Below are 57,671 nucleotides of genomic sequence, written 5' to 3'. Positions count from 1 at the left end.
AGCGCGGTGGCGTCGCTCGCGACCGTCATCGAGAGCGAGCCGGGTGTCGTCAGCGGCGCGATCTGCACGTTCACGTCGACGTCGTCGGCGCCCTGCTGCTCGTCGGCGAACGCGGTGCCGGCGACGCCGAGCAGGAGCAGGCCTCCGGCGATGCCGGCGGTTCCGCGGAGGAGGAAGGAGCGAGCCGTGGAGGTGTGGTTCTGCATGCGGGTGTTCTCCGTTCTCGAGACGGCGTCGTCGCCGTCCGGTTCAGTGGTGTGGGGTCGGTGGTGTCGGGTGGTCGGTGAGGTCGGTGGGAGGCGCGAGCGCGTCAGCCGCAGTTCGCCGCCGCGTACGGCGCGGCGGCCGTCGCGGTGGCGGGCTTGCCCGCGACGAACGCGGTGGCCGTGGCGGACGCGGAGCCGGCGGGCAGAGCAGCGGTGCGGGTCGTGAACGAGTGGGTGACCGACTTGCCGGCGGCCACCTCCTCGAACGTCTTCGAGCCCGAGGTCGAGGTGACGACCATCTTCACCGGGAAGGCGTTCGGGTTCGTCGCGACGACCGAGAGGACGACCTTGCCCTGCACGCAGCGGGTCGACGCCGTAGCGGTCGCCGTGATGGCGGGGGCCGCCGGGGGCGCCGTGGCCGTGATCGTCGCCACGGCGAGGGTCGCCGACGAGTTCTGCAGCCGTCCCGTCACCTGGACGGTGTCGCCGGCCTTCTTCAGTCCTGAGAGGTCGGCCGTGCGCCAGGTCACGCCGACGGTCTCGCTGTGGCCGTCCCGGAAGCCGGCCGAGACGGTGGCCGGCAGTGCCACCGTCGTGGCGCCGGCCGGGGCGGTGGCGGCGACGGGCTTCACGGAGGTGACCAGGAGGGCCGGGTTCCACTTCGCGGCGAGCGCGTCGCGCTCCTTCGCCGTGATCGACAGGACGGAGCCGTGCCGGGGCGAGCTCGGCAGCGAGAACGCGGCGGGGTAGGTCCACTGGATGTCGCCCTCGAGCGAGTTCGTCGCGAGCGGGATGTAGCCCACTCCCCCGTAGTTGTCGACCCAGAGGAAGTACCGGTAGCCGCTGGTGTCGCCGGGGTTGGCGCGGAAGATCTCGGGTCCCTCCACCTCGGGAGTGCCGGCGGTGCGGCCGATGCAGGTGTCGAGGAGGCTCCAGGCGCCGGAGGCGGTGGTGGCGCGGAGGTCGCTGGAGCGCTGGGCGATGATGTCCGGCGACGGGCACCCGGAGGACTGGGTGGCCTTGGTGAAGCGGTAGTACTGATCGCCCTCCCTGAGCACCGTCGCGTCGATCAGGCCGTTGCCCTTGTTCAGCCCGGCGACGTCGGCGGAGGCGAACCAGGGCTCGGGCTCGGTGAAGGTGCGGAAGTCGCGGGTGATCGAGGTGACGATCTGCGGCCCGTTGCCGTCGGGCCGGGTGCGCGCATCGTCGAGGTACATCGAGGAGGTCCAGTAGACGACGTAGGCGTCGATGGCCGGGTCGTAGGTCGCCTCGGGCGCCCAGGTCATCCCGGCGTTCGGGACGTTGACCTCGATGTGGCGCTGCTCGCCCCAGTTCACGAGATCGGTGGACTCCCAGACCTCCAGGTGGCGGCTGCCGTTGCTGGTCGCGTCTCCCCAGCCCGAGCGGCCGACGGAGAGGTCGGTCGCGAGGAGGAAGAAGCGATCGCCCTCGGCCGAGCGCAGGATGTACGGGTCTCGGAGCCCCTGGGTCCCCTCGGTCGAGGTGAGGACCGGCTGGGCGTCGTTGAGGGTCTTCCACTGCAGGGCGTTGTCGCCGTCGGACGTCGCGAAGCGCAGCTTCTCGCCCTCGACGCTGTCGCCGGTGAAGTAGACGAACAGGTAGGCGTTCAGGTCGGCGGGGTCGAGAGGCGCGGCGGCGAGCACCGTGACCGGCAGCGACACCGTCACCGGCGTCGTCCCGTCGACGCGCACGGTGGCGGTCAGAGTGACGGGGGTGTCGGTGCTCCCGCGGGTGACCGAGCCCTTCCGGACGACGTCCGGCTCCGCGCCCTCATCGACGGCGCTGACGACGGCCGGTGCGGAGGAGGACCACTCGATCACCGCGTCCGCGGCTCCCGCTCGGGAGGCGACCGCGTCGAGCTCGGCTCCCGAGTCGGGCAGCGAGAGACTGCCGCGGACCGGCCCCTGCAGCGCCGGGTCGCTGCGCACGGCGTCGGCGACGGCGCGAGCGAGCTCGGCCTGCGCGCTGTCACCGGCGGCGAACGCCTTCACGGTGACGGTGATCGGTGAGCCGATGACGGTCGCCGCCCCGTGGGTGGCGGTCGGGGTCAGCTGCACGACGGCATCGGAGCTGCCGGCGGGCGGCCGGGTGACCGCTCCGGTGCTGGAGACCGTGCGGGGAGCGCTGGAGGACCAGGTGAGAGTCGAGCCGTTCGCACCGCCGGCGGGGAGCAACAGATCCGCGGTGACAGCGGACGTGCCGCCGAGCGACACCGCCGCGTCCTTGGTCGCGAGCGCGGAGTGGACACCCGCGGCGCTCTGCTGGACCTGCTCGGCGGACAGCGCGGAGGACCACACTCGGACGTCGTCGAGTGCACCGGCCCAGAAGGCGTCGGCGCCGTAGAACGACTTGCCGAGGTAGCCCGAGAAGGTGCCGGAGCCGATCGCGGCCGCCGCGGTGGACGTCGTCACCCCACGCCCGACCAGGCTGCCGTCGAGGTAGGTCGAGACGGAGTCGCCGCCGTCGACGACGACGGCCATGTGGACCCAGCGGGCGGCGGGGACCGGAGCCTGAGCGGACGCGCGCACCTCGGTGCCGTTCGTGAGCGCCCCGTAGGCGGACGCGCCGCACTGCGTGGTCGCGAGCAGGTGCGCAGAGACGCCCGACCCCAGAGTGAAGGGCCAGGTGCACTCCGGAGAGCCGCTCCAGAGCAGCCACGCGGACATCGTGACGTCCACAGTGTCGGCCGGGATCAGCCCCGGGGCGATCCGGACGGAAGCGCCGGCCGATCCGCTCGCGCCTCCGGGGAGGGAGAGCGCGCGATCAGAGGCGGACCCGGAGGGCCCGGCCACCGAGCGAGCCCCGGACCCGACGACGGTGCCGGGGTGCGGACTCGAGGCTCCGTCCGTGACGACCGCCCCGTCAGGGATCGCCGACCCGACGACAGCCGAGGTCCCGACCTCGTCGAAGCTGTAGCGCAGGATCGGCTCCGGCACGGTGGTCGCCGCGCCGGCTGCTCCGAGCGGGGTCATCGCCCCGGTCAGCAGCAGTGCGGCGATCGCCAGGGTCGGCCAGCCGGCCCTGCGTCGTCGGCCGCGGGTCGACTCGGCGGAGGGGCGTCCGGAACGCGGAAGTCGTGACGTCATCAGTGACGCATCCTCTCGGGCTCTGCTTCGAACCATCGGCCGGCCGCGGACGGAGGAGTGTCGTCCCGGTGGCGGCGTCTTCACCGTAGCAACCAAATGTTCACGGTAACAAGTTAAATATCGATTTCGCGGATAACGGACAGTCGTCGGCATCCGGAATACTTCTCGAACGCCGATCGCTCACAAAGCCGAATGGCACTCGGCATGGCGACCTGTCCCCCACTCGGGGCGTCATTCCGGCTTGACAGCAGTCGTCCGGCACGCAGAAGATCGGACCAGGAAGAGTGTTCACGATAACAATCCGCTCGTCCCCGAAAGATCCGGATTCCGGCCTCTCACTCTCCTTCAGTCGCGTCTCTCGACCTCCTGAAGAATGCGTCGGAAAGCCGGATCGACCATCTTCTCACCGTATCCGCGGTGGAAGGAATCAGTACGTCGACCACCCGTCAGGGCGGCCGAAGAACCTGAAAGGCATCGCATGTCCAGGACAGTGAAGTCCACCATCCCGACACGCCTCCTCGGAACACTGACGGCAGCACTGATCGCGGGTCTGACCACCCTCGGCGCCGCCGCACCGGCCGAGGCGGCGACCGCGCCCGTCGGGGTCGGCGCTGCCCAGGAGATCCGCAATCAGCACAGCAGCATGTGTCTGGACGATTTCGACTTCGTCACTCAGCCGGGTGCCGAAGTCCGCCAGTGGAGCTGCTCGGAAGCGACCAACCAGCGGTGGCAGATCCGGGATCTGGGAACCGGTTATGCCGAGATCAAGAACGTCTTCAGCAATCTCTGCTTGGACGACTTCGACTTCGCCACTACTCCCGGCGCCGAGGTGAGGCAGTGGGCCTGCACCGGAGCCCCCAACCAGCAGTGGCAGATCACGGACGTCGGCGGCGGATCCAGCCAGATCCTCAACCGCCACAGCAACCTCTGCCTCGACGACAAGGACTTCGCTCAGACCGACGGGGCCGCGATCCAGCAGTGGACCTGCACCGGTTCGAAGGTGCAGCGGTGGAGCATCACCGACCCGACCGTGCAGAAGATGACCTACGCCCTCGTCCGCTCAGCGAACCCCTCCGCCGACGAGCTCGACGCCTACGCCCGGATCACCGATGCGATGGATCGGGCGGTCGCGCGCTACAACCGCCTCTCGAACATCGACCGGTTCTACACCGTCTACTACGTGCCCGGCGTGCCCACCGCCGACGCGAACCCGAACGGCACCATCCGCTTCGGCGCCGACCGCGGCTACATGCAGGAGGGCACCGCCCTGCACGAGCTCTCGCACACCGTCGGAGTCGGCTACGACGCCTTCGTCGACCGCTGCCAGAACAACGGCTGGACCTCTGCCCTTCCGCTGCTGCGCACCTGGGACGGCCCCACCGCGACCATCAACTGCGGCGGCGGCCACATGTGGCCCTACGGCCTGAACTACAACCCCGAGTACACCGAGCTCAACTCCGAGCGCCACGTGAAGCTCGTGCAGGCGATGCTCTCCGACGGAATGTAGTCCGAGAGATCCACCTGCGGGGCCCCGGCCCGGCGAGCGACCTCAGCACGAGGTCGCCTCGCCGGGCCGGGGCCTTCTGTCTTCTCCTGCCGCGTCACGATTCTGGAATCGACGAGGCCGCGCCCGCGGCGCATTCCGAATCACTCGGAAACTCACATCTTTCATCGCCATCGCCATCGCCATTTGAATTGCCCTTGCCCTTGCCCTTGCCCTTGCCCTTGCCCTTGCCGTTGCCATTGCCATTGCCATTGCCATTGCCATTGCCATTGCCATTGCCATGGCGTCCCGCCCGAGAATCGACGCGAGATCACGCTCGTCCTTCGATTCTCGGTGTCTCTCCTGCCCCTCTCTCTCGAGAGTGCCTCGCCGACCGACTCGGATACGAGAGCTGAGAATCACCACACCTGTCGCTCCAGCTCCGGTCCGAGTCGTCCTTCGCTGCGCGGCGCCGCCGGCGTGCGCGCGATGCCGGGGAACGCCGAGAGGGGGCCCGCCCACTCGACGTGGACGGACCCCCTCGGTCGGCTCAGCTGCAGCGTGCTGCGGGGTAGGTCGCCGTCACCGGAGTGGTGGCCCCGTTCACCGTGGCGGTTCCCTCGAGCGTCCCGGCCGACAGGGAGGCGGCCCGGGTGGTGATCGCCAGCGTGCCCGTCTTCTGTGCACCGATCTGCTGGCTGCGCGCGCCCCAGGAGGTGACCCAGGCGACGTCCGCCGTGCCGGCGCCGGCGTTGCGGGTGGTGATCGTGACGACGGCCCTGCCGGAGATGCAGCGCGTCGTGGCGGTCGCGGTCACGGTGACGGCCGACGCCTGGACGGTGATGGTGGCGCGGACCGTGCGATTCGCGGTGAGCACCTCTTCCGCGGCGCTCATGTCGAGGACCGGTCCCCCGTCGGCGGCCCAGTGGATCCGGCGGAGGTAGGTGTCGCGGTTGCTGCTCCCGTTCGAGCGGGCGTGGAAGACCAGGACCTCGTTGCCGTCCTCGTCGACCGTGAAGCTGTTGTGTCCAGGGCCCCACAGGTTCGCGGCCGGGTCGCTCTTCAGGAGCGGAGCGTCGGACTTGGCCCAGACCGTCTGATCGGTGAGATCGGCGCCGGACGGGGCGGTCATGAGGCCGACGGCGTACGTGCGATCGGTTCCCGATCCCGAGTAGGTCAGGTAGACCTTCCCGTTGTGGGTGATGGCCGTCGCTCCTTCCGCGACGTTCGTGAGGTTGGTCTCCCAGCCGTAGGAGGCGGTGACGAGCTTGCGCGGTTCGCTGGTGAGGCGCCACGGGTTCGCGGGATCGATGGTGGCGATCCAGAGCTCGGCGTCGCCGATGACACCGCCGGTGACGTAGCGCTGCGACCAGGACACGTAGGTGCGGCCGCCGTCCTGGAAGACCGTCATGTCGAGGCTGATGCCGGGGTGCTGAGCATCGCGCTGGAGCGCCGTGCCGTCCTGCTTGAGGACGGGGCGAGGCGTCTCCCAGTCGGCGAGACGTGTCGGGTCGCCGCCGGTCTTGAGCTTCTGCACATAGGACGTCACGCGCTGCCAGTCGATCGCGCCGATGCAGGGCGAGTAGTAGATGTAGAGCTCGCCGTCGAGATCGTGCAGCTCGGGCGCCCAGTAGCAGCCGGCGATGCCGGCCGTGCCCTGTGCGACGACCATGCTGTCGGCGGCGGTGCGGAGGCCGTCGATGGTCGGGGAGCTCCGCAGGAACATGCCGGGCTGGTCGTCGCCGCGGTCGTCCGTGGAGATGAAGAGGTAGCGGTCCTTCCAGCGGAGGATGTCCGGGTCCGCCTCGGCACGGAGGAACGGCGCCGCGTAGTCGCGCTGTCGCACGGTTCCGCTGACCTGGTAGGTCCCCGGCGTGGTCGTGTCCACGGCGGCCAGATCGGCGGCCGACCAGTCGACGGGCAGCTTCTTCGTGGAGCCGTCCGAGTAGCCGAGGGTCGCTGCCCCGAGCGCGGGCACCGCCGCCCCCTGCGGGACGGTCGCGGCGTCGACGGCCACGGTGGTGTTCCGGATCCGGCCCAGTCGCTTCTCGAGCGAGGAGGCGGTGTCGGCGGGGACGACCAGCAGGTTGGACGGCACGGCTCCGGTGATCGAGGTGGAGACGGCGGCATCGGGCAGCGAGATCGCGCCTCGGCGCAGGTCGCCGCGGGTTCCCGCGGCGGCGAGGTCGGTGAAGGACCGCGAGAAGTCCGCTCCCGCCGCGTCCTTCCAGGTCACTCGGTACTGCTTGGCCGCCGAGTCCCAGACGGCGCGCGGCTCGGAGGCCACGGTCACCCCGAGGTCGACGAAGCCACGCGGTTCGTAGGAGACGAGGTCCTGGGTGGTGAAGTAGAGCGGCGTTCCGCGGCGCTCGGGGTCGACGTCGCCGTTGGTGAGCGTGCGGGTGGCGAGCACGCCGTAGCCGCCGGTCGCGAGCTGGAAGACGTAGGGGTCGCGGAGCGTCCGGGTCTGCACGACATCCAGCACGCCGGTGGGCTGAGCGTCGGCGAACAGGACTCCGGTGTTGTCGTTGAGCGCTTCGGTGCTGGTGCGGGTCGTACCGAGGCCGAGGTGCATGCTGTACGCGACGTTGCTGCCGTACTCCTGCGATCCCAGCGCCGTGCGCTCGTAGGCGAGGAGGTAGCGGGCCTGGCCCGCCGGGAGGACGCGGACGGAGAAGGTCTTCGTCGTGGTGGCCGTTCCGGAGCGGAGCTCCCCCGTGACGGTCGCGGACACGGCCGCCGTGCTGCTCGTGCGCACCGCGCCCGCTGCGATGCTCACACCGGCGGTCGTGGTGCGCCAGGTGAGGGTCGCGCCGGCGGGAGCTGTGGGGAGCAGCTCGCCGTCGGCGAGCGTCGGGCGGAGGACGATGCTCTCGGCGAGCGCGTCGAGGTCGGCCTGGGCGTTCTGCGCGGCGACGATGAGTGGGACGTCGCGGGTGGTCGAGGCGCCCCCGAGGGTGAGGGTCGCGGTCAGGGTGACGGCGGCGTCGGCGGAGCCGGAGGGCCGGTTGACTGTTCCCGTGCTGCTGATGCGGGACGGGTCGGAGCTCGTCCACCGGATGCTCGAGCCCTGCGCGCCGGTGGTGGGGAGTGCGAGGTCCGAGCTCACGCGGGAGGGTCCGAGGTCGATGGCCGCCGCGTCGGAGGCGAGGGCCGCGGTGCGGACACCGACGTCCACGCCGCTCCAGTAGCTGTCCGCCACCTGCTGGGCGGAGAGAGCGCTGGTGCGGATCTGGAAGTCGCGCACGCCGCCCTTGTAGAAGGGGTCGGCGTAGGACGAGCGGCCGATGTAGCCGACGAGGTCGGTGCCCAGATCGCTGACCGATCGGTTCGTCACGGTCTCGGCGATGAGGCGGCCGTTGTAGTAGCCGGTCAGCTTCCCAGGCTGCAGGACGGTGGTGTAGAGGCCCCAGGAGGCGTCGGTGGTGGGCCCGGTCGGTCCGCTCGCGGGGATGCCCGCTTCGGTCGTCCACGGCGCCTGCGGGTTGCGGCTCGCGGTGATGACCGATTTGAAGTGCCCGCCGGGGTCGCGGGGGTTGAGCAGCCAGTACTGGGACGGCGGGCTCTCGGCCGTCCCGAAGAACACGGCGGCGTAGTTGCCCGCTCCGGTGTCGTTGCGCAGCCAGGCCTGGATGGTGAGGGTGTCGCGACCGTCGATGAGGCCGCGCGGCAGTTCGAGGTAGGCCGCGGCGCTGCCGCTCGCGCCTCCCGGAAGGACGAGCTCGCTCCCCGAGATCTGTGCTCCGGAGCCGCGGAGGATCGCGGTGCGCCCGCCGCCGGAGGCATCGGGGACCGTCGTGCCGGAGAGCTGGGAGAAGTCGTAGCGGACGAGGAGATCGTCGGCAGCGGTCGCCGGGACGGCCGGCAGTGCCACGCCGGCTGCGAGGACCACCGAGGCGAGCGCGCCGACCAGGGCGGCGCGCCATCGTGTGGTGGGTTTCATGGGAACTCCTTCATGTCGGGGCGAGGCAGCGCTGCCTGCCCTGATCCGGTGCGGATCGAAGTCAGAGGGTGGAGGGTCGCGGGAGTGGGGCCGGCCCGCGGACCGGCCCCACTCCCGGCGCCCTATCCGCAGCGAGCGGCGGGGTAGGCCGCGGTGACGGGCGTGCTCGCGCCTCCTGCGACGGACGTCCCGGTGAGGGTCCCCGCCGTGATGCCGGCGGCCCGGGTCGTGATCGCGAGAGAGGCGGTCTTCTGCGCGCCGATGCTCTGGGTGCGCTCACCCCACGGCGTCGCCCAGGTGACCACTGCGGCGGCGGCGCCGGCGTTCTTGGTGACGACCGTGACGACGGCCTTCCCCGCGACGCACCGCGACGAGGCGGTGGCGGTCACCGTCGGGGTCGTTCCCCGGACGACGACGGTGGCGGTGACGGTCCGGTTCCCCGGTGCCACCTCCTGGGTCTTCGTCAGCGACAGGTCGAGGGTGCCGTTGGCCCGGACGTTGACGCCCTTCAGCCAGGTGTTGCGGTCGGAGTCGAACAGGCCCCCGGCGTTCACCGGATCCGTCGCCAGGTGCGGGTCCTGGTACGGGCGGGCGTGATAGGCCAGGACGAGGTTGCCGGACTCGTCCTTCGCGAACGAGTTGTGACCCGTTCCGGCCTGCTGCTTCGTGTAGTAGTTCGTCTCGTCCGCTCCCAGACGACCGGTGAAGGTGTCGTTGGTGTCGAGGACCGGGAACGCGGTCTGCTTCCAGCTCGCGGGATCCTGCAGGTCCGCCGTCGCGGTCGTGCTCAGGAGTCCGAGGCTGTAGTACTTGTCCACCGTGCCGCCTGAGTAGGTGATCGAGATGGTGTCGCCCTGCTGCACCATGAAGGGCGCCTCGACGACTCCCTGGTCGCGTCCTTCGGTCGTGTCGCTGGGAGTGGGTGCGAGCTTGCCGATCTCCCACGGCTGGCTCTCGCCGTAGACGCGCGTGAGCTGGCCGTCGACGAGGGGGACTGTCCCCTTCGGGCCGGAGACGGCCTTGCCGATCAGGATCTGGCCGCCGGAGGGCATGATCCAGTAGCCCTGCTGCTTGCCCGCCTCGGTGCGCTCGAAGTAGCTGACGTCGAACGCGGCGCCGTCGAGGACGACGGGCTCGCCCCACTTGGTCTGGTCGAAGAAGCCGCCCGCGGCGATCGATGCGTCGGTGCCCGTGTAGGGAATGAGGACGGTGTTGTCGCAGAAGCCGCCGACGGGGGCGTAGCCCTTGTTCATCCCGGCGACGATCCACCAGGTGCCGTTGATCTTGTGGAACTCCTGCGCCCAGATGAAGCCGCCCCAGCCGTAGAACGTGTTCGGATACTGCCCCTCCTTGCCGGGCGTGCCCTTGTCCGGGTCGATGACGATCTGCTCCGGCGCGTCCTGCAGCCCCGCGAGCGTCGTGGCCCGCTTGAGGCCGATCTTGCGGTAGCTCGAGCTCTCCTCGATCGGTCCGAGGGAGGACTGGCCGTAGTGCGATCCGGTGAGGTAGTAGTAGCCGTCGTCCGGGTTGAAGAAGACGTGCGGATCGGCGCGGGCGTCGCTCACCATCTCCTCGGGGTCCTGCTGGACGGTGCCCGAGACCTGGTAGCTGCCCGGCTTGGCGGTGTCCACTCCGGAGAGGTCGTCCTGCCAGTCGACGTTGAGGCTCTTCTTCGAGCCGTCGTTGTAGGTCAGCGTCGCCTGCTTCGGGAGCGCGGCGGCGACTCCGCCGGCTCCGGCCCCCTGGGCGACCGCGGCGTCGATCTTCTCGACGCCCGTGTTCTGGAGGTCGACGTAGTTCTTGTAGAAGACGTCGAACTCGGCGGCCGTCACCGCGAGCTCGCTCGCCTGGCTCTGCGCGGCCCAGGACGGGAGTCCTGCGCCTTCGACGCCGAGGACCCGGGTGTCCGCCTTCGACGTGACGCCGAGAGGAGTGGCCGCGGTCAGGTCCGCGAGGACCGTCACCCGTCCCTCACCGGTGAGCAGGTCCGTCCAGAACACCTTGTACTTCTGCGCCGTGGCGTCGAACACGATCCGCGGGTCGGTCACGACCGAGCCGGGAGCGATCCGCACGGCACGCTGCTGCGAGAACGTGCTGCCCTCGGGCGAGGTCCACACGTAGACCGAGTCGGTCGCGTTGTTCTGCGACGACACGGCGCCGAGTCCGCCGTTCGCGAAGCGGAAGAGGCTCGGCGAACCCACCTGCGCGTTCGGCTTCGAGGCCTGATCGCCGTCGTTCGCGACGTACAGGATCGCCTGGGAGCGGTTCAGCGGCTCCCAGCTGCTGCCGCCGGCGGGCAGTGCCGCGGCGTACAGCGCGTCGGCGCGGCGGTCGTCGTTGTAGGCCAGCGGGTCGTCCTTCGTCCCGGCGGTGGTCGTCACCGTCTTGACGTAGGTCGCGATCCGTCCGCCGGGTGCGGCGATGCGGCTGTCCCAGCGGAAGGTCTGGCTGCTGCCCTCGACGGCGGCGGTGAGCGTCACGGCGGCGGTCCCGGTGCCGAGGCCCGACGTGTCGATCGCTCCGTTCGACTGCACGCGGCCCGCTCCGGCGCCGGTGGCGCTCCAGGTGACCTGCTTGCCGAGGACGCGGGACGGCAGGTCGCCGAGCACGGTGGCCGGCACGGCCAGTGCGGCGCCCGCGTCGGAGGTGACCGCCGGGTTCTCCGCGCCCAGCTCCGTGCCGGAGAGCGCCCGGTCGTAGATGCGCAGGTTGTCGATCAGGCCGGAGAAGTACTCTCCCCCGCCCCAGTTCGCCTTGCCCACCTGGAGGACTCCGCCGGACGAGCCGAGGATCTGGGTCAGCGGGACCCCGGAGCCGTTGACGGCGACCGGCTTCCTGTCGACGAAGAGACGCGTCGTCGTCTCCGTGACGACCAGATCGACGTGCTTCCACTCGGCGTTCGTCGCCGTCGTGGCCAGGTTGCCGGCCGTGTTCCGGCCGTTCGTGTTGTCGTACCGCTCGACCGCGATCCCCGAGGTCCGATCGAGGACGCCGAGGTAGTGCTCCTGGGCGTACTCCTGACGCGTCGCCGAGCGGGCGGCGAAGACGGCCCAGCCGGTGTTCGCCGAGGCGTCGGGCTTGCTGTCGTACGAGATCGTCACGTTCTGCCGGCCGGCCAGGAGCGCCGTGCCGTCCGTGGCGGTCAGGTCGAGCCATGAGGCCGACGAGAGGCGCGCGGCTGTGCCCTGGCCCGTGTTGCCGGGGACCAGGTTCGCCGCTCCCTGGACGGCAGCGCGGGTGCTGCGATCGACGAACGCGCCGTTGCTCGGGGCGGCATCGAAGGTGAAGTCCGCGAGCAGGCTCTGCTCGGGAGACGGGACCGCATCGGCTGCCGCAGCGGCTGTCACCGGGACCGCGCAGGACGCGAGCAGCGCGACCGACGCTGCCGCGGCGGTGACGAGTGCGCGCATCGCCCTCGGGTCGGGTCGTCTGGAATCCGGTCTTCTCGAACCCGGTCTTCTCGCATCCGGACTCTTCAGGTGGGGGGACGTCGACATTGACGGTTCCTCTCCGGATTCGCCTCTGAATCCGATGTGGGGAAGGCGGAAAGCGCGAGTTGCGCAACACCTGTCGAGCTACTGGGAGGACGGGGGATCCTCGTCGCCACGCTGAACCTAATGCAGATTGTTCACGGTAACAAGACGACCGACTCCGCAGGATCGCGCTCCTCCTGCGCAGGATCACGACACCGCGGCGGCCGCGCCCGACCGAGAGTGGAACCGACCCGTTCTCCCCCAGGAAAGGACCACCATGTCGAGAGTCGTGATCGTCTCGGGCGCCTCCAGCGGCTTCGGGGCGATGACCGTCCGCGAGCTCGCCCTCGCCGGCCACCGCGTCTACGCGGGCATGCGGGCGATGGACGGCCGCAACGCCCCCGCCGCCGAGGACGCCCGCGCCTTCGCCCGCGGGCACGGCGTCGACCTCCGCCCGGTCGAGCTCGACGTCTCCGACCAGGCGTCGGTCGACGCCGCCGTCGCCCGGATCGCCGAGGAGAGCGAGCGGATCGATGTGGTGGTGCACAACGCCGGCCACATGGTCCTCGGGCCGACCGAGGCGTTCACCGTCGAGCAGCTCGCCGAGGTCTACGACGTCAACGTGCTCTCGACCCAGCGGCTCAACCACGCGGTGCTGCCGATCCTCCGCGCGCAGGAGGACGGCCTGCTCGTCTGGGTCGGCTCGTCCAGCTCCCGCGGCGGCACGCCCCCGTACCTCGGGCCGTACTTCGCGGCGAAGGCGGCGGAGGACGCGCTGGCCGTCGGCTGCGCGGTCGAGGTCGCGCGCTTCGGGATCGACACCGTCATCGTCGTCCCCGGCTCGTACACGACGGGCACCAACCACTTCGCGCACGCCGGCCGGGCCGCGCGCGCGGAGATCGCCGCCGCCTACGAGGACCGCTATCCGGGCCTGATGGACGACGTCTCGGCGCGCCTCGCAGAGCTCGCACCGGCCGACGCGGACCCGCGCGAGATCGCCGTCGAGATCACCCGCGTCGTCGGGCTGCCCCGCGGCGAGCGCCCCTTCCGCGTCGTCATCGACCCGGCCGACGACGGCGCCGCCCGCGTCTTCGCGCTCGGCGACGCGGTCCGCCGCGAGTTCTACGAGCGGATCCGGATGCAGGACCTGCTGAGCCCCGCCGACACCGACGTCCCCGCCACGACCGCAGCTCAGGGAGAGAACCGATGACCACCCAGGACCAGCCCCGCACCGCCCTCGTGACCGGAGGGTCCGGCGGTATCGGCCGCGCCGTGGTCGAGCGGCTCGCCCGCGACGGGCTCTCGGTGGCCGTGCACTACTCCGGCAACCGCGAGCGCGCCGAGGAGGTCGCGGTTGCCGCACGCAAGCACGGTGTCGAGGCCGTGGTCGTCGGCGGAGACGTCGCCGACGAGGACGCGATGGGCGCGGCCTTCGCCGCGGCGGAGGACGCGCTCGGCGGCCTCGACGTCGTGGTGAACACCGCCGGCATCATGATCCTCGGCCCCGTGGCGACCTTCGATCTCGCGGACCTCGACCGGATGCACCGCACCAACATCCGCGGCCCGTTCGTCATCGCGCAGCTCACGGCGGCCCGACTGCGACCGGGCGGGGCGATCATCACCTTCTCCACCAGCGTCACCCGAACCTCGTTCCCCGGCTACGGCCCCTACGTCGCGTCGAAGGCGGCCGTCGAGGCGCTCACGCTCGTCCTCGCCCGCGAGCTGCGCGGGAAGGACATCACCGTCAACGCCGTCGCGCCCGGACCGACCGCCACTCCCCTGTTCCTCGACGGCAAGTCGGAGGAGGACGTCGCCCGCCTCGCCGGCGCGGTGCCGCTCGAGCGCCTCGGGCAGCCCGCCGACATCGCCGAGACCGTCGCCTTCCTCGCCGGCCCCGGCCGCTGGATCAACGGCCAGGTCCTCTTCGTGAACGGCGGCCTCGCCTAGCTCGAGCAGGGACGCCGGGCCTCGATACGCCGCTCCGCGGCTCCTCGACCAGCACGACGCAGGCCCGCCCCCTCATGCTGCTCGACCAGCATCCGCAGTGCGCCCCCTCATGCTGCTCGACCAGCATCCGCAGTGCGCCCCCTCATGCTGCTCGAGTAGCGCCCGCAGGGCGCGTATCGAGATCCACCGCACCCCCACCCGCCGCCGGCTCCGCCCCGTCGTACCGCGCCCGCGCCGCCTGCACCGCCGGCAGCTGGCGGTCGGTCCAGCGCAGCAGCGCGTCGACCAGCTCGTTCAGCGTGTCCCCGATCGGCGAGATGCGGTACTCGACCGCGATCGGCCGGGTCTCGAGGACGACGCGGCTGATCATCCCGTTGCGCTCGAGCCGGCGCAGCGTCGCGGTCAGCGACTTCTGCCCCACCGCCGGAACGGCCCGCCGCAGCTCGTTGAAGCGCAGCGGCTGCTCGCAGAGCTGATCGAGCACCTGCAGCGACCACTTGTCGAGCAGCTCGTCCAGCAGCTCCCGGTGCGGAGCGTCGACCTGCAGCAGCTCCGTCACGGTGGGCGCGGCGGCGGGTGGGGCTGTACTCGGGAGGCGTGCAGACCCGCCCGCTCCTTGCCGGTCGAGCAGCGCCGAAGGCGCGTATCGAGACCCGCCCGCCCCAGCACTCAACCCCCAGCACCCCGATCAGGGTCATCCCCGATGCCGCCCCGCCCAGGACCTCCGAGAATCGACTCATGCCTTCTGCCCCGTCCCGCCCGCGCCTCGTGCGCGCCCTCCTCGTCGCCCTGGTCGGCGGCCTGCTCCTGGGCGGGCTCACCAGCCTCCTGCAGGGCTCGCTGCCCGGGCCGGTGAACTCCTTCGCCAACTCCTCGGGCGGCTGGTCGATGCTGGTCTTCGCGCTGGTGCGGCTCGGCGGCGCGCGGCCCGTGGCGGCGGCGGCGCTCGGCCTCCTGACCTTCTGGGCCCTGCTGGAGGGCTACGACCTGGTGACCGCCGCGCGCGGCTTCGGCTACTCCCCGCCCTTCACCGACGTGTTCTGGCTGCTGGCCGTGCCGGCCGGACCGATCCTCGGCGCCGCCGCCGCCCTGACGCTGCACGGCTCGACGCCCTGGCGCGTGCTCGCGGTCGCCCCGCTGTCCGGCGTCCTGATCGGCGAGGGCGTCTGGGCCCTGCAGAACGTCGCCGACACCACCAGCCCGGTCTACTGGTGGCTCGAGATCGTCCTCGGCACGGCGTTCCTCGCTCTCGCGGTCATCCGGAGGCGACCGCGGGGGCCGATCGCCCTCGCAGCCGTCGCGGTCACGGCGGCGGCCGCGCTCGCCTTCGTCGTCGTCTACTCCGTCCTGTGAGCCGCCACCGCCCCGGATCGCCCACCCGATCCCTCCCCGTCCTCGCCGCCGGCCTCGCACTCGTGCTCTCCGGGTGCGCGGCGCCGAGCGGGCCCGCCACCTCGAGTCCGCCGACGGCGCTCCCGTCGATCTCCGCCGCATCGTCTCCGGAACCCGCCCCCGTCGACGTCTCCGCCGAGCTCGCCGCCCTCGAGGCCGAGTTCGACGCGCGGATCGGCGTCAGCGCCGTCGACACCGGCAGCGGCCGGCAGGTCCTGCACCGGCAGGACGAGCGCTTCGGCTACGCGTCGAGCATCAAGGCGCTGGCCGCCGCGGAGTTCCTGCGCAGCGTCCCCGTCGGCGAGCGCGACGAGGTCGTCACCTGGACCGCGGCCGACGTCGAGGCCGCCGGCTACTCCCCGGTCACGAGCGAGAGCATCGACGGCGGGCTGCCGCTGGCGCAGCTGGCCGAGGCCGCGGTCCGCCGCAGCGACAACACGGCGCTGAACCTGGTGCTCGACCGCCTCGGCGGACCGGCCGCCCTCGACCGGGCCCTCGAGCAGCTCGGCGACACGACGACCGACGTGGTCGACGAGGAGCCCGCCCTCAACACGATCGCACCGGGCGGCACCGCGAACACCACGACTCCGGCGGCGTTCACCGCCGATCTCACCGCCGTCGCACTCGGCGAGGCCCTTCCCAGCGCGGATCGCGCGCTGCTCCTGGACTGGATGAGCGGCAACGCGACCGGCGACGCGCTGATCCGCGCGGGCGCTCCCGAGGGCTGGACGGTCGCGGACAAGTCGGGCGGAGCGGGCGGCCTCCGCAACGACATCGCCGTCGTCACGCCCCCCGGCCGCGACCCGATCGTGCTGTCCGTCCTGACCTCCCGCAACGACCCGGAGGCGGACTACGACGACGCCCTCGTCGCGCGGGCGGCCGCTGTCGTGCTGGCAGCTCTGCAGTAGCCGGACGAAGGTGAGCGGCTGTCTGCCGCTCCGACCCCCCTCGGGGTGGTGTGTCGCGCGTCCGCGAGTCCCTATCCTGACGAAGCTGGGAGGCTCCCTGAATCCTTCCACAGGCTCGGCACCCGCTCCGGAGGTTCGCCCCCGGAGGTCCGCGAGCACGCGGTTCGCCCTCCCTCGGGAAGGTCGAGAAGCGCCTACCCGACCACCCGCTGCACGGCCGCTCGGGCGTCCGCGCCGCGGCGGCGTCACCGCGGCAGTGCCGCACCCCACAGCCCGGACCGCAGCGACGCGTCCTTCGGCACCGCTCCCCGGCGCGGCACCGATCCGCCGCCCGCTTCGAGGCTCCCTCGTCGACGCGCACCGGGCGACCTCCCGCACAGCACCAGTCCCCTCCCCGCACAGCACGAGTCGATCGGACGACACCACATGCCCCCGACCACCCGCTCCAGAACCGCTCTCCCCCTCCTCCGCCGCCCCAAGGACGCCCTGCGCGTCCTGGCGATCGCCGCCGCGGTGGCGATCGGCGTCACCGGAGTGTCAATCCCGGCCGCGTCGGCCGCGGAGGGCAGCGCCTCCCACGGGCCGGACGGCACGCACTACCCCTCGGCCACCCCCGACATCCGCTCCGGTGTCGCGGACTACACCGTCGTCGACGCCGCCGCGTCCGGCTCGGCGATCCGCAAGGCCCTCGACTCGCTCACCCGCACGCAGATCGCGGAGGGAGCCGTCGTCCGGGTCGCCCCCGGTCACATCTCCGACCTGTCCGCGCTCAACGGCTACCGCAACACCGGCAGCGAGAAGGTGCTGGTCACCGCCCGCGACGGCTTCCAGTCGGTCACCGGCGGCAACTGGGCGCTGCGCTCGGTCACCGGCATCACGCTGATGCGCTTCGACATCGACTCGCTCGACGTGAAGGGCGCCACCAACGCCTCGTTCGCCTGGCTGCGGATCAACAAGAACTGGCTCGGCCTCGCCGCGTCGGCGGGCGTGCCGGTGCGCGACGTCGAGCTGATCGAGGTCGTGGTGCCGGACTCGACGGTCAAGAGCGCCGACTCCGCGCAGATCAAGGCGTTCTCGCCGGACGTGATGGGCGACGTCCTGGTCGAGGGCAGCTACCTGGCGCCGTCCTACTACGTCGACGCCGTCTACGGCGGGTCGAACCCGGCGCGACCGCACACCGACACCCTCCAGATCGAGGGCAGCGGCGTCACCGGCCAGATCACCCTCCGCGACACGGTCGTGTTCACCTCCAACAACAGCGCCGTCATCGTCGGCGGCGTCCGGAACGTGGCGTTCGAGGACTCGTTCATCGTCGGCGGCCCGCTCGCGATGAAGCGCTACCCCTTCCTGCGCGGCGGTGCCGGCTACGCCGGTGCGATCAACGGCGCGGGCAGCGTCAGCGCGATCCAGGGCACCGGAGGCGGCAACATCGACGCCTCCGACTCGATCCTCGCCGGCTCGCTCCAGCCGAAGTGGGACACCGTGACGAACACCGTCACGAACATCGCGGGCAAGACCGCCACCCGCGGCGGCTTCACGCTCGACAGCACGCTGAGCTCCATGAGCGTCGACGAGCTCGACTCGAGGACGCCCCGCCCGACCACGTCCCGCCTGGTCGGGATCTGGGACGACGTCGACACCTCGACGCCGACGCCGACGCCCACCCCGACCGCGACGCCGACGGCGACTCCCACGGCGACGCCGGAGCCGACCGCGACGCCGACGGCGACCCCGACCGCGACGCCCGAGCCGACCGCGACCCCCGAGCCGACGTCGACCCCGACGCCGACCAAGACCCCGGAGCTCCCCGCGGAGACGCCCGACGGTGAGGACGGCGGAAGCGGACCCGTCGCCGACACGACCGCCCCGAAGGTCGCGATCACCTCGCCGTCGGCCGGCGCCGTCATCAGCGGCTCGACCACCGCCACCGTCACCGCGACCGACGACACCGCCGTCACCGGCGTGGCGTTCTACCTCGGCAACCTCAAGGTCGGCGACGGCACGAAGACCGGCGGCAGCACCTGGTCGCTGACCACCAGCACCGCCGGCATGCGCGGCACCTTCCCGCTCACCGCCCGGGCGACGGACGCGGCGGGCAACGTCGCCGCGAGCGCTCCCGTGACGGTGACGCTGCGCTAGCTCCCCGCGCTCAGCCCTGAAGGGCCGGCCCCTCGGCGACGAGGCGCCGGCCCTTCGCCGTCCCCACTGATCGCGCAGCCGCGTAGCGCCCCCCCCTCATGCTGGTCGAGCAGCCGCGCAGCGGCGTATCGAGACCCACCGTCCCCAGACCCTCACCGGCCGCGGCATAGTAGAGCCCGAATCGGCGTCAGCGCCAGTGCCCCACTGACGGGGCACGTCCCGTACATTGGCCGTGGAAGCACGCCACCCCTCCCCTTTCCCTGCCGCGCTGCCTCCACCTCCCCCGTCGACTCCGACGCACCGCCGTCCCCGAACCTCCTCCGCGCACCACCCGCCCTGCTCTCCCCGCACCGACCGCCCGGACCGCACCGCCGCGGGACTCCGAGGCCCCTTCAGGAGCCCCGGACCATTCAGCGCCTCGAGGCTCCTGCCGCGCCGTGCTCCGGGCACCCCTCCCCCCGCTGCCCGACCCGATCGGAAGACACCCCATGGCACGAGCCACTCCCCCCAGGTCGTCCCCCTCCCGTCCCCTCCGCCCCGCCGCGCGCCACGCGCGCCCCCGAGCGAGGACCGCCCTCGCCCGCCTCCTCGCGATCACCGCCGCCGTCGGGATCGCCGTCGGCGCGACAGTGCTCCACGACGCACCGGCCGCCTCCGCCGCCGTCTCCGCCACGACCTCCGGGCCCGACGGCACGCACTACCCCTCGGACACCCCCGACATCCGCTCCGGGCTCCCCCGCGGCACCACCGTCGTGGACGTCGCGGCGTCGGGCCCGGCGATCCGCACCGCGCTCGACCGGCTCACCGCGAACCAGATCGCGAACGGTGCCGTCGTCCGCGTCGCCCCCGGCCGCGTCGCCGACCTCTCGGCCCTGAACGGCTACACCAACAGCGGTGCATCCAAGGTCCTGATCACCGCGCGCGACGGCTTCCGCTCGGTGACCGGCGGCGACTGGGCGCTGCGCGGAGTCACGGGCATCACGCTGATGCGCTTCGACATCGATTCGCTCGACGTCAAGGGCGCGAAGCACGCCTCCTTCGCCTGGCTCCGCATCGCCGACAACTGGCTCGGTCTCGCCGCGTCGGCGGGCCTGCCCGTGCGGGACGTCGAGCTGATCGAGGTCGTCGAACCCGACTCGACGGTCAAGAACGCCGACTCGGCCCAGATCAAGGCCTACGCTCCCGACCAGCTGAGCGACGTCCTGGTCGAGGGCGGCTACTTCGCGCCCTCCTACTACGTCGACGCGAAGTACGGCGGCAACCGTGAGCCGCGCCCGCACACCGACACCCTGCAGATCGAGGGCTCCGGGATCACCGGCCAGGTCACGCTCCGCGACACCGTGGTGTTCGCCTCCAACAACAGCGCCGTGATCATCGGCGGCGTCCGGAACGTCGCCTTCGACGAGACCCTCGTCGTCGGCGGCAGCACGGCCGCGCAGCGCTACCCGTTCCTCCGGGGCGGCGCCGGCTCCGCCGGAGCGCAGAACGGCCCCGGCAGCCTGAGCGCGATCCAGGGCTCGGGCGGCGGCAACGTCGACGCGTCCGGCTCGACCTTCATCGGCTCGCTGCAGCCCAGCTGGGACTCGGTGACGAACACGCGGACGAACCTGCCCGGCAAGACGGCGCGATCGGGCGGCTTCACCGTCGACCAGAGCCTCGGCTCGCTGACCGCCGCCGACCTCGACGCGCGCAGCCCCCGGCCCACGACCGCCTACCTCGCCGGCATCTGGGACGACGTCGACCTCCGCGGCGGCGGCAGCACCCCGGCGGCGACCGCGACTCCGAGCGCCGCGCCGACGTCGACGCCCACGACCGCCCCGGCGACTCCCGCCCCGGCACCGACGGCGAGCCCGTCCGCGCCCGACGAGCCCGAGTCGCCCGCGGAGCCCGAGACCCCCGCAGAGGACACCAGCGCCCCCGAGGTCGAGATCACCGCGCCGGAGCCCGGTGACGTGCTCGGCGGCCCGGCGACCGCCACCGTCACGGCGACCGATGACGTCGCCGTGACCGGAGTCGTGTTCCTCGTCGAGGGCGTCGAGATCGGCGACGGCGTCCAGACCGACGAGGACACCTGGTCGCTGGCCTCCGACACCGGGGGACTGCAGGGCACCTTCGCGCTCACCGCCCGGGCGACGGACGCGGCGGGCAACACGACCGAGAGCGCCCCGGTCTCCGTGACGCTGCAGTAGCGCAAGCAGACCGACGAAGGGCCGCCGTGCTGAGCGCACGGCGGCCCTTCGTCCTGCGCCCGGGCGACCCGACGGCCCGCGCCATCCGCTCCGGCGACACTGCGCAGCTGGGAGAAGGGTGTGACACTTCCTCAGGTCACCGCTTTGCTCCGCCGAGCCCCCTACAGGAGTCGCAGATGCACACACGCCCACCGCAATCCCACGGACAGCGCCGACCGAGCAGCAGGCCGCTCGACGTCGCGGCGTCCCTCGTCCTCACCGTCGGTCTGCTCGGTGCGGCCGCCCCCGTCGCCCACGCTGCCGAGACGACACCGTCGACAGCGGCAGCCGCGACGCCGGCCGCCGGCAGCACCCCGTCACCGACCGGAACCCCGTCCCCCGTCCCGCAGGTGAACGGGGGGCTCAAGACGTCGATCACGGCGACCTTCGGCGGTTCCCCCGACACGATCCTGAACGTCGGCTCGAGGGTCTACTACGAGCTCACCGCCACGAACATCACCGACGCACCCCTCCACGTGGAACTCGTCGAGTTCCCCGGCTTGGAGAACAACGTCCTTCTCGGTCCGGGTGACTCGAAGGTCTTCTCCGCGAGCACGCCCCTCGGCGGTGACTCGCTGCGCAAGGGCAGGTGGTCGGCCCCGATCGAGCTCGAGACGTGGACCACTTCGCCCTCGGAGAGGACGACGGTGACGGTCGTCTCCGACATCCCCCTCCCGAGCGCCCAGGTGGAGAAGCGCGTCCCGTCGTTCTGGGATCCGATCGTGCCGGAGCCGACCCCGACGCCCACGCCCACGCCGACGACCAGCGCGCCGGAGCCGCCGCCCCTCCCGGTGCCGACCGTCGCCACCCAGGAGATCACGGTGACCGTCACGGGGAAGTTCCTGACGGAGCCGGGTGAGCTCGTGAAGGAGGGCACTCGCGTCGAGTTCTCGCAGGACGTGAAGAACACGGGACCGGTCGACATCACGAAGGTCCTCGGTCGCGAGAAGCTCGCGGTCGGCGAGTCGTTCCACCTGACCACGACCGAGGCCGTCGTCACCGCGCAGAACCTGAAGGACGGGTTCGTGACGCCGGAGTCGGAGTCCTCCAACGAGATCCTTCCGGGCGGCACCCGGGTCATCGTGTCGGCGCCGAAGCTGCCCATCCCCGCCAAGGCTCCGGTGTCCACGGAGAAGCCGGATCTCGAGGTGAAGGTCTCCGGCACGTTCCAGGTGAAGGAGGGCGAGCCCGTCGTCGCCGGCACGAAGGTGGAGTGGGTCGCCGCGCTCACGAACACCGGGGACACCGCTCTCCGCGACGTCCAGGTCGCCGACAGCGAGAAGCTCGCCGAGCTGCCCGTCGGGAAGACCGGCGTGGTCTCCTTCGAGAGCACCGTCAGCGAGCGCGACGTGCTCGATCACTCGATCTCCGTCGCCGCTGCGGCCACGGCGATCACGCGGGACGGCTACGACTACTCGAAGCAGACCCTCGGCACCCTCGCCATACCCGCGACGACTCCTGACCCGGCCGGTCCCGACGCCCCCGCGCCGGCGGGACCCGCGTCCCCCGCTGCAGCCGGCGCCGACGCCCAGCCCGCCGCGACGCCGTCCAGCGCAGCGGCAACCCGGTCGGCCACCGAGGTCTCCACCTCCTCGAGCCGCGGTGAGGTCGCCACCTCGGCCGCAGCGGGGGCGACTCGGTCGACGGCCGGTCACCTCGCCTCCACCGGTTCCGATGCCGCCGCCGTGCTGCCCGCAGCGGGGGTCCTCGCCCTGCTCGGCGCCGCCGGCGTCTTCCTGGGCCGCCGCCGCAGGAGCCGCACCGTCACCGAGTGACGATCGTGCCGGGCCGGCGGGTCGGCACCCTCCTCCACCGACTCGGCTCCCGCGCTCAGGGAAGGGCCGCCGTGCACCCTGCACGGCGGCCCTTCTGCGCGCCCGACGACCCGACGTCCCGCGCCAGTCGATGCAGAGAGCAGACGCGACCACGCGAGCGGTGTGAGACTTTCTCGCGTCCACGTTGCTCCGCCGAGCCCCGACAGGAATCGAAGATGCTCACACCCTCACCTCGCCCGCACGGCCCGCGCCGATCGAGCAGCAGACCGCTCGACGTCGCGGCCTCCCTCGTCCTCACCGTCGGCCTGCTCGGCTCCGCCGCGCCCGCTGCCTTCGCGGCCGACGCGGCGCCGGCCGCCCAGCCTCAGGCCGCACCGTCCTCGCCGGCGACGGTCGCCGTGAAGCCCGCCCTCGAGCGGTCGGTCACCGCCGTGTTCGAGCCGTTCGACACCGGGAACCCCGGTCAGAAGGGCGTCCGGGTGAAGTACACGGTGCGCCTCAAGAACACCGGCGACGTCCCGCTGAACGTCTTCCTCAAGGAGATCCCGCAGCCCGGGAACGCACCGATCACGGTCGCCGTCGGCGAGACCAAGGACGTCACCCGGCCCTCCCTGCTCACCGATGAGGAGCTGCGCAGCGGCGTCTGGTCCTACTCCACCGCCGGAGACGCGTACGCCCCCGACGGCGCCCGCATCGACGCGAGCGTGAGCGCCACGATCCCCGTCCCCGGCGCGCAGCCGGCCACGCCGACCCCCGCACCCACGCAGCCCGCCACGCCGTCGCCGACGCAGCCCGCCACCCCTGCACCCACGTCGGCGCCGGCGGTCGAGCACCCCGCCCTCGAGCGGACGGTCACCGCCGAATTCGTGCCGATCTCCCTGTTCCCGGTGAATGAGCGAGTGAGGGTGAACTACACCGTGCATCTCACCAATAAGGGCGATGTTCCGCTGGAGGTCTCCCTCGATGGGCAGTTCTCCACTCCGGGTCCAGTCGTCCTCGCCGTCGGTGAGTCGAAGGACATCAGCGGCAGCCGGGTGTACGCCGCCATCGGTCAGAAGCTGAAGAACGGCATCTGGTCCGAAACGTTCTCCGGCTTCGCGGTGACACCCGGAGGTGCTCGCATCGATGCGACCATCAACACTTCGATCCCTCTTCCCGGCGTGACGCCCGCCACCCCGACCCCTGCGCCGACCCAGCCCGCCACGCCGACCCCTGCGCCAACGCAGCCCGCTGTGCCGAGCACGCCGACGCCCGCACCCACGGTCGCACCGGCCAGCGCCGACCCGGCCGTGACCGTCACGATCACGGGGAAGTTCCTGACGGAGCCGGGTGAGCTGGTGAAGGAGGGCACGCGTGTCCAGTTCACGTACGACGTGAAGAACACGGGCGGAGTCGATCTGAAGGACGTCCTCGGGCACAAGACGTTCAAGGTCGGCGAGTCGTTCCTGCTGAACACGACGGAAGCCGTCGTCAGTGCGCAGAACCTCAAGGACGGCTTCGTCTCGGCGCAGTCGAAGCTGGTCCGGGGAACGCTCCCGGACGGTTCGCGCGTGACGGTCTCGGCGCCGTTCGAGTACAAGCTCCCCATCCCCGAGAAGCCCCCGATCCCGGTGCCGGCGCCGGATCTGGACGTGACGATCGCCGGAACGTTCCAGGTGAAGGAGGGCGAGCCCGTCGTCGCCGGCACGACGGTGAAGTGGGTCGCCCAGCTCACCAACACCGGCAACGTCGCACTGCGCGACCTGCAGGTCTCGGACAGCGACAAGCTCGCCGAGCTGCCCGTCGGTGAGACCGGCGTGGTCTCCTTCGAGACCACCGTCACCGAGCGCGACGTCTTCAACCACTCGATCTGGGTCGCATCCCTCGCCACCGCCACGACGCCCGACGGGACCGCCTTCAGCAAGCAGACCCTCGGCACCCTCGCCATCCCCACGGTGACGCCGACTCCCACGCCGACCCCGACGCCGACGCCCAGCCCGACCGCGACCCCCACGGCGGGCCCCACTCCGGTCGGCCCCGACGTCCCGCCGAGCGGTGGCGCGGTCGCGCCTGCCGCCGGAGCGGCGAGCAGGGCGGGCAAGGAGATCGCGGTCCCGACCGCCCCCGCTGCCGCGTCGTCGTCGAAGCAGTCGACCACGGGCCACCTCGCCTCGACCGGTTCCGACGCCGCCGCCGTGCTGCCCGCCGCCGGAGTCCTCGGCCTCCTCGGCGCGATCGGCGTGCTCCTCGGCCGCCGCCGCCGGCGCAACGGCACGGCCACCGACTAGAGCTCGAACCGTCCCGGTGAGCGAGGCGAGTCAGTCGCCGAGACGGAATCGCTTCCGACGAGGGGCCGCCGTGCATCGCGCACGGCGGCCCTTCTCGTGCGTCCGCGCTGAGCGACGTGCCGCGACATCCCGGCGTGAGGCGGGAGGGGGCGATCCCAAAGCTGTGACACTTCCTCAGTCACCCTTCGTGCTCCGCCGAGTCCCCCAGGAGTTGCAGATGCTTCCACGTACGCCCACGACGCCACCATCGCGCCGATCGAGCGGTCGCCCGCTCGACGTCGCAGCGTCCCTCGCCCTGACCGTCGGCCTCCTCGGCTGCGCAGCGCCCATCGCCCAGGCGGCCGACGCGACCGCGACCACCGTCGGTGCCGACCCGGCGCCGACCGCCCTCGGTCAGTCCGCGCCGCCCGCGAGCACCACTGGAAAGCCCCCGTGGAAGGGGGCGTTCGACGTGTTCTTCCCAACAGCACCCGTCGCCGTGGGCACGAAGATCACGGTCAAGGCCCACCTCGTCAACACCGGCGCTGTCCCGCTGAAGGTGACCATCGACCCGCTTCCCCAGCCCGGCGGCGCTCCCGTCGACATCGCTCCCGGTGAGAAGAAGACCTTCATCGGCGAGTCGACCGTCACGGCGGAGGAGCTCCGCACGGGCACCTGGGCCCTCGACATCTCGATCCGATCCGTCAGCCCCGACGGCTCCGTCGACGTCACGACCTCGAATCTCCGGAAGCAGTTCCCTGCGGTCGCGCCGACCACGCCGCCCTCGCAGCCCGCCACGCCGGCTCCGGCACCGACGCAGCCCGCCACGCCGGCACCGACGTCGGCGCCTGCCGTCGAGCACCCCGCCCTCGAGCGGACGGTCACCGCTACTTTCATCCTTCAACCCACCACCGATGGAAGCGAGCCTGCCGTCGAGATCGGGTTCACGATCCACCTCAAGAACACCGGCGACGTCCCATTGAACGTGTTCCTCGACCGCTACAGCCGGCCGGGCGTTGGTCCAATCCCACTTGCGGTGGGCGAATCCAAGGACCTCGACCATGACAACGACTTCGTTGGGGTGAGCAAGCTGGCGAGCGGTTCATGGCGCTTCACTACCGGGGGGACGGCTTACACCCCGAAGGGAGCTCGCATCGATGCAGGCATCGACACCTCGATTCCTGTTCCACAAGGGATTTTGCCCGTACCGACGCCCACGCCGACGCAGCCCGCCACGCCGACTCCTGCACCGACGCAGCCCGCTGTGCCGAGCACGCCGACGCCGGGTCCTTCGATGGCGCCGGCCAGCGCCGATCCTGCGGTGACGGTGACGATCACGGGGAAGTTCCTGACGCAGCCGGGTGAGCTGGTGAAGGAGGGCACGCGTGTCGAGTTCACGTACGACGTGAAGAACACCGGCGGAGTCGATCTGAAGGACGTCCTCGGGCACAAGACGCTCAAGTTCGGCGAGTCGTTCCTGCTGAACACGACGGAGGCCGTGGTGAGTGCGCAGAACCTCAAGGACGGCTTCGTCTCGGCGCAGTCGAAGCTGGTCCGGGGCACGCTTCCGGACGGTTCGCGCGTGACGGTGTCGGCGCCGTTCGAGTACAAGCTCCCCATCCCCGAGAAGCCCCCGATCCCCGTGCCGGCGCCGGATCTGAACGTGAAGATCGCCGGAACATTCCAGGTGAAGGAGGGCGAGCCCGTGGTCGCCGGCACGAAGGTGAAGTGGGTCGCCGAGCTCACCAACACCGGCAACGTCGCACTCCGCGACCTACAGGTCTCGGACAGTGAGAAGCTCGCCGAGCTGCCCGTCGGCCAGACCGGCGTGGTCTCCTTCGAGACCACCGTCACCGAGCGCGACGTCTTCAACCACTCGATCTGGGTCGCATCACCCGCCACCGCCACGACGCCCGACGGGACCGCGTTCAGCAAGCAGACCCTCGGCACCCTCGCCATCCCCACGGTGACGCCGACCCCCGCGCCGACCCCGACCCCGACGCCCGGCCCGACGACCAGCCCGACCGCCACCCCCACGGCGGGCCCCACTCCGGTCGGCCCCGACGTCCCGCCGAGCGGCGGCGCCGCCGCGCCTCCCGCCGGAACAGCGAGTCGTGCAGGCAAGGAGATCGCGGTCCCGACCGCCGCCTCCGCCGCAGCATCGTCGTCGTCGTCGAGACAGTCGACCGCGGGTCGCCTCGCCTCGACCGGATCCGACGCCGCCGCCGTGCTCCCCGCCGCCGGAGTCCTCGGCCTCCTCGGCGCGATCGGCGTGCTCCTCGGCCGCCGCCGTCGGCGCAACGGCACCGCCACCGAGTAGTCACCACGACGAGCCGGCGGGTGATGGCGGTCACCCGCCGGCTCCTCACGTACCACCCGGATCGGGGTGGTCCTCCCCCGGACCCACCCCGCGGAGCGGGGGCAGCGAGGACTTGGGAACACGGCCTTCTCGGCCAAACAGCACATTCCGTGCCATTTTCTTCCGGCCCTCAGAACTGGCGCCATACGTTTCCCCCTGTTGCTCAGCGCACCGCTCGGTTCGACCGAGTGCCGCTGCCCCGCCGATGCTCATCGAGTTCGGACGGGAGCGGCCCGGCCGCTGCTGAGCCGCCCGGAACGCACCGCTGCGTGTCTCCGGGGCTCCTCCCCCGTGCGAGGTCCCCGGTCCGTCGCGCCTCGGAGTCCTCGACCCCCTGCGTCGGCGATCCGTCACTCCGCCCTCCGATCGAAAGACACCGCCATGTCACGCATCACCTCCGCCACCCCGTCCACCCGCCGCACCCGCGCGCTCCTCCGCTCCCTCGCGGTCACCGCCGCCATCGGGATCGCCGCCACCGGTGCCTCGTTCCAGATCGCGCCGGCCGCCTCCGCCGCTCCGGCCGCGGCCTCCGCGAGCGCCTCGACCTTCGGCCCGGACGGCACGCACTACCCCTCCGACACCCCCGACATCCGCTCCGCACTCCCCGCCGGCACGACCGTCGTCGACGTCGCGGCCTCGGGTCCCGCGATCCGCGCCGCGCTCGACGCCCTCACGCCCGGCCGGATCGCCGCCGGCGCCGTGGTCCGCGTCGCCCCGGGACGCATCCACGACCTCTCCGCGCTCGACGGCTACACGAACGACGGCCCGCTCAAGGTGCTGATCACGGCGCGCGACGGCTTCCAATCGGTGACCGGCGGCAGCTGGATGCTGAAGGGCGTCACCGGCATCACGCTGATGCGCTTCGACATCGGCTCGATCGACGTGAAGGGCGCGACGCACTCCTCATTCGCGTGGCTGCGGATCGCGAACAACTGGATCGGCCTCGCCGCCTCGTCGGGGATCCCGGTGCGCGACGTCGAGCTGCTCGAGATCGTCGAGCCGGAGTCGAAGCTCAAGAGCGGCGACTCGGCGCAGATCAAGGCCTACGCGCCGAACACGGTGAGCGACGTGCTGGTCGCGGGCGACTACATCGCGCCCTCGTACTACGTCGACAAGCAGTACGGCGGCGGCGCGAACCCTGCGCGCCCGCACACGGACAGCCTCCAGATCGAGGGCGCCGGCATCACCGGCCAGGTCACCGTCCGCGACACCGCCGTCTTCAGCTCGAACAACAGCGCGGTCATCGTCGGCGGCGTGAAGAACGTCCTCTTCGACCACGCGCTGATCGTCGGCGGCGACGTCGCCGCGCAGCGCTACCCGTTCCTCCCGGGCGGCGCCGGCTACCCCGGGGCCGTCAACGGCAAGGGCAGCGTCAGCGCGATCCAGGGCAAGGGCGGCGGCAACGTCGATGCGACCGACTCGATCTTCACCGGCTCGCTGCAGCCGGTCTGGGACACGGTCTCCGGCTCGCGGACCACCCTCACCGGCAAGGTCGCCCGGACCGGTGGCTTCTCCGTCGACACCGCTCTCAGCGCGCTGACCGCCGCCGGCCTCGACGCGCTGGCTCCGCGGCCGACAACGGCGTACCTCGGCGCCGCCTGGGACCACGTCACCGTCTCGGGCGGCACGACGACCGCGTCCGCGAAGGCCGCCACCCGCTCGGTCGCTCCGGCGCCGGCCGCGTCCGCCGCCCCGAAGTCCACCCCCGCCCCGAAGACCGCCCCGGCTCCGAAGACCACCCCGGCCCCGAAGACCACCGCGGCTCCCAAGGCGGCCACACCGGCTCCGGCGGCGCCCACCGCGAAGGCCAGCACCGCTCCGACGGCGACCGCGGCTCCCGCACCCGCCGCCACCCGGGCGCCCGCTGCCGCGAAGCCGGCTCCGAAGAAGCCCGCCGTCGACCGGACCGCCCCGGCCGTTGCGATCACCTCGCCGCGCTCCGGCGCCGTGCTCGGCGGCTCGACGACCGCCACCGTCACCGCGACGGACGATGTCGCCGTGACTCGCGTCACCTTCCTCCTCGGCGGCACCGAGGTCGGCGACGCCGCGCAGAACGCCGACGGCACCTGGTCGCTGACCACCAGCACAGCGGGCAAGCACGGGACCTTCCCGCTCGCCGCCCGCGCGACGGACGCCGCCGGCAACAGCACCGTCAGCGCCCCGGTCACCGTCACCCTGAAGTAGCCCCCACGCGGGTGGATCTCGATCCGCCCGCTGCGCGGGCTACTCGATCAGCAGGGAGGGACCCTGCCCTTGTCATGCTGGTCGAGTAGCCCGGCACGGGCGTATCGAGACCGACCCAACCCGGGGACGCCGGTCTCCTCCCGCCCTGCACAGTGCATGGCCGGGAAGCGAAGAGGTCCGCGTACCCCTGTCGCATTCGTTGACACCGGCGGCGGACCTCATTAGTGTCCCGAGTGCAGAAAAGTGTTACCGAGAACATCTGCATCCCTCGCCGACGACGTGCGCGCGTGCGGGCCCGGCGAAGAAGGGGTCCACCGCGCTCCGCGCCGGTGACCGGAGCTCCGGATCGGCCTCGTCGCCCAGCGCGAGGAACGCGTCCGGGGGCCGGACGGCATCGCTCCCGCAGGGGCCGGGGAGATCCGCCGGCGACGGCTCGACGCAGGGCTTGGCGCCCGCTCGAGCAGCGGTGCCCTCCGTTCGGGTCGGAGGGCACCGGCTCGCCCGCGCGCGCTTCGCGAGCAGGGGTCACAGCCTCGCGGCGACCGAAACACCGAAACTACTTTCTTTAACTCCCCGGGCTGGCTACGGTCGATCTCACCACCCGGAGGCCAGCGAAGACGGCTTCCTATGGGTGCGATTCACACTGCAAAGGAGCTCTCTGTGAGTAGATTTCGCAAGCTTTTCGGTCTGGCGGCAGCGGCGGCACTCGCCGCGACGCTCGTCGCCCCGACACTGCCCGCGTCCGCCGCGGGCAACACGCTCGTCGTCGATGCGGGCACGTCGATCGGACCCGTCACGCGGGTCGGCGCCGGCGGCCTGTACGCGCTTGCCACGCCGAACGACCCGGCACCGGGCCTGCTGACGCCGCTGCGCCTCAAGCAGAACACGCAGCCGGCCCCCGGAGTCGGCCAGCTCGGCAACGGAGCGACGACGCCGACCGGCGACGTGCTGAAGGTGGCCGGCACCTTCACCCGGGACGGAGCGCAGTCCTACGCGCGGATGCCCGACGTGTACCCCGACTTCCCGTACCGCTGGATCAGCTGGGCGGACTGGACGCAGAAGATCGACACGATGGTGAAGGCCCGTCTCGACGCCACCGCCACCACGAACATCAACGGCTGGGAGCTGTGGAACGAGCCCGACGGGACGTGGGACACGGCGAAGGCCGGCCCCTACCTCGACGGCTGGACCCGCACCTACCGGCAGGTCAAGCTCCAGGACACGATCACTCCGATCGTGGGCCCCAGCTACAGCCGCTACTACCCCGACCTGATGCGCTCGTTCATGGGGCGGGCGAAGGCCGACGGCACTCTGCCCGACGTCGTCGTCTGGCACGAGCTCGATGACGGGATCTACAACGACATCGACGAGCACGTCGCCGACTACCGCTCGATCGAGCGCGATCTCGGCATCTCGCCGCGGCCGATCTCCATCAACGAGTACGGCTCGCCGAGCCAGATCGACACGCCGAGCGTGGCCGCGCACTTCATCGCCCAGTTCGAGCGCACCGGGATCCACGACGCCGAGCGCGCCTACTGGTACGAGTCCGGCACCGTCGGCGGCCTAGTCTGGAACAACCGACCGACCGGCTCCTACTGGCTCTACAAGTGGTACGGCGAGATGGCCGGGAACATGCTCGCCGTCACGCCGTCCGGCGACCTGGACGGCTTCGCGTCCTACGACTCCAGCCGGAAGATCGTGAACGCGGCCTTCGGCGGCACCTTCGGCGACAACCAGGTGCAGGTGAAGGGCCTCACCGGATTCGGGACCTCGGCCAAGGTGGTCCTGAACTACACGCCCCGGTCGGGCCGCATGACCAACGTCGACGCGCCCACCACGGTGTCGACGCAGACCCTGCCGATCACGAACGGGACCGTCACCGTCCCGGTGACGAGCCAGGACTACCTCGGCGCCTACCAGCTCGTCGTCACCCCGGCGGCGGGTCCGACGACGAGCTATCAGCAGGTCTACGAGGCGGAGAACGCGACCGTCGTGAACGCCGCGCTCCTCTCCGCCGGAACGGCGTCGAACGGCGGCTACGTCGGCCGGATCGACGGCTCGTCGAACGCCCGCAGCGACAGCTTCGTCGACTTCGTCGTCGAGGTGCCGACCGCCGGCAGCTACGGGCTCGGGATCCGCTACGCCAATGGCGGGGTGAGCACCTCGACCCAGGGCCTCGCCGTCAACGGCAGCGCCTTCAGCACCGTCTCCTACCCGTCGACGGGATCATGGGGCGCCTTCGGCTCCTCCGTCTCGCGGCAGGTCGATCTGAAGGCGGGCTTCAACGTGATCCGGCTCGCGAAGGGGTCTCCCTTCTTCGCCGGCGGCTCCGGGTTCGCGGAGCTCGACAGCATCACGCTGACGCGCTGAGCGACACGGCCGTCCGGAGGCGCGTCGACGCTTCCGGACGGCCGCGGCTCACCGGTCTCGACCCCGACGGGGGGTCCCGCTCGCCCCGGATCCACGGCAGTGTTCACGGTAACAATCAGTGCGGACGAGCCGGCGTCTTCCCGCCCGGCCCTGCCATCCGGCCCGCTCCGTCCGGCGTCGTCCGGGCACTCCATCGAGGGGACACCATGCGCCGCGCTACTCAGTTCACCGGAGCCCTCTGCGGGCTCCTCCTGGCAGCGGGGCTCGTCGCCGCGCCGCACTCGGCCGTCGCCGCGCCGGCGGTGACGGCGAGCACCTCGACGCCTCCGGCCCGCGACGGGGGCGGAGTCGACTCCGCCCCCGCGGCGAGCGACGCCGTCGCAGAGCCCGGCTCGCCGTCGCTCCTCCGGGCGGCGGCCGCGCCGGCGGACTTCACCGACGTGGCGATCCCCTCCCGTGCCGACATCGTCGTGCACGAGGTGACCATCGCCCTCGTGGCGCCGCAGGGCACGACCCCGTCGTTCAGCGCGGAGGACGCGCGCCGCTCCCTCGAGCTCGTCGACGACTTCTACAACCGCGAGACCGGCGGAGCCGTGCGCTTCGAGCTCGAGCAGCTGATCGACTGGCGGAGCATCGACGAGCCGATCGGCTGCAGCGACACGGGCGGCCTGCACGACTGGATCGCCCGCACGACGGGCTGGCAGCCCGGACCGGCGCGGCACCTCGTCGCCATGGTGCCCCCGGGCGACCCCTGCCCGAACTTGGCCAACGGAGAGCAGCCGGGCGACCCGGACGACGGCGGGCGGACGTTCCAGGGCGGTCCCGACGCGATCCTGCTCGCCCACGAGCTGGGCCACAACCTCTCGCTCTTCCACGCCGCGAGTGTCCAGTGCGCCTCGTCGTGGGACGTCGCGCCCGGTGCCTCGTGCGCCCGGGAGGAGTACGGGAACCTGACCGACGTCATGGGCGACTCCTGGCTCTTCACTCCCCTCTCGGCACCGACCCTCGCGCAGCTCGGCATCCTCTCGGACACCCGGCAGCCCGTCTGCGGCGCGCCGCGGACGACCGTCATGGACACCCTGGGGGCCGGTCCGGGCACTCCTCGAGCCCTCACCTGGACCGACCCGCAGGACTCGGCGGTGCGGTACTGGGCGCAGTACAACGACAAGGCCGATCCGCGAGCGGACGGCGGCGCCTACAGCAGTCCCTGGCAGACGCCGCGGACGGTCTCCGGCGTGCAGATCCTGCGCAGCACCGGCGGCAGCGCCGAGCTGCTGCAGCGGCCCGGTGACGCGAGCGTCGGCAACGAGTTCGCCCTCGCCGGCGAGACCGTCGCCCTGAACACCGGCATGTCGCTCCGCGTGGAGGCCCTCGATGCGACGGCGCGGACGGCGACCGTCACCGTCACCGTGCCCTGCACCGAGGACGTCGGCGACATCACCCGCCGCGCCGCGGCCTCCGCGTCCTACACCTCGGGCTGGTCGTCCGTCGGGGACGCCGTCGACGGCAGGACCGGAACCGCGTGGAGCAGCTGGCCCCGCGTGGGCGAGCAGTGGCTCGGGCTCACCTGGCCGGCGACGGTGACCGTGGACAGCGCGTCGGTGCGCTTCGCCGCCGACGCGGCCGACAGCGCGCAGCAGGGCGTGATCCCGCCTCGGTCCTGGCGCGTCGACTACCTCGACGCCGCGGGCGCCTGGGTGCCGGTCGCGGGAGCGAGCCCGGCCGGCCGCGCTCGGGACGCGGTGAACACGGTCGCCTTCACCCCGGTGGCCACGACGGCCCTCCGCACGGTGTTCCAGGCCTGGGGAAGCGCGGAGTACGGAGGTTCGACCAGCGTCGCCGAGCTCAGCGCCACCGGCGTGGCCCCGATCGCCTCGCTCGTCGCCCGTGGCGCCGCGACGACCGTCGCCACCTCGTCGACGCGCGACGTCGCCGCCGGTGTGGACGTCCTCGACGCGCGCGGCCGGGCGCTCGGGGGCCGCGCCGTCTCCTTCACCCTCACCGGCCCGGCGACCTTCACCGACGGCACGAAGGCGGCGACGGTCCTCTCCGCGGCGACGGGAACGGCCGCGCTCCCCCCTCTCCGGACGGGAGCGACGACCGGCACCGTCTCGATCGCCGCCCGCGTCCCCGGGCTGCCGGCGGTGTCCCTGCCCCGCACCACGGTCGCCGCACCGCCCGCCCTGACGGCGACCGCGGCCACGCGCAAGACCCTCGGGACGGTCGTGCTCACGGTGACGGCGAAGAACACCGGCAGGACCGCGACGGAGATCACCATCGTCACCGCGTACGGCACCTCGACGATCGCAGGCGTCGCTCCGGGCGCGACGGTCTCGCGGGCGTTCGCCACCCGGCGATCCACCGTCCCGGCGGGCAGCGCACAGGTCACCGCGCAGACGGACGGCCTGCGCACGACCACCGCGGCGGCCTACCGCGGGCTGTGACCGGCGGGCGGCGATGGTCGAGCCGTGCTCGGCGGGAGCTGAGGAGCGCCGGCCCGGCCGCGACCCGGCGGGCAGCGGCTACGGATCTCCGAGCACCGCGAAGCCCAGCCGCCGGGCGGCGACGAGCACTACCGCATCGGCGGTCACGTCGCTCAGCGCCGTGTGGAAGCTCGGCCGCGGCGGGAAGGCCGGCTCCCGCTCGACGCGGCTGAACAGCGTAACGATCGGGTTGCCGGTGATCGCCGACAGGTGCCACAGCCCGTCGAGGCCGCCGAGGCGCTCCTCGATCGCCCGGGCCCAGGCCTGCGTGGCCCGCTTCGGCCCCATCTGGAGAGAGGCAGCCGCACTGTTGCGGACGGGCCACTCACCGGTGAGATCGAGGAGCGTCAGCGGACGGGACGGGCGCCAGCCCACGAGCCGCGGAGCGTTCTGCACGCGGTCGACCACCCGTCGACGCTGGTACGTCTCGCCGATCGCTGTCACGGCGTCCGTCGCGGCGTACAGGACACCGACGGTCGGGTGGTGCCCCGGAGGAGGCGGGTGCGGGTCGAAGCGCATCCCCGGCACCGGCCCGTGATGGCGCAGGGCGTCCCAGGCGCCCACGTGCTCGCCCGCGCTGCGATACACGCGCCAGAGCGATCCGGAGTACTCGCGCAGGTGCGACGGGTCGGTGACGAAGGTCGTCGGCGGGGTGAGCGGGACCTTCACGACTCGTCGAACTCGGCCAGCGCGACGAGGACCTCCCGCGGATCGCCTCCCCCGGAGAGCCACCGCACCGGGGTGACCGGCGTCTCGCCGATGAGGAGCTCCTCCTGCGGCGTGGTCATGAAGCCGAGCACGCTCGCGGGATGCATGTCGTCCGGGATCGCCTTGACGAGCGCGGGGACGCCCGGCAGCATCGGCCGCTCCCGGTCGTCGGTGAACTGCCAGGCCGGGAACCGCAGCTTCGAGCCGACCTTGAAGGCGTACAGCCCGTCCTTCGCCTTCCGGTGGCGCACGCGGGTCTCGTCGATCCTGAGTCGCGAGGCCACCTCGGCGGTGCCGAACGAGTCGACGATCGCCTGCAGCCGGGTGCGCCGCTCGAGGTCGGCGAGCTCTCCGCGCGCGACCTCCGCTTCGGCCTCGGCGAGCTCCTCCGCGGTCATCGACCCGGACTCGACGAGGAAGTCCGCCGCACCCTGGGCCAGCCCGCTGCCCGGCGACCGGTGTCGCGAGAGGAGTGCGGTCTGCTCCGTGAGGAGCGCGGCGAGCGTCTGCTCATCGCCTCCCCTGTCGCGGACGGCTCGATACAGCCCGTCCAGCCCGTCGGTCAGCTCGGGGTGGGCGACCATGGCGAGCAGCTCGGGAGAGAGCTGGACGAGAACGCCGCGGAGATGCTCGTGCACGACGTCCGGCGCGAGCTCGAGCTGGTCGGCGAGCTGAGACTCCGAGGCGCCCTGGGCGAGTCCGACGATGATCCTCAGCCGAGCCTCGAGGGCGGACTCGCTGCCGGGCCCCGTCGAACTCGTGACCGGCGGCGGACTCGTGGCGAGGTCTGTCATGGTCGTCTCCTCCTGCTCTCTGTGCACTGCTGATCCTAGTTCGGAAGCAGCATGCGCGGAGAGGTGGGGACGTCCGGCGGAGGTCGGTGGCGCGCGATGCCCGCCCGTCACCGCCGCGACGTCAGCAGCGTCCGCAGCGGTGGCGCGATCGACTCCCGGCGGAGCAGCGCGGTCGCGAGCAGGAGCAGCAGCAGCACCGAGCCGCGGACGAGGCCCTGCCAGTAGAAGGAGACGCCGAGCAGCACGAGGCCGTTGTTGATCAGGCCGAAGATCAGGACGCCGAGCACGGTGCCGAGCACGTTCGGCCGCCCGTGCGCCGAGAGCGTCGCGCCGATGAAGACCGCGCCGATCGCGTCGAGCACGTAGAGCTGGCCGCTCGCCGGCGAGTAGCCGTAGCTGCGCGAGGCGAGCGCGATGCCGGCCAGAGCGCCGATCAGCGCCGCGACGACGAACGCGGAGGCGAGCGAGATCCCGACGCGGCGGCCGGCGATGCGGGTGGCTCCGGGCTGCTCCCCCGCCGCGGTGAGCACGCGGCCCCAGCGGGTGCGGTCCAGCAGCAGCCAGACCGCGACGGCGACCGCGATCGCCAGCAGCACCGGGACGCCGATGCCGAGCACGGTCGCGTTCCCCCAGGCGGCGAAGGCGCCGGGCGTCGCCTGGCGGCGCAGGTAGATCGGCGCGCCACCGCCGGTGAGCAGCTGCTGGGCGCTGGTGCCGATGAACCAGACCGACAGGGTCGCGAGGAAGGCGCGGATCCTCAGCACGATCACCAGCACCGCGTTGACCACGCCCGCGAGCGTCCCGAAGCCGAGGCCGATCAGCACCGCGAACCAGGTCACGTAGCCGTCGGCGATCAGCGCGGTGGCGCCGAGGGCCGCGAGGTCGATCGCGATGCCGATCGAGAGGTCGATGCCGCCGGCCCGGACGACGAGCGTCATCGCGCAGGCCGCGATCAGCAGCAGCGCCCCGGCGCTCGCGACGTTGAGCAGGTTGGTCGGCGCGAAGTAGCCGGGCACGCTCGCGCCGAAGACGGCGAGCAGGAGCACGACCGCGGCGGGGGCGAGCAGGCGGACGGCGAGGGCCCGGCGGGACTCGGACACGGGCAGGGCGACGGCGGTCACGAGCGGACCCCTCTCTCGCGGAGGGCCGCGAGGCCGAGTACGAGCAGGATGAGCAGCCCCTTGATCGCGCCGACCCACTGGCTGTCGACGCCGATCAGGGTGAAGCCGTTGCCGAGCGCCGCCACGAAGACGGCGGCGAGCAGCGTGCCGCCGATGGTGACGACGAAGCGGCGCGAGAACACGACCGAGAGGTAGGCGGTGACGATGATGTCGAGCAGGATCTGGTTGCCGATCCCGGGCACGGCGGCGGCGAGGCGCGCGGCGAGCAGCAGCCCGGCGATGCCGGCGAGGAGCCCGGAGAGCAGGTAGCTGGTGAGCACGTGGCGCCAGACCGAGACACCCGCGACGCTCGCCGCGGTCGGGTTCTGGCCGACGGCGTAGCTGCGGGTGCCCCAGGAGGTCCGGCCGACGGCGAGGGCGGTCGCCACCGTGACGACGGCGAGCACCGCGACCGGCGCCGGGAGGCCGAGGACGCTGCCGCCGCGCAGCCAGTCGAAGAGCGGATCCGCGACCGGCACCTTGACGTTGTCGGTGGCGAGGAAGACGACGGAGCCGACGATCCCGGAGACGGCGAGCGTGGCGAGCAGCGGGCGGAGGCCGAGCACGACGGCCGTGCCGCTGATCGCGCCGAAGCCGACCGAGACGAGCAGGGCGAGCAGCACGGCGGGCAGTGCGCCGAGGCTCGCTGTCAGGGCGACGGCCGCGACGACGCCGGAGAGGCCGACGATCGGTCCGGAGGCGAGGTCGATGCCGCCGCGGACGACGTCGTCACCCCCGGTGATCACCACGATCGCGAGGCCGAAGCCGGCGATCGCGGGGACCACGGCCTGGATCAGGATCGTCGAGACGTTGCCGCCGGTCGCGAAGACGGGCGAGGCGGCGCTGAACACCGCGATCTCGAGGACGACGACGAGGTAGCCGATCAGGGCGAGCGCGCCGATGCCGCGGCGGCGGGCGCGCGGGGCGGCGGGCGTCTCCGCCGGGGACGCCTTCTCGGGGGGCGCGGTGGTGAGGGTCATCGGGCACTCTCCAGTGCTTCGGGGGCGACGGCGCCGGAGGCGATCGCGAGCACGCGGTCGACGCTCAGCTCGCGCCGGGGCAGCTCGGCGCGCACGGCGCCGCGGTGCAGCACGAGGACGCGGTCGGCGAGCCCGACGAGCTCCTCGAGATCGAGGGAGACGAGGAGGATGCCGGCGCCCTCGTCGACGAGCCGGTCGATGAGTGCGTAGACCGCGGCGCGGCTGCCGATGTCGACACCCGCGGTGGGCTGATCGAGGACGAGCACCCGCGAGCCGGCGGCCAGCCACTTCCCCACGGCGACCTTCTGCTGGTTGCCGCCGGAGAGCGTGCCGACCACGGCCTCCGGATCGGCGGGCCGCACGTCCAGCGCGGCGATCTGCTCGAGCGCGAGCGCCCGGTCGCGGCGGCGGCTCGGCAGCAGGCCGCCGAGGCTGATCCGCCCGAGCGACGCGATCGAGAGGTTCTCCCGGACGGTGTGCGCGAGCAGGACGCCGTCGCGGCGCCGGTCGCTCGGCACGTAGCCGCCGCCCGCGGCGACGAAGGCCCGGGCGGAGGAGGTGGCGGTGCCGGCCACGCGCACCCGGCCGCTGCGACGGGCGAGGCCGACCACGGCGTCCGCGAGCACGTCGACCCCGGAGCCGACGAGGCCGGTGACACCGACGATCTCGCCCGGGCGGACCACCAGGTCGAGGGCGTCGAGCGCGCCGGGCACGGTCAGCGCCTCGAGCTCGAGCAGCGGCGCGACGTCGGCGGCGATCACGCGGTCGGAGCGGAGCGCGAACTCCTCCACGTCGCGGCCGAGCATCAGCTCGACGATCCGGGCGCCCTGCTCGGCGTCGCCGTCGATCAGGTCGAGCCCGCCGACGTTCGCGCCGTTCCGCAGCACGACCACGCGGCTCGCGACGCGCTGCACCTCCTGGAGGTAGTGCGAGATGTAGATCACCGCGACGCCGCGCGCCTGCAGCCGGCGGATCGAGGCGAAGAGCGCCGCGACCTCCTCGGCGGCGAGCGGCGCGGTCGGCTCGTCGAGCACCAGGATCCGCGGCTCGACCAGCAGCGCGCGGGCGATCTGCAGCTGCTGCTGCTCGGCGACGGTGAGGTCGTCGACGAGGGTGCCGCCGCGGACGACGAGGCCGACCAGCTCGGCGAGCACGGCCTCGGCCGAGGTGCCCCGGCGGCGCAGCCGCTCGTGGCCGAGGTAGAGCTGCTCCGCCACGGTCAGGCGGCCGGCCAGGTGCCGGTCCTGGTGCACGACCCGGATGCCCGCCCGCTCGGCGTCGCGCGGGGCGGTGATCGCCACCGGCGCTCCGTCGATCGCGATCGAGCCGGCGTCCGCCGAGTACAGGCCGGTGAGGATCTTGATCAGCGTGGACTTGCCCGCGCCGTTCTCACCGACCAGGGCGACGACCTCGCCGCGGCCGACCGTGAGCCCGACGTCGCGCAGCACCGGGACGCCGGCGAAGGACTTGGAGATCCCCGCCATCTCGAGGGCCGGCGGCGGGACGACCGCGGGACTAGCCACCGAGACCGAGCTCCGCGGTCTTCTCGGCGATGTTCGCCTTGTCGATGAGCACCGGGGCGAAGTAGGTGGTCGGCGTGACCGCGTCCGCCTCGCCGCCGAGGAAGCGGGCCACGTTGTCGGCCGAGCCGGCGCCGATGGCGAGGTTCTGCTGCGCGACGGTCGCGGTGTAGGAGGAGTCGGGGTCGGCGATCAGGTCGAGCGCGCCCTGGTCGGCGTCGACGCCGTAGATCTTGATCTCGTCGCGGCCCGCCGCGTCGACGGCCTGCGCGGCGCCGATCTGCGGGGTGTCCCAGCAGGACCAGATCGCCGAGATCTCGCCCTTCGGGTAGCGCGAGAGGGCGTCGCCGATCTGCTGCTTCGCGTCCTCGATCGTGCCCTCGTACTTGTCCTGCAGCTCGGGCTGGAGGATCGAGATGCCCGGGTAGTCCTCGAGCACGAGCTTGAGCTCGTTGTAGCGGATGCGGCAGGGCGCGACCCCCGGGAAGCCGTTGAAGACCAGGATCTGCCCGGAGCCGCCGATGTCCTCGGCGATGGTGCGGGCGAGGGTCGAGCCGATCTGCCAGTTGTCGCTGGTGACGTTGTTCTCGGAGTACTCGGACACGTTGTCGATGGTGAACAGCGGGATGCCCGCGTCGTGCACCTCCTTCAGCGCCGGCGCGAGGGTCGTCGCGTCGCCGAGGATCACGATGATCGCGTCGGGCTTCTGGGCGACGAGGTTCTCGATGTCCGAGACGTGCTTGTCGTCCTTGGCCTCGGCCTGGGTGGCGACGACGGTGCCGCCGAGCGCCTCCACCCGGTCCTGCACCGACTGGTACACGATCCGGGAGAAGTCGTGGACGATGTCCTTCGCCGCGACGCCGACCGTCTTGCCCTCGAGGCTCGGGACGTCGGCGGTCGAGGCCGCGGCGGTGGTCGCCTCGGCGGCGGCGGCGTTCGCGGCGTTCGCGCCGGAGGACTCCTCCTTGAGCGAGCAGCCGGTGAGGACCAGCGTCGCGGCGGCGAGGAGCGCCACCGCGGAGGTGAGGGAGCGGAATCGCATGGGAGAGCCTGCTTCGGTGTGGGACGTCGGTGCGGGAGAGGGAGGCGGTGCGCCCGGAACCGTGGTGGGCCGGGCGGCGCTGCTGGCCATCGTGGCGGCGGCGCGGCGAGTCGTCACGCCCGCCGGTCATCCACCGCAACGCGGCGTCACACGGCGCAACACGGCGGCCGTTCGTTACGCCGGATTGCGCCGGCGGCGACGCGGTGTCGGCCGTCCCTCCTAGGGTCCGAAGCGCACCAGCCCCGAACCGAACGGAGTCCCATGGCGTCCCGCATCGTCCTCAACGCCTTCGACATGACCTGTGTCGGACACCAGGCGCCCGGCCTCTGGCGGCACCCCGACTCGCAGGCCGACCGCTACAACGACCTCGAGTACTGGATCGACCTCGCGAGGACGCTCGAGCGCGGCACCTTCGACGCGCTCTTCCTCGCCGACGTGCTCGGCGTCTACGACGTCTACCGCGGCTCCGTCGGCCCCGCGCTGATCGACTCCGCGCAGGTCCCCGTCAACGACCCGCTGCTGCAGATCCCCGCGATGGCCGCCGCCACGAAGCACCTCGGCTTCGGCGTCACGATCTCGCCCACCTACGAGCAGCCGTACGCCCTGGCGCGCCGGCTCTCCACGCTCGACCACCTGACCAAGGGGCGGATCGGCTGGAACGTGGTCACCTCCTACCTCGACAGTGCCGCGCAGAACCTCGGCCTCGAGCGCCAGATCCCGCACGACGAGCGCTACGACATCGCCGAGGAGTTCCTCGACGTGAGCTACAAGCTCTGGGAGGGCTCCTGGGAGGAGGGCGCGGTGCTGCGCGACCGAGAGCGCGGCGTCTTCACCGATCCGCGGAAGGTGCACCCGATCGGCCACGCCGGCACCCACTACCGCGTGCCGGGCATCCACCTCTCCGAGCCGTCGCCGCAGCGCACGCCGGTGATCTTCCAGGCGGGGGCCTCGCCGCGCGGCATCGACTTCTCGGCGAAGCACGGCGAGGCCGTCTTCATCAACGCGATCCGGCCGGAGCTGACCCGGCGGACCACGGATGCCATCCGGGACCGTGCTGAAGCCCACGGACGCCTGCGCACGGATCCGAAGATCCTGATCCTCGCGACCGTCATCGTCGCCGAGACGGACGCCGAGGCGCAGGCCAAGTACGCCGACTTCAAGACCTACTCGTCCCGGGAGGGCGCGCTCGCGTTCTACGGCGGCTGGTCGGGACTCGATCTCTCCCAGTTCCCGGCGGACGTGCCGCTGGACTACGTCGACACCGACGCGGTGCGCAGCGCCCTCTCGATCTTCACGAAGGCGGACCCGGACCGCGCCTGGACCCCGGACGACGTCGCGGAGTACCTCGGCATCGGCGGCATCGGCCCGGTGATCGTCGGCTCGCCGAGCACCGTCGCGGACGAGCTGGAGCGCTGGGTCGACGTCGCCGGGATCGACGGCTTCAACCTCGCCTACGTGGTCACCCCCGGCACCTTCGAGGACTTCGTCGACCTCGCCGTGCCCGAGCTGCGCCGGCGCGGCCGGGTCTGGGAGGAGTACGAGGGCGCGACTCTGCGCGAGTACCTCCAGGGCCCGGGCAGCGCCCGCGTGAAGGACTCGCACCCCGCCGCCGCCTACCGCGGCGCGTACACCGGCTCGCCCAGCGCCGCCGACGGACTGCCCGACAGCGTCCTCTCCGTTCTGCCCGCCCTCGACCCGGAGCCCGTCCGATGACCCAGACCGCCCCTGCCCCGACCAGCCCCGAGTCCCGCCCCGAGCGCCCGCGCTCGCACTGGGACCGCGTCGCCACCGCCGCCGAGCACGCGCACTGGGACGCCGTCGCGTCCGGCGTCGCCGCGACCCTCGCGGCCGACGTCCTCGAGCGCGACCGTGGCAACCTCGACCCGACCACCGAGCTCGAGCCGCTGCGCTCCTCGGGCCTCGTGAACCTGCTCGACCCGGCCGAGTACGGCGGTGGCGGCGCGGTCTGGAGCACGGCGTTCCGGGTGATCCGGATCCTCGCCGCCGCGGACGCCTCGCTCGCGCAGATCCTGCTGTACCACTATGTCAACTCGGCCAACATCGCCTTCTCGGCGCCGGAATCGGAGCGCGCGCGCTTCTACCGCGCGACGATCGAGGGCCGCCGGCTCTGGGGCGACTCGGTGAACCCGGTCGACCCCGACCTCGAGCTGACGCCGCGCGGCGACGGCTTCGAGCTGAACGGGCTCAAGCGCTTCTCGACCGGGGTCTCCTCGGGCGACGCGGTGCTGGTCAACGCGGTGATCTCCGGCGGCGACCGCTCCGGCGAGACGCTGACCTTCGTGCTCCCCCGCGACCGCGCGGGCATCGAGCCGCTCGGAGACTGGGACTACCTCGGCCAGCGGCAGAGCGCCTCCGGCTCGGTGCGCTTCACCGGCGTGCGGGTGGACGCGTCCGAGATCCTCGGCGCGCTCGTCGACGAGCCGTTCGCGACGCTGATCACGCCGTCGATCCAGCTCGGCTTCGGCAACCTCTACCTCGGCATCGCCCAGGGCGCGCTGGCGAAGGGGCGGGGGCTCACCCTCGGCCGGAAGAACTCCTGGTTCCTCTCCGGCGTGGAGACCTACGCGCAGGATCCGTTCGTGCGGCGCCTCTACGGCGAGCTGGTCGCGCACACGGCGGCTGCGGAGGCGCTGGCCGACCGCGTCGGCGCGCTGCACGACGCCGAGGTCGCCCGCGGGGCGGCGGTGACGGCCGAGTCGCGCGCCGCTCAGGCGATCGAGATCGCGAAGGTGAAGATCGTGACGGACGCGCTCGCGCTCGACGTGACGACCCGGATCTACGAGGCGACCGGCTCCTCCTCCGCGAAGAGCTCGATCGGGCTCGACCTCTACTGGCGCAACGTCCGCACCCATTCACTGCACGATCCCGTCGACTACAAGAAGCTCGAGGTCGGCGCGAACTACCTGACCGGCGACGTCCAGCCGCTCTCCCTGTACACATGAGCGGCACGGGATCCGAGCGCCTGGCGGAGGCGCGAGCCGCGTTCCGCCCGGTCTTCGACGAGATCGCGGCGGGCGCCGTCCAGCGCGAGCTCGACCGCGAGCTGCCCTTCGAGCCGATCGCGCGACTGCGCGCGGCCCGCTTCGGCGGTCTTCGGGTGCCGGTCGAGCACGGCGGCCGCGGGCTCACGCTCCGCGAGACCGCGTCGCTGCTGATCGAGCTGGCGAGGGCGGACTCGAACGTCGCCCAGGCGCTGCGCGGCCACTTCGCCTTCGTCGAGGACCAGCTATCCTTCCCGCCGTCGCCGGCGCGCGACGGCTGGCTGCGCCGGCTCGCGGCGGGTGAGCTGGTCGGCAACGCCTGGAGCGAGATCGGCACGGCCGCGGTCGGCGTCACGCAGACCACGCTCACCCGCCGGGGCGACGAGCTGGTCGTGAACGGCACCAAGTACTACTCCACCGGCACGATCTTCGCGGACTGGACCGACGTCGTCGTGCGCCGCGAGGACGGCACGGACACCGCCGTGGTGGTGCGCGTCGACCAGCCGGGCGTGGTCGCGACCGACGACTGGTCGGGCTTCGGCCAGCGGCTCTCGGGCAGCGGCACCACCGTCTTCACCGAGGCGCTCGTCGAGCCGGAGCACGTCTTCGCCTCGGTCCTGCGGGCGCCGCACCAGACGCCGTTCTTCCAGCTCGAGCTGCTCGCGGTGCTGGCGGGCATCGCCGCCGCGGTCGAGCGGGACGCCGTGGCGGCCGTCCGCACCCGCTCGCGGGTCTACAGCCACGGCCTGGCCGATCACGGCCGGGACGACGCGCAGATCCAGGAGGTGGTCGGTGCGATCTCGGCGATCGCCTTCGGCGCCCGGGCCGCGGTGCTGGTCGCGGCGGAGGCTGTCGGCGAGGCGGCAGTGGATCCGTCACTGGTGCCCGCGGCCGGCGCCGAGGTGTACCGGGCGCAGGTGCTGCTCACCGAGTCGGTACCGCGTGCGGCGACCCTGCTCTTCGACGCACTCGGCTCGTCCGGGGTCGCGAGGGGCGCCGCGCTCGACCGGCACTGGCGCAACGCCCGCACGGTCGGCGCGCACAATCCGGTGATCTACAAGCAGCGGATCGTCGGCGAGTGGGCGCTGAACGGCACGCCGCCGCCGCTCGCCTGGTCGATCGGCGTCGGGCGGCCGCAGGGCTGAGCCGCGGATCAGGCGTGCCGGTTCAGCGCCCCGCCTGCACCGCGTGCAGCGTCGCGTAGCGCCCGCCCGCCGCGAGCAGCTCCTCGTGGCTGCCGGTCTCGACGATCCGCCCGCGCTCGAGCACGACGATCGTGTCGGCCGAGCGGATCGTCGACAGCCGGTGCGCGACGACCAGGGTGGTGCGGCCGCGCATCAGCCGCAGCAGCGCCTCCTTGACGGCCGCCTCCGACTCCGGATCGAGCGCGCTGGTCGCCTCGTCGAGCAGGAGCACCCGTGGGTCGCGGACCAGGGCGCGGGCGATGGCGATGCGCTGGCGCTGCCCGCCGGAGAGACGGGCGCCGCGCTCGCCGACGACCGCGTCGAGGCCGTCCGGCAGCTCGCGGACGAACTCCAGGGCGTTCGCGTCGCGGAGTGCGGCGAGGATCCGCTCCTCCCCGACGCCGGTCAGCCCGTAGGCCACGTTGTCGCGGATGGAGCCCTCGAAGAGCACCGAGTCCTGCGGCACGACGGAGACGGAGCGGCGCCAGGTGCGCAGGTCGAGGGTCTCGGCGTCGACGCCGTCCAGCAGGATGCGACCGCCGCTGGGGCGGAGGAAGCCCAGCACCAGGTTGAGCATCGTCGACTTGCCGGAGCCGGAGGAGCCGACGAAGGCGACGGTCCGGCCGGGCTCGATGTCGAGATCGATGCTCCGGACGCCGACGGTGCTCGCCGCGCCGGCGCCGCTTGCGCCACCGACCCCGTCCGCGCCGTAGCGGTAGGTCACGTCCTCGAGCCGGATGCGCCCGCGCACCTGGGCCGCGCGCGCCTTGCCCTCGTTCTGCTCCAGGTCCGGGTCCTCCAGCAGCTCGCCGATCGAGCGGATCGACTCGGTGCCGCGGGCGATGACGGGCAGCAGCATCAGCAGGTTGGTCATCGCACCGGTCAGCAGCGCGAAATAGGAGCTCAGCAGCACGACCTGGCCGGGGGTGATCGGCAGCCAGCCGCTGATCGAGACCCAGGCGGCGAGCACCAGGCAGCCGATGCCGAGCAGCTGCAGGCTCACCCAGGAGAGCGAGGCGAAGCGGCCGTTCAGCAGGTCGAGGCTGTAGCCGGCCGAGCGGACGCCCTCGGCGCCGGCGGCGACCCGCGCGACCGCGGTCTGCTCGAGACCGTGCGCGCGGGTGATCGGAATGAGCGTCGCCATCTCGCCGACGCGCGCCGAGAAGTGCTCCACCTCGCGGCGGAACTGCTCGTTGCTCCGGCGCGAGCGGCGGCCCAGGAAGGCGCGCAGCAGCACCGCGAGCGGGATGGCGCAGGCGTAGACCGGGAGGAACGCGGGCACCTCGATCGCGGTCATCACGACCGCGCCGATCGCCACCATCGTCGCGGAGAGCAGCGGGTGGCCGACCTGCTGGTACATCGTCTCGATGTTCTCGACGTCGCGGACGACCTTGGTCTGCACGATCGACGAGCTGGCGCGGGAGTGGAAGCCGATGGAGAGGTTCTGCAGCCGGGCGGCGAGCGCGTTGCGGAGGTCGGTGCCGGTCTGGCGCACGGCGCTCATGTAGAGCCGGGTGTACATCACGTGGTTCGGGTAATTCTGCAGCAGCGCGAGCAGGGCGATACCGGCCCACAGCCAGAGCGTCGACTCCGGACCGCCGGCGACGACGACGTCGACGATCGCCCCAGTGACCACCGGGAGCAGCCAGAGCGGGGTGTCCTTGACCGCGAAGAACAGCACGGCGACGACCACGCGCGGGCGGTAGCGGCCGAGCAGGCGGAGGGCGGAGCGGCCGGGGTGACGGCGGTCGAGCAGCAGCGGGGCCTGCGAGGGACGGGCTTCTCTCACGAGACGGTCGACTCCGATCGGGGTGTCCGCAGCGCCTTCGGGAGCGACCGCTCCGACGGGGACGCCCTCGACGCTACCCGGGCGGCGCGGTCGTGGGCAAGCGTTTTCCTGGCTAGGGTTCTGCCGACCGATGCGCGCGGGCGAGCCGGTGCGCCAGACCCCGTGAGGATCCCGATGACCGAGCCGATGCCCCTGCGCGAGGACGCCTTCGCCGTGCCCTACTGCGATCCCGTGTTCGACGGACCGACCGACCCGGTGCTGGTCGCCGACACCCTCCGCGGCGAGTGGCGCCTGTTCTACACCCAGCGGCGCGCGACCCTCGATCTGCCCGGGGTCGAGTGGGTGCACGGCAGCGCCATCGGCGTCGCGGTGTCGAGCGACGGCGGGGCGACCTGGCAGTACCGCGGCACCGTCCCCGGCCTCGACGCCGGGCTGTCGGCCGAGCTGCCGACGCTCTGGGCGCCCGATGTCGTGCGGATCGGGGATCGCTGGCAGATGTTCGTCACCCGGATCGACGGCACCCCCGACGACTGGAGCGGGCGGGCGACGATCACGCAGTTCGAGAGCGACGACCTCGAGACCTGGCGGCTCCTCGGCGACATCGACCTCGGCTCCGAGCGGGTGATCGACGCGGCCGTCGCGCGCACCGGCGACGGGCGCCACCGGCTCTGGGCGAAGGACGAGCGGCGCGACTGCAGCACCGTCGTCGCCGTCAGCGACGATCCCGGCGACCCGGCGTCCTGGCGGCTCGAGGGCGTCGCCGTCGGCGGGCGCCCGCACGAGGGGCCGAAGGTGTTCCCGCTGGCCGGCCGGTACTGGCTGATCACGGACGAGTGGCGCGGGCTGGCCGTGCACCACTCCCCCGACGGCGTCGGCGACTGGCGGCGGCAGTCCGAGCGAGAGGGCCTGATCCTGACCGCTCCGGAGCGGCTGGACGGTGCGCCGATCGTCGCCCGGCACGCGGACGTCGTCACGCTCGACGAGGACCGCGCCCTGATCGTCTACTTCACCCACCCCGGCTGGGACGGCAGCGACCTCGCGTCGATGCCGCCGAGTGCCGCGATGCGCCGCTCGCACGTCCGCGCGGCCGTGCTCACCGTCGTCGACGGCGCGCTGCTCTGCTCCGCCGACGGCGCGCCGGTCGACTAGCCGCCCCGGGCGGCCACCCCGTGCCGGTCGAGCACCCGCCGCAGGCCGCCACCCCCTGCTGGTCGAGCAGGCGCCGCAGGCCGCCACCCCCTGCTGGTCGAGCAGGCGCCGCAGGCGGCCACCCCCTGCTGGTCGAGTAGCCGCCGCAGGCGGCGTATCGAGACCCCGCGTCCTCAGCACACCGGCTGCCGGACCCTCGCGTCCGGCAGGGCCGGATCTCGATACGCCCGCTGCGCGGGCTACTCGATCAACAAGTGCCTGCTGGTCGAGCAGACGCCGCAGGCGGCGTATCGAGACCCCGCCGCGAGCCCGGCTTGACGGGCGAGACCCCGGCACGTATTTTGGGGCAAACGCTTTCCCGAAACGTTTCATTGCAGTTCGGGGCTCGAAACGATGATGTTCTCGAAAGGACGACGATGTTCCGCTCACACAGCATGCGCTACTCGGCGGTGGCCGCCGTGGCCGTGGCCGCCCTCGCTCTGACCGGCTGCTCCGGTGGAGGCTCCGGGGCCTCCGCCACCCTGGACCCGGACGAGGAGATCACCCTCGACTACACGTTCTGGGGCAACGACGACCGCGCCGCCCGCTACGACAAGGCGATCGCCCTGTTCGAGGACGAGCACCCGAACATCACCATCAACTCGACCTTCACGGACTACCCCGGCTACTGGGAGAAGCGGCAGACCGAGGCGGCCGGCGGCGGACTGCCCGACGTGATGCAGTTCGACTACACCTACCTCCGCCAGTACGGCGACAACGGCCTGCTCGGCGACCTGTCCGAGTACTTCGGCGGCGTGGTCGATGAGACCACCATCTCCCCGGAGCTGCTCGCCACCGGCGAGCTCGACGGCGCGACCTACGCGATCCCCACCGGCTACAGCGCCTGGGCCGTCTTCCAGAACCAGGACCTCCTCGCCGCGAACGGCGTCGAGCCCTACGCCGGCGGCGGCAGCTGGGAGGACTACGCGGCCTACGTCGCCGACGTCACGGCGAAGACAGGCGGCGCCGTCTACGGCGGCACCGACTACACCGGCCGCATCCAGAACTTCGAGCTGCAGCTGCGCGCCGAGGGCAAGGAGCTGTTCACCGAGGACGGCGAGCTCGGCTTCACCGAGGACGACCTCGCCGCGTTCTGGGAGCAGGGCGACGAGATGCGCACCAGCACCGGCGTCCCGGCCGCGCGCCTCCAGGAGCTGCTGCCCAAGTCCGGCTTCGGCGCCGGCATCGCGACCAGCGAGATGAGCTGGAGCAACTTCCTCGGCGGCTACATCGGCGACAGCGGCGCCTCCGAGATCGTGATGACCGCTCCCCCGACCGCGGACGAGGGCAGCAAGGACCTCTACCAGAAGGTCGGCCTGATGCAGGCGATCTCCTCGGCGACCGAGCACCCCGAGGCTGCCGCGACCTTCCTCGACTTCCTGATCAACAGCCCCGAGGTCGGCGAGATCTTCGGCGCCACCCTCGGCATCCCCGCCTCCTCCGAGCAGCTCGCCGGCGCGAACCTCGAGGGCCCGGACAAGCAGGTCGCCGACTACCTCGACTCCGTCGAGGACCGTCTCGGCGAGGCCCCGGCCGCTCCGGTCGCCGGCTACGGCGCGATCGAGGCGAACTTCCTGGACCTCGGCACCAGCCTCGGCCTCGGCGCGGTGAGCGTCGACGAGGCGGTCCAGCAGTTCTTCGACGAGACCGACGTCACGCTCCAGAACTGACCCGGCCGCACTGATCCGGCCGCACATAACGGCTCCCCACCGCTCCCCACTGATCCCCTTCATCCAGGCCAGGAAAGGCATCACATGACGACGACGTCGACCCCCAGCGGCACCGCCGCGGACGGTCGCGTCGCGCCGATCGCCGACCGGACGAGCACTCCTCGTCCGGTCGGCCCTCAGGCGCGGCGACGCCCCAAGCGGGACACCCTGGCCGGCTACGTGTTCCTCTCGCCGTGGCTGATCGGCTTCGTCGGGCTCACGCTCGGCCCGATGCTGATGTCCCTCTACTTCTCCTTCACCGACTACAACCTCTTCCGGGCACCGGAGTGGATCGGCACCGGGAACTTCGAGCGCCTGTTCGGCGACCCGAAGTTCCTCCAGTCGGTGCAGCTCACCCTCGCCTACGTCTTCATCGGCACGCCGGTGAAGCTGGCCGCCGCTCTCGTCGTGGCGATGCTCCTCAACTACAGCGCGAAGGGCACCGGCTTCTTCCGCTCCGCCTTCTACGCGCCGTCGCTGATCGGCGCGAGCGTCAGCATCGCCATCGTCTGGCGCGCGATGTTCTCGACCGACGGACCGGTCGACTCGGGACTGCAGATCTTCGGCATCCAGATCGGCGGCTGGGTCGGCGTGCCCGCCCTGATCCTGCCGATGATGATCATCCTGGCCGTCTGGCAGTTCGGCGCCCCGATGGTGATCTTCCTGGCCGGCCTCAAGCAGGTCCCGGCCGAGCTCTACGAGGCCGCGATGGTCGACGGAGCGGGCCCCTGGCGGAAGTTCCGCAGCGTCACGCTGCCGATGCTCTCGCCGGTGATCTTCTTCAACCTGCTGCTCGAGATGATCAACGCCTTCCAGGTCTTCGCCTCGGCCTACATCATCGGCAACGGCACTGGCGGCCCGGCCGGCGCCACGAACTTCTACACGGTGTACCTCTACACCCGCGCCTTCACGAACAACCAGATGGGCTACGCCTCGGCGATGGCCTGGGTCCTCCTCCTCTTCGTCGGCGTGCTCGCCTTCGTCCTCTTCAAGACCCAGAAGAGCTGGGTGCACTACTCGGGAGACACACGATGACGACCTTCGACACCACGCTCCCCTCGGCCGACACGCAGGTGCTCACCGAGCCCGCACCCCGCCGGCGCCCGCGCCGCAAGCGCCCGAAGACCGCGACGCTGGTCTGGATCGCGGCGATGATCGTGCTCACCGCGATCGTGCTCTACCCGCTGGTCTGGATGGGCGCCGCGGCGTTCAAGCCGAACAGCGAGTTCGGCGGCCAGACCTCGCTGCTGCCGCAGAACCCGACGCTCGACAACTTCGTCAAGGTGCTCGCCGGCGTCGGCGGAGTCCCGCTCTGGCGGTTCTTCCTCAACTCGACGATCCTCGCGGTCGGCTCGGTCATCGGAGTGGTGATCTCCTCCTCGATGGCGGCCTACGCCTTCGCCCGGCTCGACTTCCGCGGCCGCCCGCTCTACTTCGCGCTGATGATCGGCACGCTGCTGCTGCCGATGCACGTCCTGCTCATCCCGCAGTACACGATCTTCCGCACCCTCGGGATGATGGACACCTACTGGCCGCTGCTGATCGGCAAGTTCCTCGCGACCGAGGCGTTCTTCGTCTTCCTGATGGTGCAGTTCATCCGCAACCTGCCCCGCGAGCTCGACGAGGCGGCGCGGATCGACGGCGCCGGCCACCTGCGGATCTTCGGCTCGATCACGATCCCGCTGATCCGCCCGGCGCTGATCACCTCGTCGATCTTCGCCTTCATCTGGAGCTGGAACGACTTCCTCGGCCCGCTGCTCTACCTGAACACGCCCGACCAGCAGCCGCTGCCGCTCGCGCTCCGCGTCTACAACGACCAGACCTCGGCGTCGGACTACGGTGCGACGATCGCGGTCTCGGTGCTCGCGCTGCTGCCGGTGCTGATCTTCTTCATCGTCTTCCAGCGCTTCCTGGTCGACGGCGTCGCCACCCAGGGTCTCAAGGGATGAGCCGCGCGTCACGGGCGCAGCGCGAGGCCCGCGCGGCCGCTGCCGACGGCACGGCGCTGCGCTGGCCGGGGGCGGCGAACCGCTTCGCGCTGTTCGCCGAGGTCCTCTTCACGGGGCTCCTCGTCACGATCCTCGCGCTGCCGCTCGTGACGCTGCCGCTCGCCCTCGCGGTCGGGGCGCGGCACCTGCGCCGCTTCGTCCTCGACGAGCCGTCCTCGCTGCGCACGGCGCTGGCGGAGGCGCGCACCGGGGTCCTGCGCTCGCTGCCGGTCGGTCTCGCGCTGCTGGCGCTGTCCGCGGTGCTCGGCCTCGACCTGCTGGTCGCCTCGACCGGCGCGCTTCCGGGGGCGACCGCGGTCGCGGTGGTCTGCGCGGCGCTCCTCGCGGCCGCGCTCGTGGTCGTGCTGACGGCGTCCGCGCTCTGGCTGCCCGACTCGCGCTGGGTCCCGCTCCTCCGCGAGGCCGCGACGCTGGCGGTCCGCGACCTGCGCGGCTCCGGGGCGCTGCTGGTGGCGCTGGTGCTCGCCGCCGTGGTCACCTGGCAGCTGGCACCCTTGGTGGTGCCGGCGCTCGGCTGCACGGTGTTCGCCGCGCTCGCGGTGCGGCTGTCGCGGACGGCGCCCGCGGCCCGCTGAGCACGACACCACGACGATCGTCTCCGCGACGATCACCACCACGACTCGACGACCACCACTCGACCAATACGACTCCACGACGACCACGGAAGGCCCACGGCTCGGATGATCCACTACGGCGGCGACTACAACCCGGAGCAGTGGGACGAGAGCGTCTGGCCGGAGGACGCGCGGCGGATGCGCGAGGCCGGCGTCACGACCGTCAGCCTGGGCATCTTCGCCTGGGCACGGATCCAGCCGGACGAGGACACCTTCGACTTCGGCTGGCTCGACCGGATCCTCGACCTGCTGCACGAGCACGGCATCGCCGTCGACCTGGCGACGGCCACGGCCTCGCCGCCGCCGTGGGCCACGAGCAGATACCCGGGCATCCTGCCGCAGGACGAGAACGGCGCGACCTTCTGGCCGGGCAGCCGCCAGGCCTACCGCCCCACCTCCCCCGACTACCGCCGGCTCGCGGCCCGGCTGGTGACGGCGATCGCCGAGCGGTACCACGACCACCCCGCGGTGGTGCTCTGGCACGTGAACAACGAGTACGCCTGCCACCTGCACCACGACTACTCCGACGACGCGGCCGCCGCGTTCCGGGTCTGGCTGGAGCGCAAGTACGACTCGATCGACGAGCTCAACCGGCGCTGGGGCACCTTCTTCTGGTCGCAGCGCTACGCGTCCTTCGCCGAGATCGTGCCGCCGCGGAAGGCGCCCTACAGCCACAACCCGGCCGGGCTGCTCGACTTCCGCCGCTTCACCTCGGACGCGCTGCTCGAGCTCTACACGATGGAGCGCGACATCCTCCGCGCCTCGGGGGCGACACAGCCGATCACGACCAACTTCATGGGCGCCTTCCCGCCGCTCGACTACTGGAAGTGGGCGGCCGAGGTCGACGTCGTCAGCGACGACAACTACGTCGATCCCGCTGACCCGGAGTCGTTCCGCACCGCCGCTTTCACCCGCGACCTGATGCGCTCGCTCAAGCCGGGCGTGCCGTGGCTGCTGATGGAGCAGGCGACCGGCGCCGTCAGCTGGCGGCCCTCCAACGCCGTGAAGGCGCCCGGGCAGATGGCCGCACTGTCGATGCAGGCCGTCGGGCGCGGCGCGGACGGCGTGCTGTTCTTCCAGTGGCGGCAGTCGCGGCGGGGCAGCGAGAAGTTCCACTCGGCGATGCTGCCGCAGGCGGGCGTCGGGACCCGCACCTGGCGCGAGGTCGTCGAGCTCGGCCGGGTGCTCGGCGCGCTGCCGGAGCTGTCGGCGGAGTCCTCCACCGGCGGAGCAACCGGCGGATCGGCCGGCGGATCGGCCGGCGGCCCGACCGGCTCCGGCGCCCGCATCGCGCTCGTCCTCGACTGGGAGAACTGGTGGGCGATCGGCAACCCCGACCACCCGGTCGTGCTCGACTTCCTGGAGCTCGTCCAGCGCTGGTACTCCGCGCTGCACCGGCAGAACCTTGCGGTCGACCTGGTGCTGCCGACGGCGGACCTCGCCGCGTACGACCTCGTGCTGCTCGCCCACTCCTACCTGCTCACCGACGCGGCGGCGGAGAACCTGACGGCGTTCGTCGAGCGCGGCGGCCGGCTGCTGGTCACCGCCTTCAGCGACGTGGTCGACGAGGACGACGCCTTCCGCGAGGGCGGCTTCCAGGTCGGGCTCCGCGAGGTGCTGGGCGTGTCGGTCCTCGAGTTCGCCGGGATCGGGGCGGCCGGCGCGGAGGTCGCCGGTGCTCCCTTCGGCGTCCTGCGCGGCGAGCTGCTGGCGGAGGAGCTCGGCGTGCTCGTCGACCCGTCCGACGAGCGGCCGGTCGAGGTCCTCGGCCGCTACTCCTCCGGACCCGCGGCGGGCACCCCGGCGCTGACCTCGCGGCGCACCGGCACGGGCACCGCGCATTACCTCGCGACGATCCCGGACGACGCGGGCATGCTCGCGCTGACCGCCTGGCTCGCCGAGCAGTCCGGCATCGCCCCCGTGCTGCAGACCGGGAGCCCCTGGGTCGAGGCGGCCCGCCGCGGCGACGTCCTCACGGTGATCAACCACGGCCAGGACCCCGTCGACGTCGCCGTCTCCGGCACCGACCTCGTCACCGGCCACCCCGTCGACACGGTGCACCTCGCCCCCTACGCCTGGACCCTCCTCCGCCCCTGACGCCCGTCCCCCTCCCCCTCTCCCCCTCCGCGAGATGCCACTTGTGCACGCTTCTACCGGCGTGTCGCGCTCACAAGTGGCATCTCGCGGGGGGCGGAGTGGGCGGCCGCGATGTCGGCGGCGACGGCGTGCAGGGCCGAGCGGACGAGGCGGGCGGCGGGATCGAGCTCGCCGGACCAGGCGACCCGCAGCGAGCGGCCCGCCCAGCGCGGGCCCGCCACCGGCACGGCGACGACGCGGCGCGGCAGGCCGGCGATCGCGAGCGCGGGAACGGTCGTGACGCCCAGGCCCGCGGCGACGAAGGCGAGGCGGCTGCTCCAGCTGTCGATCTCGGCGACCACCCGCGGCTGCGCGAGCGCCGGCCACGCGCCGAACTGCGGCTCGCCCCGCGCGCCGCGGCCGATCACCCAGTCCGCGCCCGCGAGATCGTCGACGCTCAGCTCCCGCGCGTGCGCCCACGGGTGCCGCCCGCCGACGGCGACGTGCAGCGACGCGGCCGGCAGCACCTCCGTGTCGATGCCCTCGAGGCCGTAGCCGTCGGGCTCGGCGCCGTCGGGCTCGGCGCCGTCGGGCTCGGCGCCGACCGCGACGACCGCGAGGTCGAGGCGCCCCGTGCGCAGCCGCCGCAGCTGCACGGGTGTCGAGGACTCGACCAGGACGACGTCGATCGCCGGGTGCGCCCGGGTCACCCGGGCGATCGTCTCCGGCGCGAGGTGCATCGCGGCGGTCGCGAAGGCGCCGAGGCTCACCCGCCCGAGCAACGGGCGGTCGAGGTCGGCGATCTCGCGGGCCGCGGTGTCGAGGTGGTCCAGGATCGCCGACGCGTGCCGGGCGAGGCCGAGGGCCGCCGGAGTGGGGACGACGCCGCGCGGCCCGCGCTGGAAGAGCGGCGCGCCGACCGCCTCCTCGAGCGCAGCGATCTGCTTCGAGACGGCGGACTGGGTGAAGCCGGTCTGCTCGGAGGCGCCGGTGAAGGAGCCGGTGCGCAGCACGGCGACCAGCGCGCGGAGCAGCTGCGGGGGCACGTCGAGGGTCACCGGTCCAGTATGCGCGCGGCAGTCCATGAAGGAATGTCCGCGGTGCCGATCATTCGCTTCCGGAACGGCCGCGATCCGGGGAGAGTGGCGGCATGACGACTCCGAGAACCTGGTTCCTGACCGGCACGTCCAGCGGCTTCGGCCGGCTCTGGGCCGAGGCGGCGCTCGAGCGCGGCGACCGCGTCGCGGCCACGGCCCGCGACCCCCGCAGCCTCGACGACCTCGCCGAGCGCTTCCCCGACCGCCTGCTCCCGCTCGCGCTGGACGTGACCGACCGCGCCGGCGTGCTCGCCGCGGTCGACCGCGCGGAGCGGCACTTCGGCGGGATCGACATCGTGGTGAACAACGCCGGGTACGGCCACTTCGGCATGGTCGAGGAGCTGACCGAGCGCGAGATCCGCGAGCAGCTGGAGACCAACTTCTTCGGCGCGCTCTGGGTGACCCAGGCCGCGCTCCCGGCGCTGCGCCGCTCCCGGGGCCGGCTCCTGCAGGTCACCAGCGAGGGCGGCGTGCGCGCCTTCCCCGGCATCGGCGCGTACCACGCGTCGAAGTGGGCGCTCGAGGGGCTGAGCGAGTCGCTGCGACAGGAGGTGGCGGGCTTCGGCGTCCGGATCACCTGCGTCGAGCCCGGCCCCTACGCCACCGACTGGCTCGCCCGCGGCTCGCGCCGGAGCGCCGAGCTGCCCGAGTACGCGGCGGTGCACGCGGACGGGCCGGACTTCTCCGTAGGTGACCCCTCGGCCACGAGCGCCGCGATCCTGCAGCTCGTCGACGCGGAGGACCCGCCGGCGCGGCTCATCCTGGGGACGGTCCTGCCCGCGATCGAGGAGCTCTACGCCGAGCGCCTGCGCACCTGGCGCGAGTGGGACGACGTCTCGGTGCGGGCGTTCGGCACGCCGCGGTGAGCGGCGAGGTGGAGGGTCCGCTCGGCCCGGTCCCGGGCTGGACCGGCGTCGCGGTGCGCGAGGTGGTCGATCCGCACGACCACGAGGTGACCGCGCCGGCGACCGACGCGCTGCAGCTGATCCTGGTGACCGCCGGCTCCTACCTGATCGAGAGCGCCCGACCGCACGGCCGCTGGGCGCACGGGCACGCGGCGCCGGGACGCTCGGCCGCGACGGCGCCGGGGCGCGAGATCCGTGCGGCGTGGCGCAGCACGAGCTCCGAGACGTTCCGCTCGCTGCACGTCACCGTCGCCGCGCCGCTGGTCGCCGGGGTACTGGCGGGCGTCCCCGGAGCGTCCGCCGACCGGCTCGACTTCCTCGCGGTCGGCGACGACTTCGTCCGCTCCGCGATGCTCGAGCTCGCCCGCGCCGCGCGGGCCGGAGCGCCGCCCGTGCTCGCCGACGCGGTGGGCACGGCGCTCGTCGCGCACCTGCTCGCCCTGCCGGAGCCCACCGCCGTCCCCGCGGGGCTCTCCCGGCCGCAGCTCGCCCTGGTGACCGACCACCTCGCGGCCCGGCTCGCCGACCCGGTGACCCTCGACGAGCTCGCCGCGCTGGTGCACCTCAGCCCCTTCCACTTCCTGCGCCGCTTCTCCGCCTCGACCGGCTCGACGCCGATGCGGTACCTCACCGCCCTGCGGATGGAGCACGGCCGAGACCTGCTGCGCCGCTCCGACGCCCCCGTGGCGGCGATCGCCGCGGCCTGCGGCTACGCGACGCCCGCCGCCTTCGCCGCCGCCTACCGCCGCCACCACGGCGCCAGCCCGCGCGAGCACCGGCCGCCCCGCTGACGGCGGCCGGGACGCCGGTCTCCTCCCCCTCCTCACGGGCCAGCGGCGCTCACCCGGCGAGACATCGGGACGCCTCGCCGCCTGGCGGGTGCGAAGGCGCTCCCGCCTCCCGCGCCACAGATGCGTCGAGCCGCGTCCCGGCCCGCATCCGCCACGATCGCGGGCCATCCTTCTCGCGTGATGTGCGGTGCGGACGAGGACGACGACGGCGAGGAGACGCTGTCGTCGTCGTCGCCGACGCGCCGGCCACCGCGATCGAGCGGGAGGCGACGGTGAACCCCGCGTCCGAGCGGGTCGCTCGTTCGGTGATCATCGCAGCAGGCGGCGGCGGCGTCGGAGCGATCCTGCGCAGTCTGCTTCCGCCGTTCGCCCTCGATGAACCGTTCTGGCGGGACTTCTGGAGCGGACCGCCCACCGCTGGTCTCTTCGCCGTCATCGCCGCGACGATCGCCTTCTTCCCGGCGTTCCGTTCGACACGCATCGCGCGTGAGACGGCCGCTCGCGATCAGTGGTGGAAGCGGGCGGAGTGGGCACTGCGCTTGTCGAGTTCGGCGATCCGGGCCGATCGAGAAGTCGCCAACGACGCGCTGACGGCGTTGCTGAACGAGGCGACCGAGACCGAGGCACGGATGATCTACCGGACCATCGAGAATCTGCAAGGTGACGAGGACGTGGACGCGTCGCCCGGACCTCACGAGAATCGACAGTGGAGGTGGTCGCTGTGGCGCCGGTGAGCAGAGGGACGAGCGATCTGCAGCGGAGGATCGCAGAAGGCAGGGCTGAGCCGATCAGCGACCGCGAACGAGCGCAACTCCGGGAGATGCGGGAGATCTACGTCCGCCGCTTCGGCAGGGATCCGG

General features: G+C 72.4%; 38 protein-coding genes (1 of these 38 only partly in view). 25 read left to right on the top strand and 13 right to left on the bottom strand.

Features of this window, described 5'->3' with window-relative positions:
* Positions 1–206, bottom strand: partial view of a hypothetical protein gene (locus tag EDF45_RS16525; RefSeq protein ID WP_123737071.1) — the beginning only. It extends 430 nt beyond the left edge of the window; the window shows 206 of its 636 coding nt (coding positions 1–206); its start codon is at positions 204–206; the stop codon falls past the left edge of the window.
* A 104-nt stretch (positions 207–310) separates the two neighbouring features.
* On the bottom strand, positions 311–3,313 hold the full coding sequence (locus EDF45_RS16520; protein ID WP_185020233.1) for an immunoglobulin-like domain-containing protein: 3,003 nt from the start codon (positions 3,311–3,313) through the stop codon (positions 311–313).
* A 478-nt stretch (positions 3,314–3,791) separates the two neighbouring features.
* On the opposite strand from EDF45_RS16520, the gene EDF45_RS16515 reads away from it, so the two are divergent.
* Entirely contained in the window at positions 3,792–4,820 is a 1,029-nt protein-coding gene (locus tag EDF45_RS16515) for an RICIN domain-containing protein (RefSeq protein ID WP_185020232.1), read from the top strand.
* A gap of 526 nt (positions 4,821–5,346) precedes the next feature.
* On the opposite strand, the gene EDF45_RS16505 is transcribed toward EDF45_RS16515, so the two are convergent.
* Both EDF45_RS16505 and EDF45_RS16500 read right to left on the bottom strand, forming a co-directional pair.
* Positions 5,347–8,739, bottom strand: coding sequence for a family 43 glycosylhydrolase (locus tag EDF45_RS16505; RefSeq protein ID WP_123737074.1), 3,393 nt, complete (start codon positions 8,737–8,739; stop codon positions 5,347–5,349).
* Between the two features lie 122 nt (positions 8,740–8,861).
* Entirely contained in the window at positions 8,862–12,149 is a 3,288-nt protein-coding gene (locus tag EDF45_RS16500; protein WP_185020231.1) for a family 43 glycosylhydrolase, read from the bottom strand.
* 340 nt (positions 12,150–12,489) lie between these two features.
* Here EDF45_RS16500 and EDF45_RS16495 point away from each other — a divergent pair, with 340 nt between their 5' ends.
* A complete protein-coding gene (locus tag EDF45_RS16495; protein WP_123737076.1) occupies positions 12,490–13,422 on the top strand; it encodes an SDR family NAD(P)-dependent oxidoreductase in 933 nt (310 codons plus the stop codon).
* Entirely contained in the window at positions 13,419–14,159 is a 741-nt protein-coding gene (locus tag EDF45_RS16490) for an SDR family oxidoreductase (protein ID WP_123737077.1), read from the top strand. Before EDF45_RS16495 ends, EDF45_RS16490 begins: the two co-directional genes overlap by 4 nt.
* A gap of 142 nt (positions 14,160–14,301) precedes the next feature.
* Here EDF45_RS16490 and EDF45_RS16485 read toward each other — a convergent pair whose 3' ends face one another.
* On the bottom strand, positions 14,302–14,718 hold the full coding sequence (locus tag EDF45_RS16485) for a helix-turn-helix domain-containing protein (protein ID WP_123737078.1): 417 nt from the start codon (positions 14,716–14,718) through the stop codon (positions 14,302–14,304).
* A gap of 179 nt (positions 14,719–14,897) precedes the next feature.
* Between EDF45_RS16485 and EDF45_RS16480 the strand changes: the two genes are divergently transcribed.
* The 10 genes from EDF45_RS16480 to EDF45_RS16430 all read left to right on the top strand — a co-directional run bounded on the left by EDF45_RS16480 (position 14,898) and on the right by EDF45_RS16430 (position 34,204).
* Positions 14,898–15,512, top strand: coding sequence for a DUF6518 family protein (locus EDF45_RS16480; RefSeq protein ID WP_148060316.1), 615 nt, complete (start codon positions 14,898–14,900; stop codon positions 15,510–15,512).
* Entirely contained in the window at positions 15,509–16,459 is a 951-nt protein-coding gene (gene bla, locus EDF45_RS16475; protein WP_123737080.1) for a class A beta-lactamase, read from the top strand. Before EDF45_RS16480 ends, bla begins: the two co-directional genes overlap by 4 nt.
* Before the next feature lie 426 nt (positions 16,460–16,885).
* Complete coding sequence (locus EDF45_RS21375; protein ID WP_185020230.1) at positions 16,886–18,598, top strand: Ig-like domain-containing protein; 1,713 nt, start codon at positions 16,886–16,888, stop codon at positions 18,596–18,598.
* A 488-nt stretch (positions 18,599–19,086) separates the two neighbouring features.
* Positions 19,087–20,787, top strand: coding sequence for an Ig-like domain-containing protein (locus tag EDF45_RS21370; RefSeq protein ID WP_185020229.1), 1,701 nt, complete (start codon positions 19,087–19,089; stop codon positions 20,785–20,787).
* 176 nt (positions 20,788–20,963) lie between these two features.
* The gene (locus EDF45_RS16460) at positions 20,964–22,601 is read left to right on the top strand and encodes an LPXTG cell wall anchor domain-containing protein (RefSeq protein WP_123737082.1); all 1,638 of its coding nucleotides are present in this window, start codon (positions 20,964–20,966) and stop codon (positions 22,599–22,601) included.
* A gap of 215 nt (positions 22,602–22,816) precedes the next feature.
* Positions 22,817–24,868, top strand: a complete 2,052-nt coding sequence (locus tag EDF45_RS16455; protein WP_123737083.1) for an LPXTG cell wall anchor domain-containing protein — start codon at positions 22,817–22,819, stop codon at positions 24,866–24,868.
* Positions 24,869–25,085: 217 nt separating this feature from the next.
* Positions 25,086–27,167 (top strand): LPXTG cell wall anchor domain-containing protein, encoded by a 2,082-nt coding sequence (locus EDF45_RS21045; RefSeq protein ID WP_148060317.1) that lies wholly within the window; start codon positions 25,086–25,088, stop codon positions 27,165–27,167.
* Between the two features lie 420 nt (positions 27,168–27,587).
* The gene (locus EDF45_RS16440) at positions 27,588–29,390 is read left to right on the top strand and encodes an Ig-like domain-containing protein (protein ID WP_123737086.1); all 1,803 of its coding nucleotides are present in this window, start codon (positions 27,588–27,590) and stop codon (positions 29,388–29,390) included.
* Between the two features lie 660 nt (positions 29,391–30,050).
* Positions 30,051–31,760, top strand: coding sequence for a CBM35 domain-containing protein (locus EDF45_RS16435; RefSeq protein WP_221181140.1), 1,710 nt, complete (start codon positions 30,051–30,053; stop codon positions 31,758–31,760).
* 206 nt (positions 31,761–31,966) lie between these two features.
* The gene (locus tag EDF45_RS16430) at positions 31,967–34,204 is read left to right on the top strand and encodes a discoidin domain-containing protein (protein WP_123737088.1); all 2,238 of its coding nucleotides are present in this window, start codon (positions 31,967–31,969) and stop codon (positions 34,202–34,204) included.
* 78 nt (positions 34,205–34,282) lie between these two features.
* On the opposite strand, the gene EDF45_RS16425 is transcribed toward EDF45_RS16430, so the two are convergent.
* From EDF45_RS16425 to EDF45_RS16405, 6 genes are all read right to left on the bottom strand, one after another.
* A complete protein-coding gene (locus tag EDF45_RS16425; RefSeq protein ID WP_185020228.1) occupies positions 34,283–34,912 on the bottom strand; it encodes an RES family NAD+ phosphorylase in 630 nt (209 codons plus the stop codon).
* Complete coding sequence (locus EDF45_RS21365; protein ID WP_185020227.1) at positions 34,909–35,745, bottom strand: hypothetical protein; 837 nt, start codon at positions 35,743–35,745, stop codon at positions 34,909–34,911. The genes EDF45_RS16425 and EDF45_RS21365 overlap by 4 nt, the downstream gene beginning before the upstream one ends.
* Before the next feature lie 107 nt (positions 35,746–35,852).
* Positions 35,853–36,866: an ABC transporter permease gene (locus tag EDF45_RS16420; protein WP_123737090.1), complete on the bottom strand. Its 1,014-nt coding sequence runs from the start codon at positions 36,864–36,866 to the stop codon at positions 35,853–35,855.
* A complete protein-coding gene (locus EDF45_RS16415) occupies positions 36,863–37,885 on the bottom strand; it encodes an ABC transporter permease (RefSeq protein WP_123737091.1) in 1,023 nt (340 codons plus the stop codon). Before EDF45_RS16415 ends, EDF45_RS16420 begins: the two co-directional genes overlap by 4 nt.
* On the bottom strand, positions 37,882–39,408 hold the full coding sequence (locus EDF45_RS16410; RefSeq protein ID WP_123737092.1) for a sugar ABC transporter ATP-binding protein: 1,527 nt from the start codon (positions 39,406–39,408) through the stop codon (positions 37,882–37,884). The genes EDF45_RS16415 and EDF45_RS16410 overlap by 4 nt, the downstream gene beginning before the upstream one ends.
* Positions 39,401–40,447 carry a sugar ABC transporter substrate-binding protein gene (locus tag EDF45_RS16405; protein WP_123737093.1) on the bottom strand — a complete coding sequence of 349 codons (1,047 nt, stop codon included), beginning with the start codon at positions 40,445–40,447 and terminating at the stop codon, positions 39,401–39,403. Before EDF45_RS16405 ends, EDF45_RS16410 begins: the two co-directional genes overlap by 8 nt.
* Positions 40,448–40,708: 261 nt before the next feature.
* Here EDF45_RS16405 and EDF45_RS16400 point away from each other — a divergent pair, with 261 nt between their 5' ends.
* Genes EDF45_RS16400 through EDF45_RS16390 form a run of 3 tightly spaced genes read left to right on the top strand, consistent with a single transcriptional unit; the run spans position 40,709 to position 44,594 of the window.
* Positions 40,709–42,160, top strand: coding sequence for an LLM class flavin-dependent oxidoreductase (locus tag EDF45_RS16400; protein ID WP_123737094.1), 1,452 nt, complete (start codon positions 40,709–40,711; stop codon positions 42,158–42,160).
* Complete coding sequence (locus tag EDF45_RS16395) at positions 42,157–43,410, top strand: acyl-CoA dehydrogenase family protein (protein ID WP_123737095.1); 1,254 nt, start codon at positions 42,157–42,159, stop codon at positions 43,408–43,410. The genes EDF45_RS16400 and EDF45_RS16395 overlap by 4 nt, the downstream gene beginning before the upstream one ends.
* Entirely contained in the window at positions 43,407–44,594 is a 1,188-nt protein-coding gene (locus EDF45_RS16390) for an acyl-CoA dehydrogenase family protein (protein ID WP_123737096.1), read from the top strand. The genes EDF45_RS16395 and EDF45_RS16390 overlap by 4 nt, the downstream gene beginning before the upstream one ends.
* A gap of 22 nt (positions 44,595–44,616) precedes the next feature.
* Here the strand turns inward: EDF45_RS16390 and EDF45_RS16385 are convergent, their stop codons facing one another.
* Positions 44,617–46,422 carry an ABC transporter ATP-binding protein gene (locus EDF45_RS16385; protein ID WP_123737097.1) on the bottom strand — a complete coding sequence of 602 codons (1,806 nt, stop codon included), beginning with the start codon at positions 46,420–46,422 and terminating at the stop codon, positions 44,617–44,619.
* Positions 46,423–46,596: 174 nt separating this feature from the next.
* Here EDF45_RS16385 and EDF45_RS16380 point away from each other — a divergent pair, with 174 nt between their 5' ends.
* The 6 genes from EDF45_RS16380 (at position 46,597) to EDF45_RS16355 (ending at position 54,039) form a co-directional block, all read left to right on the top strand.
* Complete coding sequence (locus EDF45_RS16380; RefSeq protein WP_123737098.1) at positions 46,597–47,571, top strand: glycoside hydrolase; 975 nt, start codon at positions 46,597–46,599, stop codon at positions 47,569–47,571.
* A gap of 416 nt (positions 47,572–47,987) precedes the next feature.
* Entirely contained in the window at positions 47,988–49,280 is a 1,293-nt protein-coding gene (locus EDF45_RS16375; RefSeq protein ID WP_243839927.1) for an ABC transporter substrate-binding protein, read from the top strand.
* A gap of 84 nt (positions 49,281–49,364) precedes the next feature.
* Positions 49,365–50,354, top strand: a complete 990-nt coding sequence (locus EDF45_RS16370; RefSeq protein WP_123703775.1) for a carbohydrate ABC transporter permease — start codon at positions 49,365–49,367, stop codon at positions 50,352–50,354.
* Positions 50,351–51,268 carry a carbohydrate ABC transporter permease gene (locus EDF45_RS16365; RefSeq protein ID WP_123703773.1) on the top strand — a complete coding sequence of 306 codons (918 nt, stop codon included), beginning with the start codon at positions 50,351–50,353 and terminating at the stop codon, positions 51,266–51,268. Before EDF45_RS16370 ends, EDF45_RS16365 begins: the two co-directional genes overlap by 4 nt.
* On the top strand, positions 51,265–51,903 hold the full coding sequence (locus EDF45_RS16360) for a hypothetical protein (protein ID WP_123737099.1): 639 nt from the start codon (positions 51,265–51,267) through the stop codon (positions 51,901–51,903). The genes EDF45_RS16365 and EDF45_RS16360 overlap by 4 nt, the downstream gene beginning before the upstream one ends.
* 105 nt (positions 51,904–52,008) lie before the next feature.
* Complete coding sequence (locus EDF45_RS16355; protein ID WP_123737100.1) at positions 52,009–54,039, top strand: beta-galactosidase; 2,031 nt, start codon at positions 52,009–52,011, stop codon at positions 54,037–54,039.
* A 53-nt stretch (positions 54,040–54,092) separates the two neighbouring features.
* Here EDF45_RS16355 and EDF45_RS16350 read toward each other — a convergent pair whose 3' ends face one another.
* On the bottom strand, positions 54,093–55,076 hold the full coding sequence (locus EDF45_RS16350; RefSeq protein WP_185020226.1) for a LysR family transcriptional regulator: 984 nt from the start codon (positions 55,074–55,076) through the stop codon (positions 54,093–54,095).
* A 92-nt stretch (positions 55,077–55,168) separates the two neighbouring features.
* On the opposite strand from EDF45_RS16350, the gene EDF45_RS16345 reads away from it, so the two are divergent.
* From EDF45_RS16345 to EDF45_RS16335, 3 genes are all read left to right on the top strand, one after another.
* Entirely contained in the window at positions 55,169–55,981 is an 813-nt protein-coding gene (locus EDF45_RS16345) for an SDR family NAD(P)-dependent oxidoreductase (protein WP_123737102.1), read from the top strand.
* Positions 55,978–56,811, top strand: a complete 834-nt coding sequence (locus EDF45_RS16340) for an AraC family transcriptional regulator (protein ID WP_123737103.1) — start codon at positions 55,978–55,980, stop codon at positions 56,809–56,811. Before EDF45_RS16345 ends, EDF45_RS16340 begins: the two co-directional genes overlap by 4 nt.
* Positions 56,812–57,116: 305 nt before the next feature.
* Complete coding sequence (locus EDF45_RS16335) at positions 57,117–57,545, top strand: hypothetical protein (RefSeq protein ID WP_148060318.1); 429 nt, start codon at positions 57,117–57,119, stop codon at positions 57,543–57,545.
* The last annotated feature ends 126 nt before the right edge of the window (positions 57,546–57,671 follow it).

Origin of the sequence: Rathayibacter sp. PhB186 (assembly GCF_003751825.1) — a bacterium.
In the GTDB taxonomy this organism is placed as follows: domain Bacteria; phylum Actinomycetota; class Actinomycetes; order Actinomycetales; family Microbacteriaceae; genus Rathayibacter; species Rathayibacter festucae.
This window is presented reverse-complemented; position numbering and strand designations above follow the sequence as displayed.

Bases quoted from the DNA above. Each gene is read 5' to 3' on its own strand.
- EDF45_RS16520 (WP_185020233.1), bottom strand. From the start codon at position 3,313: ATGACGTCACGACTTCCGCGTTCCGGACGCCCCTCCGCCGAGTCGACC.
- EDF45_RS16515 (WP_185020232.1), top strand. From the start codon at position 3,792: ATGTCCAGGACAGTGAAGTCCACCATCCCGACACGCCTCCTCGGAACA.
- EDF45_RS16505 (WP_123737074.1), bottom strand. From the start codon at position 8,739: ATGAAACCCACCACACGATGGCGCGCCGCCCTGGTCGGCGCGCTCGCC.
- EDF45_RS16500 (WP_185020231.1), bottom strand. From the start codon at position 12,149: ATGCGCGCACTCGTCACCGCCGCGGCAGCGTCGGTCGCGCTGCTCGCG.
- EDF45_RS16495 (WP_123737076.1), top strand. From the start codon at position 12,490: ATGTCGAGAGTCGTGATCGTCTCGGGCGCCTCCAGCGGCTTCGGGGCG.
- EDF45_RS16490 (WP_123737077.1), top strand. From the start codon at position 13,419: ATGACCACCCAGGACCAGCCCCGCACCGCCCTCGTGACCGGAGGGTCC.
- EDF45_RS16480 (WP_148060316.1), top strand. From the start codon at position 14,898: ATGCCTTCTGCCCCGTCCCGCCCGCGCCTCGTGCGCGCCCTCCTCGTC.
- EDF45_RS21375 (WP_185020230.1), top strand. From the start codon at position 16,886: ATGCCCCCGACCACCCGCTCCAGAACCGCTCTCCCCCTCCTCCGCCGC.
- EDF45_RS21370 (WP_185020229.1), top strand. From the start codon at position 19,087: ATGGCACGAGCCACTCCCCCCAGGTCGTCCCCCTCCCGTCCCCTCCGC.
- EDF45_RS16460 (WP_123737082.1), top strand. From the start codon at position 20,964: ATGCACACACGCCCACCGCAATCCCACGGACAGCGCCGACCGAGCAGC.
- EDF45_RS16455 (WP_123737083.1), top strand. From the start codon at position 22,817: ATGCTCACACCCTCACCTCGCCCGCACGGCCCGCGCCGATCGAGCAGC.
- EDF45_RS21045 (WP_148060317.1), top strand. From the start codon at position 25,086: ATGCTTCCACGTACGCCCACGACGCCACCATCGCGCCGATCGAGCGGT.
- EDF45_RS16440 (WP_123737086.1), top strand. From the start codon at position 27,588: ATGTCACGCATCACCTCCGCCACCCCGTCCACCCGCCGCACCCGCGCG.
- EDF45_RS16430 (WP_123737088.1), top strand. From the start codon at position 31,967: ATGCGCCGCGCTACTCAGTTCACCGGAGCCCTCTGCGGGCTCCTCCTG.
- EDF45_RS21365 (WP_185020227.1), bottom strand. From the start codon at position 35,745: ATGACAGACCTCGCCACGAGTCCGCCGCCGGTCACGAGTTCGACGGGG.
- EDF45_RS16415 (WP_123737091.1), bottom strand. From the start codon at position 37,885: ATGACCCTCACCACCGCGCCCCCCGAGAAGGCGTCCCCGGCGGAGACG.
- EDF45_RS16405 (WP_123737093.1), bottom strand. From the start codon at position 40,447: ATGCGATTCCGCTCCCTCACCTCCGCGGTGGCGCTCCTCGCCGCCGCG.
- EDF45_RS16400 (WP_123737094.1), top strand. From the start codon at position 40,709: ATGGCGTCCCGCATCGTCCTCAACGCCTTCGACATGACCTGTGTCGGA.
- EDF45_RS16395 (WP_123737095.1), top strand. From the start codon at position 42,157: ATGACCCAGACCGCCCCTGCCCCGACCAGCCCCGAGTCCCGCCCCGAG.
- EDF45_RS16390 (WP_123737096.1), top strand. From the start codon at position 43,407: ATGAGCGGCACGGGATCCGAGCGCCTGGCGGAGGCGCGAGCCGCGTTC.
- EDF45_RS16380 (WP_123737098.1), top strand. From the start codon at position 46,597: ATGACCGAGCCGATGCCCCTGCGCGAGGACGCCTTCGCCGTGCCCTAC.
- EDF45_RS16375 (WP_243839927.1), top strand. From the start codon at position 47,988: ATGTTCCGCTCACACAGCATGCGCTACTCGGCGGTGGCCGCCGTGGCC.
- EDF45_RS16370 (WP_123703775.1), top strand. From the start codon at position 49,365: ATGACGACGACGTCGACCCCCAGCGGCACCGCCGCGGACGGTCGCGTC.
- EDF45_RS16365 (WP_123703773.1), top strand. From the start codon at position 50,351: ATGACGACCTTCGACACCACGCTCCCCTCGGCCGACACGCAGGTGCTC.
- EDF45_RS16360 (WP_123737099.1), top strand. From the start codon at position 51,265: ATGAGCCGCGCGTCACGGGCGCAGCGCGAGGCCCGCGCGGCCGCTGCC.
- EDF45_RS16355 (WP_123737100.1), top strand. From the start codon at position 52,009: ATGATCCACTACGGCGGCGACTACAACCCGGAGCAGTGGGACGAGAGC.
- EDF45_RS16345 (WP_123737102.1), top strand. From the start codon at position 55,169: ATGACGACTCCGAGAACCTGGTTCCTGACCGGCACGTCCAGCGGCTTC.